We start from the raw sequence: 57,671 nt of genomic DNA, 5'->3' as shown, positions 1-57,671 counted from the left end.
ATAAATGGGTCGATAGTGGCAAGTCGCCGATGTGCGGTAACTCGATTTGCCAAGACCGCCGCTTTATGGCGCGTCAAATGCCAGAATTAGAGAAGTTCTTTCATTATCGTAATCTTGATGTGTCGTCCATCAAAGAGCTGTGTTTCCGCTGGCGTCCTGATGTCCTCAAGAATTTTGAGAAAGGTGGCAGTCATTTAGCGTTAGATGATATTCGTGATTCAATTCGCGAGCTCAAACACTATCGTCAGCATTTCTTTAAACTGATACCTTAAAACTGACACCTTAGAAAAAAGGGTATCAAAAAAGTCTTCAGATGAATCAAGCGCTAAGATTGGGCTAATTTGTTTGAAGGCTTTTTTGTATCAAAAACCAAATTTTAACAACCTTGATCAAAAAATGGTCACCGTTTGGTCACTGAGCACCTGCTCACCGATTTCTAAAAGGTAGACGGTCTGCGCATAAACTCGTTACTGATGCAGTAAAAAAGAATAATCTACTCAGATTTCACATATGAATGAAAAAAAGTAAACACGTATAAATCAATAACTTATATAAGTCTACAGACACAAAAAAACCTCAAACAATCTAATGTTTGAGGCGAAACTTGCTTAAACTCGAGAGTCTAAATTCGTTTTAAATATGGCGCAGCGGACGGGACTCGAACCCGCGACCCCCGGCGTGACAGGCCGGTATTCTAACCAACTGAACTACCGCTGCTTAGGTCATCTTTAGCGTTTCACCTTTATCAAGAGGTCCACGTCGCTAAAATAGTGGTGGGTGATGACGGATTCGAACCGCCGACATTCTGCGTGTAAGGCAGACGCTCTACCAACTGAGCTAATCACCCTTTGAACAATTGCTAGGCAATTTATTCTACATTAACCGAGCCCTAAGTTTGTCACTAAGCTCTGCTGCTGTGGGTGTGTATTATATAGATTTACACATGGCTGTCAAACACTATTTCATATTTTTTATAAAATGATTGCGAAAAGGGCTTTTGAGAGTATAGCTAGATGATGTAATAGCCTATATAGCAACTACATAGTTACCTATTGCGTGGCAGATAAAAGCCTCTATACTTGATTGGTTATATTTGATTATAGTGTGCCATTAAAGGTTGGAGGCGAAAACAATAGAAGCTTTATCTACTACTGAGCAGCAAGTGGCAGCATGGTCATGGACAGACTTTGCTGGGCTTGGTCTGATATTTCATATTATTCTTATGATTGTGATGACTTTGCGTATTGTCTCGGTACAGCGCAACATTGGGGTGGCAATCGCATGGATAGCGGTGTTGTTCACCTTGCCAATATTTGGCTTGATTGCTTATGTGCTCGTCGGTGAGCCGATGATTGGTCGACGCTATCGTCAGCGTATGGATCAAGCGCGGCTATTGATGAATGAGATGGCGCAGCGCGAGCACTTGATATTTGATAAAGGGCAAGAGGTACTGCCAACTCATTATCGCGGAGTCAGTCACATTGGTACGCGTTGGACAGGGTTTGGGGTGTTTTCAGACCATGACATGCAGCTGTTGACGCATGTCAATATTATTTTTAAGCGTATGATTGATGACATCGATGCCGCTCAGCGCAGTATTTTGATGGAGTTTTATATTATTTATCCTAAGGGGCAAGTGCTTGATGTGATAGATGCGTTGATGGCAGCGGCTCAGCGCGGAGTTGAATGTCATATTCTGATTGATAGTGTGGGTAGTTTTAGCTTTTTTAATAGTAAAGCGCATCGAAAATTAGAAAAAGCGGGCGTTTTTGTCCATCAGTCATTGCCAGTAGGGCTGTTTAAAACCTTGTTTAAACGCTCAGATTTGCGCAATCATCGCAAAATCGTGGTCATTGATGAGTATATCGGCTATATCGGTAGCTTTAACTTGGTTGATCCTAAGTTTTTTAAGCAAGATAAGGCGGTCGGTGAATGGATTGATGTGGCGATACGCAGTGTCAGTGATACTGACATCAGTATTGCTACCGCGATGGCAAAAGTATTAGTAACCGATATTGGGGCGGAAAATAGCGACAATCTAGACGCGCTGCATCAACGAGTCAATAGCTATACGCGTAAGCTGTATCTGCGCAATCCGACGATTAATGATCTCAATAGTCGCATCAAAGTATTGGATGACGCGATAGAGAATGTAGAAATGCCTTGTATTGGCGCGATGTCGACAGTGATTCCGCAGCTGCCGGTGGTAAAAGGCGTAGTCGCACAGCTTATTCCTTCAGCGCCACAAGTAACCGCTCATGTCATCTATAACACCTTAGTAACAGTGTTGCATCGTGCTAATCACCGTATTTGTATCACAACGCCATATTTTGTACCGGACGAAGCTTTATCAGGTGCGCTGGTAACGGCGGCTAAGCGCGGCGTCGAAGTCACGCTGATTATCCCTGAAAAGGTTGATTCTTTTTTGGTTCAGCACGCCTCGCAAGCCTATTATCAAGAGTTGTTAGAGGTGGGAGTGACCATTGCCTTGTTTAAGGGTGGTCTACTGCATGCGAAGACGGTTGTTATTGACGACGATTATTGCCTATTTGGTACCGTAAATATCGATATGCGCAGTTTTTATCTGAATATGGAAGTCAGTTTGGCGATTTATACGCCTGAAATGGTTGCACAAGTTGCCGCTTGCCAAGAGTCGTATTTACAAAGCTGTCATTTTTTGGGCTTGGATGAGTGGCAACAGCGTCATAAGGCTGAGCGCTTGTTTGATAATGTGATACGATTATTTAGTCCATTATTGTAGCGTTGCCTATTTTAGGTTAAGGTAAGTGACATATTTTGTATGATGATTTTTCGTTTATTGCTTCTATGATTAATTTACTTTTTTAAAGGATACGCGCTCCTTATGTCTGCACCGCCCTTAACGCCCCTTGATTATATTGCAGCAGGCTATTGGCAAGATTTCTTGGTAAGGCGTGCTGTCGCAGGCGGTATCGCTTACGAAGTAGATTTGCATCACTGTAGTTTGGATGAATCGCTGGCAAGCTTGCAGCGTATAGACACCCTGCTGTCTCAGATACGCCGTGATATGGTTAAAGCAGGCATTTGGGATGAAGCAACGTTATTAAAAGACGAGCGCTATCGTAATTTTATGGTGTTTTTGGCTTTTTATGCTGGCAGAGTGTTGGCGCGGCAATGGCGGCAATCGCCGCGATGGTTTGGTCGGTTTGAGCTAGATGCGCGCTATCCTGAATTGGCACTGACAACTGATGATTTTTATCAGCATATGGCGATGCTTTATGGCACTGATACTGATATTTATACCAAAAATAGCAGTAATAGAGATAATACTCCCCTTTTCTTTGCTTTAGAACCGATAGGGATGCGTCTATTTGGTCATATCGACCGAGCGTTTAAATCGGCGCAAGGTTCCCAAGTCGATAGTGGCTTATATCAAGCCGTTAGTGCCAGATTGCCAAAAGCTATAGCAGGTCAGGTAGTAGTAACAGATAAATCAGTCACTGAAGTAGCAGCTATAGAAATAGTAAAGACCACGCCTGTAGCAAAGACAGTAGCAGAAAAACCGCCAACGCCAGAGATGTTTAGCCAACTGTTGATAGAACTAAATGAGATAGAAGTAACACAGGCCACTAGCAAGACTGAATATGAGCAGGAATGCAAAGTTTTAGACCAGTTTGAGCGTCATATTGCAAAGCAACAAAAGCCACGTGAGCAAGTTATGTTTTCAGAGGCGCATCGACAAGCAAAACAGCAAGCACTGCTAGGATTAAAAAAAGCGGCAGATGCAGGCAATAGCGCTGCGATGCTGCGCTTGGCAATGTATGAGCTGCTTGGCGAAGGTTTGATAGCAAATGAAGGCGCAGATAAGGTCGTTGGCATAGAAGCGGGGGTTGAATGGGTCCAACAAGCGGCGAGTAAAAATGACAGTCGTGCCCAGCGCTTACTGAGTAAAATGTATTATCAAGGCGTAGGGGTGACGCAAGACCTTAAGATTGGCAAATATTGGCTCGAACAAGCGGCAGAAAACGGGCACATAGAAGCGGCAAGCTTGGTCGGTCAGTGGCAACAAGCGCAAGCGTTAATCACCACACAAAAGCAAGAGCAGCATAGTCTTAAGCGCTATCAGCTACTGTTTGCAGTGATTATTGTTATAGCCTTACTCATTATTATTCTGGTCTAAAAAACGATGACCAATATTCCTGAATTTAAAAGCGTATTGTTTGGCAATAAATTCAGGTAGAATTGGTGCGTTTTTTATGCGCAACTCCTATTATCTGCTCCATTAATCATCCGGGCTTTTGCATGCCATCTTCTGACACCTCAAAAAATCTTTCCGATAACGCTTTGCCTATGCAAAGCCGAGCGGTACATAAGCCACCTGTTTATTATCAATTAAGTATTGGTTTACTAAAGCCGCTATATCGACTACAGGTATGGCGTCGCTCGCATGCGCGTGATAATTATCAGCAAGAAGTTGAGCAGCGTTTTGGTAAGCGTTATCCTGCGCCTCCTATAGCGACACAAACGCCTATGCCAGCTGCGAATTTAAATAGCAGCAGCATCAATATTAGTAAGCAAAATAAAACCATCTGGTGCCACGCGGTCTCTTTAGGTGAGACCAATACCGTTGCGCCATTATTGGACGTGCTATTGGCTTGTGGTTACCGGATATGGCTGACCAATACCACTCAGACGGGTTTTGCACGCGGTGCCAGCCGATTTGCAGAAGACATTGCGCAGGGGCGATTAAGTCACAGCTATGTGCCGGTTGATAGTCCAGCGGTGATTGAAAGGTTTTTAAATCATGTGCAACCTATCGCTGCTTTGTTTGTAGAAACGGAGCTATGGGCAAACATCTTAACCAAACTGTCTGAGCATCATATCCCGAGTATCTTGGTCAATGGGCGACTGTCAACATCCTCTTTTAAAAGCTATCAAAAGATTGGGGCGGTAAGCGCAAGCATGGTGAAAAACCTGAGCTTAATCATTGCGCAGGATAATGACTCCGCCAAACGCTTTCGGCAATTGGGTGCGCATAGCGCCCAGATCCGTGTAGCAGGCTCGCTAAAGTGGGTTATTAATACGCCTAAGCTTAATGATAATGTCGCTGACATAGACGGTGATATAACCCATAAGCTTACGGATATAGAAGCACGTACGAGTGATATTGCTGCAGATTTAGGTATTATTAATCGCCCAATTTGGGTGGCAGCAAGTACTCATAGTGGTGAAGAAAATACGGTACTGTCATGGCAACAGCAATTACTGTCAAACTCTGCATTGGCAGAGGTACTGCTTATTATCGTCCCAAGGCATCCAGAACGCTTTGATGAAGTAGCAGCGCTTATCCAAAAATCGGGATTGATCATGGCGCGGCGCAGTGCAGCAGAGGCTATAGATATCAACACTCAAGTCTATCTGGCAGACAGTATGGGCGAACTGATGAATTGGTATACGCTTGCAGATGTGGCATTGGTTGGCGGCTCATTGGTCGAAGTTGGCGGACATAATCCGGTTGAGCCGGCAAGTGTGGCGACACCGGTGTTAATGGGCATTTACACTCAATCTTGCCAAAGCGTCGTGGATAAATTGGCGAGCGTAGGGGCGTTATATCAGCCAAACAATGATTTTTATCGTCCTCTTGATAGTGTTGATCAAGCCATAAAGCACCCAAAATCTGTAGATAATAAAATGCTTCTTTGTCAACAGCTAAAATATTGGCTGAGTCATTTAACGTTGGCCAAGCAGGCAGGACAAGCGGGCGCACAGATGACTGAGCAACAGCAAGCAGTATTGAGTCGTCAGTTATCGATGATCGAAAAGGTTATCGAGCAGCATGCTATGCAAAACGTTAGCCAAGATTTAAACTAAGAACCCCTATGAACTGTATTTTATTACCGGCTGCAAACTTCTCTAAGAACTCTGCCCACATCAATGCAGCGGCGCAAATTGCGCATATTAATCAAGTATTGGGGGCAAAAGTAGGCGATACCCTAAGAATTGGGCAGCTAGAAGGTAATCTTGGCAACGCTATAATTGCTGATATAGCACCTGAACGTATTTTGCTAGATGAGGTGAATTTAACGACAGCACCGCCACCTAAGCTTAATCTCACGCTAGTGTTGGCATTGCCTCGCCCAAAAGTATTACGCCGTCTGATTATGGACATGACTGCGCTTGGTGTCCGCGATATTATTCTGATTAATAGCTATCGTACCCAAAAAAGCTACTGGCAAAGTCCGATGCTTAGTCGCCTTGATGAGTTCGTATTAGAAGGGCTGCAACAAGGCGTTGATACAGTAGCTCCGCGCATCAGTTTGCAAAAACGTTTTAAGCCATTTGTTGAGGATAAGTTGGCACAGTTAATCACCAATCGCGCCATTGTGGCTCACCCTTATGGTGCGCTGTCATTTTCCCAATATATCCAACAACAACTAGAAAGTTCTGAATCATCTCATAGGTCATTACTGCCAAGTATGGTTTTTATCGGTGCAGAAGGTGGCTGGATTGATTACGAAATTGAGCTACTGACCACCCAAGGTTGCCAAACCGTTCATATAGGTGCGCGAATATTGCGCACAGAGTCGGCGGTCAATGCTATTTTGGGGCAATGGTTGTTATAAGATGATTATTATAAGGTAATAACAACGGTAAATCTCATTTGAACAATGCATCAAAACTCTTTTAAAAAACCACTCTAAACATCATTAATTATCCATTATTTAACTGAATAATTGGGCTAAATAAATGTATTGATAATTAATCTCATTTCCATTAGTATATGCTTTCCAGACATTAGGGTCTTATTAATCCTATCAAGCTATGATTTTTAATGTCGTTTTATCTTACCTATCCGTCGCGCTATTATGGGGAAAGCCATGTTATTGAATGTGATCAGTGCAAATTTATCTTCTACCAAGCTTACTTTACCGGTTGCCGTATTTGGCATGATGTTGGCGCTTGCTGGCTGTAGTAATTCATCGACGCCAGAAGAAAGCGTTGAAACTGAAACGCCAGCGCCAAGCACTGAGCAAGAAGTAGCAAAAGACAACGCGGCTAGCGCTGATGGACAGACAGTGACTATCTACTCATCACGTAACGAGCAGCTAATCAAGCCTTTATTAGATCGCTACACTGAACAGACGGGTGTGAAGGTTGAGCTGGTTACAGACAAAGATGGTCCACTGATGGCGCGCTTACAGGCGGAAGGTAAAAACACGCCAGCCGATATTTTGTTGACCGTTGATGCGGGTAACTTATGGCAAGCGACTGAGCAAGGTTTATTACAGCCAGTTGCTTCTAGCGTTTTGGAAGCAAACGTACCGGCTAAATATCGTGATCCAGCAGGTCTTTGGACGGGCTTGTCATTACGCGCTCGTACGATTTTTTATGATCCAAGTAAAGTAAGCGCTGATCAGTTATCAACTTATGCAGATTTGGCGGATCCAAAGTGGAAAGGAAAATTGTGTCTACGCACCTCGAAAAAGGTTTATAACCAGTCATTGGTTGCTAGCATGATGGAACATTTAGGTGCTGAAAAAACAGAAGCGGTCATCCGTGGTTGGGTTGATAACTTAGCAACCGACGTCTTTAGCGATGATACCAATCTACTAAAAGCTATCGCCGCTGGTCAGTGTGAAGTGGGTATTGCTAACAGCTACTACTATGGTCGTATACTGGATGAAAAGCCTGATTTCCCAGTAAAAATATTTTGGGCAAACCAAGGCACGACAGGTACGCATGTTAATATCTCAGGTGCTGGCGTAGTAGCGGGTTCAGACAATGCTGATGGCGCATTGAAACTGATGGAATGGTTGTCTTCTGATAAAGCGCAAGGTCTTTATGCCAGCGCTGATAAAGAATTCCCAGTCAAAGTTGGGATTGATGAGTCGGAGATGCTTAGATCTTGGGGTCAGTTCAAACCAGACGATATAAATGTACAGAAGTTTGGTAAATTACAAACCCAAGCCATTCAAATGATGGACAAAGCAGGCTATAAATAAAAAGCTGCCAGTCATTTAATAGAGTTATGATGCGTATGCTACGGTAACAACTTATGATAACAATGCCAGAAGCGTCTGCAAGTCAGAATGATACTGTCAATGAAAGTAATGAAAGCAATGAGAAAGGCGATACGAGTAACTCTATTCGCCAAGACCATGCTACCCGTAAACGTGTCATCTCGAAATCAGTCTTAGGACTGATTTCGTTGTTTATGCTAGTACCGATTTTAATCGTGTTATTGTCATGGACGCAGCCAGTCGCTGATATTTGGGCGCATATGCGTGAGTACGTATTGCCGCAAGTGCTCAAAAATACGGCTATTTTACTATTGATGGTCACAGTGATTTCTGGCACGATTGGCACGGCATTGGCATGGCTTACGAGTATGTACCGCTTCCCTGGACAGCGGTTTTTTTCGTGGGCGCTGATGTTACCGCTGGCGATGCCAGCTTATGTTTTGGCATTTGTCACAGTCGGTATTGTTGATTTTAGTGGACCATTACAAACCGCATTAAGAGATTTTGGTTTTACGGCTGCCATTCCATCGGTACGTAACGTCTGGGGCGCAGGGCTGATATTGTCATTCGCCTTTTATCCTTATGTTTATTTGCTGGCGCGCCAAGCCTTTTTATCTCAAGGTAGGCGAGCGATAGAAGCTGGGCAGATGCTTGGCTTAAGTCGTGGTCGAGTGTTTTTTCGGTTGGCATTACCGCAAGCATTGCCTTGGGTCATCGGTGGTTTGCTACTGGCAAGTATGGAGACGCTAGCGGACTTTGGTGCGGTATCGGTATTTAATGTCGATACCTTTACTACTGCTATTTATAAAGCCTGGTTTGGGTTTTTTAGCTTGACGACAGCGGCACAGTTGGCAGCGCTATTAATTGGTGTGGTCTTCATCGTTGTCCTATTTGAGCAATATTGGCAGGCAAAACGCGGCAAGATCGTTACGCAAGGTAGTAGCCAACGTTTTGAGGTTAGTAAACCGGCTAAGCTTGCTATGACGCTGCTTTGTACGCTGGTATTCTTAATAGCATTTTTGATACCCTTTGCACAGCTTATCTATTGGACAGCGGCAAATTTCCAGCAAGATTTTGATGCCCGCTATATTGATTTTGTCACCAATAGCCTCATGATTGCTAGTATGACCACCGCGTTTATCGCGGTCTTAGCGATTATGATTGCGTGGATTAAGCGTCAATATCCGGATAAATCGACCAAGCTTATGACTGTCTTAGCCAATTTGGGTTATGTAGTACCAGGTACGGTATTAGCGGTCGGTATCTTTATTCCGATTGCTTGGCTTGATAATCAGCTGATTGCTTTTGGTATAACCTCTACGCAGTTTTTATCTGGTAGTGTGATTGTGATGCTGCTGGCTTTATCGACACGTTTTATGACGGTGAGCTTTCAGCCGGTAGACCGTCAGCTTCAGCGTTTAACGGTCAATCAAGAAGCGGCTGCTAAATTGCTTAGCGATAGTCCTTTTCAGCGCTGGCGGCAAGTGATGTTGCCCGTATTGAGCCCAGGGGTATTGACGGGTTTGTTGATGGGTTTTGTCGAAGTCATGAAAGAGATGCCGATTACGTTGATGACACGGCGCCAAGGCTGGGATACGCTGGCGGTACGGGTGTTTGAGATGACCAGTGAGGGCATGTGGGGACGAGCCGCATTGCCAAGTCTATTGATTGTGCTGGTCGGTCTTATTCCTGTCTGGATATTACTGCGTCAAAGTGACAAGCAAGGTTAACGTATTTTTTGATTAAAACATTGTGCTTAAGTGATCGACAGATTTTAATGGGTGCTTCTCACATTGTTCACACTTTTAACGTTCAATATTTTCAACATTGTGAAGCTGGTTTTTCTTAACTAATATAGTTGAAATACTTTAAAGTCGCGACAGTACTACTGGTGTAAATTTTTTGCAGCCTCTGTCTGCGTAGGCACAGCAAGCAAGAAAAATTTGCACCAGTAGTACGTGTTGTGTTGTATCGATATTACTTTTCACCGACTATAGCTTACTGGTACTGTCTATGTATACTGACTTGATGAACGATTCAATAAATCCAGCAGACTCTGAGTCTGTAGAGCCTCAGAGCAAAGCACGACTAAGTAATGTGAAAAAGCCACCTATTACCATCATAACTAAGGCACAAATGGCGCAAGCTTTAGCGGAGAAGGAGTTACAACACAGCACTGCTAGTTTAGATAGCTCCTTCGTTCAACATCATGAGACCGCCGCCACTCAGCCGTATTTTAGTGTACAAGACTTGGTGGTTGGCTATGACGATACCATAGTGGTCAATGGTTTATCGCTAAACTTGCAGCAAGGTGAAATTGGCTGCTTTTTGGGTTATAGCGGCTGCGGCAAGACCACGGCATTAAGAGCGATTGCGGGATTAGAAGAGAGTCGCGGCGGTAAAATCACTCTAAACACTCAGCGGCTGACAGAGCAAGCAGCACGTGTCTCATTTGCCGTTGCGCCAGCCAAACGTGGGATGGGCATGGTGTTTCAAGACTATGCGCTGTTCGGTCATTTAAGCGTGGCAAAAAATATCGCCTTTGGTCTCAATAAATGGTCTGCTGCCGACAAAAAAGCCCGCGTTGCTGAGATGCTCGCGCTGGTGGCATTGTCTGAACATGCCGATAAGCGCCCAAGCGAGCTATCAGGCGGACAACAACAACGGGTGGCGTTGGCTCGTGCATTAGCGCCAAAGCCTAAGCTGTTGCTGCTCGACGAGCCGTTTTCGAACTTGGATGTGGTGTTGCGTGAATCACTGGCGATGAATGTTCGCGATATTCTTAAGCGCACCAATACCACTGCTATTTTGGTCACTCACGATCAAAATGAAGCGTTTGCGCTTGCTGATAAAGTCGGAGTTATGCATCAGGGTAAGCTGGTACAGTGGGCAACCCCAAGTGAGCTATATCATGAGCCGGTCAGCCCGTTTGTCGCTGAGTTCGTCGGCGAAGGCGCGATGATAGATGGCATCATCAAAGAAGGTCATGTCGAGACGGCACTTGGTGATATTTATCGACGGATGGAAGTCTATGATGCGTCAGGTCAGCCGCAGTATTGTGAGTACGATTATCCAAATGGTACGCCGATTAAAGTATTGGTACGTCCCGATGATATTGTCCATGATGATGAAAGTACGCAGACTGCATTAGTGGTTGGTCGGGTGTTTCGCGGTGCCAACTATCTCTATCGCTTGCAACTGGATGATGGTCAAACCGTGTTGTCCTTAGTCGCCAGTCATCATAATCATGACATCGGCACGCAAATTGGCATCTTACCGATACTAGAGCATGTCGTGGTATTTGATGAAAAAGATATCAATACTACGACTTGGTCAGAATATGATAGATCAGAGAGAATTGAAGAAATAAGATATAGTCGGTGAAAAGTAATATCGATACAACACGTACTACTGGTGTAAATTTTTCTTGCTTGCTGTGCCTACGCAGACAGAGGCTGCAAAAAATTTACACCAGCAATACGGTAGCGACTTTAAAGTATTTCAACTATAGCGATTATCAAGAATGACTCTTGATAATTCTTATTAAAAGCAGTTATCACCGTTAATTGTGCCGAGTTGCCAATATATGTAAGTAGCGACCAAGCCACTTATACGGCTCTAATTGCGAGTAGCGTAGCTCCATGCGTATGACTGCTTCAGGGTCGTTATGACCGCCACGTTTAAGCGGCGAATAATCGTGGAACACGCGAAGACCACTGGCAAGTACCGTGTGATAATGATGAACCTCTAACCAAGCCTCAACCTCTTCCTTTGCAACCGGATGATTGGGCGTTAGGCTCTTTTTATTGTCCGCTTTATATGCAGTGTTATCAAGCAAATTAAAATTGCCCATTATCAAGTTACGATAATCAAAACTTGCTGGATTATAAAAGCACAGCGATAGCGCCCCATTATCGGTTAATTGCTGATCAAAAAAGTCCATCACCTCGATAGGTTCTGCTAACCATTCGATCAGTGCGTGACACATAATCAAATCGAACTTCTCTGTTTTACCAGCCAATTTTTCTTCAAGCTCTTGATACGGGCATACATGCCAAGTGATAGCCAATTTCTCAGGGTTCTCATTGCCTTGTACAACGCTCGCCTGCGCTTTATCTAACATATTGGCTGAAATATCATTGATGACCAAGGTATGCCCTTGAATGGCAAGCTCAATCGCAATTTGCGCCAGTCCTGCGCCCACATCTAAAATACGTAACGGTCGCCCAAGTTTTCCGCTCATCTGCGCACAATAGTCAAAAATATCACGGCGCAATACTGCTAATCGAATGTCTCCCTTTAAACCACCATAGACCTTTTTTTCAAAATGATCGGCAATCGCATCAAAGCTACGATCCGTACGTGCAACTTCTTCTATCGCTTGTGTTGTCAGATTTTCTGTAGAGTCTGCCGCTTCGCTATTGTTAATATCTTGAGGTTTTGTCGGCATAAAAGGCGGTCTATATCGGGAGGGTTATGGTGCTGTATCGTACAATAAAGCATGAAGCTAATCTAGCGTTGCTTTAGCCTTTTTAAGGTATTATTTTCAAATTGAATCCATTATGTTTATCAAGTGCAAAGATAAAATATGTCTTGTTAAAACAAAATAATCAGCATCTCATATGGCTTAAAAGTCAGCAAGTTCAATTGCAAGATTGGTAAAATTACTAAGTCAGGACAACGCTGTCGGTAAAGGGTTTTTAATCGTAATAACTGTCTCAGAAAGTAGCGACTAATAAGCAGTTTTACTTAATTTAGGGGCATCTAGATGCCCCTAAATTAACAAATTTGTGCTAAAATAGCTTCTTTTATTCAACATTAAAACTATCGCTAATTCTCTATAGATTTGAGTGGTTGCTAAGTCTTTTTTGATGGTCACTGTGTTTATTATATAACGGCGCTTTGGTGCCGTTATTGTTGCCCATCATTGCTTATGTATGTCAATACTAGAGAGTGGATGTGAGTGAGGGAGTGTATATGAGCGAATCGGTCAGTCCTATTGCCATTGTGGACGAATTAAAGCAGTCCTATTTGGATTATGCGATGAGCGTGATCGTCTCGCGCGCGCTGCCTGATGTGCGTGATGGGTTCAAACCAGTACACCGCCGTGTGATGTACGCGATGCATGTATTGTCTAATGATTATAACAAAGCCTACAAGAAGTCCGCACGTGTGGTCGGCGATGTCATTGGTAAATATCACCCACATGGTGATAGCGCAGTCTATGATGCCATCGTGCGTATGGCGCAGGATTTTAGCTTGCGTTACCCGATGGTTGATGGTCAAGGTAACTTTGGCTCGATTGATGATGATCCTCCGGCAGCGATGCGTTATACCGAAGTACGTATGACCAAGCTCACCCATCAGATGCTTGCTGACTTGGACAAAGATACGGTTGACTGGGAAGACAACTACGATGGCTCTGAGCGTATGCCAAGCGTGTTGCCTGCGCGTATTCCTAATTTATTGATTAACGGTGCTACTGGTATTGCAGTTGGTATGGCAACGAATATGGCGCCGCACAATCTGACGGAAGTGATTAACGCCTGCTTAGCTTATGCCGAAAACCCGCAAATATCTGCTGAAGAGCTGATGTCTCATATCTTAGGTCCTGACTTTCCGACAGGCGGTATTATTTATGGTCGTGCGGGTATCTTAGATGCTTATCGTACCGGTAAAGGTCGCTTGCACGTACGCGGTCGTTATATTATTGAGCCGATGAGTGAGACAGGCGTCAACCGTGACCGTGAGCGCATTGTCTTCACCGAAGTGCCTTATCAGACCAATAAAGCCAAGCTGATTGAACGTATCGCAGAGCTGGTGCGTGATAAAAAAATCGAAGGTATTAGCGAGATTCGTGATGAGTCTGACAAAGATGGCATGCGTATCGCTATCGATTTGCGTCGCGGTGAGACTGCTGAAGTCATCGTCAATAACCTATTCCTGCAAACACCACTTGAATCTAGCTTTAGTATCAATATGGTGGCGCTCGATAATGGTCAGCCAAAGCTATTGACCTTACGTCAGCTGATTGCCGCATTTGTCCGCCATCGCCAAGAAGTCGTCACGCGCCGTACCATTTTTGAGCTTAATAAAGCCCGTGTCCGTGGTCATTTGCTTGAAGGTTTGACCGTTGCACTTGCTAATATTGATGAGATTATTGCGACGATTAAAGCCTCTGCAAACCGCGGCTTGGCTCGTGAAAATCTATTGAGTAACATTTGGGGCTCAGGTAGCGTTGTGGCGATGCTAACCGCTGCAGGCAGCCAGTCGGTACGTCCAGACTTTATCGAAGGTGAAGATCCAAAAGCACCATTTGGTCTGATTGACAATCAAGCAAGCTATCGCTTATCACTTGAGCAGGTCAATGCCATTTTAGACATGCAGTTGCATCGCTTGACAGGTCTTGAGCAAGACAAATTGACTGAAGAATATCAAGACTTACTGCGTGAAATCGCTCACTTAGAATCGATTCTTGGTGATTTTGATAAGCTAATGACTATTATCTCAAATGAGATGATTGAGATTCGTGACAACTTTGGTGATGAGCGCCGCACTGATATTATTGATTCACGCATGGACTTTAACCGTGAAGATCTTATTCCAGAGCAAACGGTTGTCATGACGGTATCACGTACCGGATATGCGAAAACTCAGCCAATTGATGATTATGTCGCGCAAAAACGTGGTGGTAAAGGCAAATCAGCGACGGCAATGAAAGAAGACGATGTGATTGATCATTTAGTTGTCACGTCGACGCACGCAACCGTACTATGCTTTACTGATACGGGTCGTGTCTTTAGCCTACGTGGTTTTGAGGTGCCGATTGCCAGCCGTGGCGCCCGTGGTCGTCCACTGGTCAATCTTATTGGCTTACATGCTGATGAAACGGTCACAACGATATTGCCTATTCCAAAAATAGTAGAAGAGCTATCGGTAAAAGGTGAAACATCATCAACAGATGCCCTAGTAGATAGTGATAATGATCTATTAGACGATAGCACTCAAGCAGAGCCACCTTTTGTGTTCTTTGCAACTGCCAATGGTACCGTGAAACGAGTAGAGCTTAAGCAGTTTGCCAATATTCGCTCGAATGGCTTGATTGCCGTTGGTCTAGAGGAAGGCGATAAATTGGTGAGCGCTCGTATCACCAATGGTAGCCAAGAGGTCATGCTATTTGCGTCAAGTGGTAAAGCCATTCGTTTCAATGAGAATGATGCTCGTGCTATGGGTCGTACTGCGAAAGGTGTCCGTGGCATGCGCCTGACTGCTGATGAATTTATCAAATCGTTGGTAGTGATTGAAGATGACGTCCGCGAAATCTTAATTGCTTGTGAAAATGGTTTTGGCAAACGTACCTTTATTGATGAGTTTAACACTCAAAATCGTGGTGGTGGCGGTGTGATTGCTATCAAGACTAGTGCGCGTAATGGTGAGCTTGTACGAGCAACCAAGGTTGAGCCTGAAGATGATATTATTTTGATCTCAGACAAAGGCACTTTGGTACGTACGCCGGTACAGCATGTTGCCAGCTCAGGTCGTAATACCCAAGGCGTCACTTTGATTCGTTTATCAAAAGATGAAAAGCTGGTTGCTATGGCGCGTGTTGAACACGAAGAAGGCGACAATGAGCTGATTGATGCGATGAAAGAAGACGGAACGTTTGAAGTAAAAGGTCAAGAACAGATGGATGTGGATGCGGCAAATAGTGATGCTACAGAAACATACTTTGATGAGGCTAGTCATTCAGAAACTGACACTGACGAATAACGCTTTTATTAGTGAGCTTTTTGATCCATTCTTTTATTACCTTTTATAAAAAAAGCCTCTGACGTTATCGTTGGAGGCTTTGTTTTTTTCTATTTTTTAAGGCTGTTGTTATTGAGGTAATGATCAATATAGTTGAAATACTTTAAAGTCGCTACCGTATTGCTGGTGTAAATTTTTTGCAGCCTCTGTCTGCGTAGGCACAGCAAGCAAGAAAAATTTGCACCAGTAGTACGTGTTGTATCGATATTACTTTTCACCGACTATAGTATCGGGCGATAAACGTGGCTTGGTAAGCAAAGCTATAATTAAAACAGTAACTGAGTTATTATTAAGCATTATTATTAACTTAAATCGGGTTATTTGATTTATCAAACCCATTTATTTAAACAGAATATTGAAGAATTGACTTATAAAATCTGCTCTTGAATACTCAAAACTTATTATAAGGATGGTCTATGCTACATCTTCATCATCTGGCAAACTCACGCTCATTTCGTATCTTATGGTTATTAGAAGAGCTGAATGTCGACTACCAATTGACCTGTCATCAGCGTAACAAAGCTTACCGCGCGCCTGACAGTTTAAAACAAATACATCCGCTCGGCCATGCACCCATGTTAGAAATAAATGACCGTGTGCTCATCGAGTCAGGCTTTATCATCGAGTATCTATTAAAGTATTATGATAAAGAAAAGCAGTTTAAGCCTGCTGATGACAATGAAGCGGCGTGGGAAGCCTATACTTTTTGGCTACACTTTGCCGAAGCATCACTAATGCCGCCGTTGGTCATGCGTTTGGTATTCACTAAAGTGGTTGAGCAGTCGCCGATGCTGATCAAACCTGTGAGCAAAAGCATCAAAAAGCAAGTCGAAAAAAATGTCATAAACAATAGCTTGACTGCCATACTCGATATGATGGAGCAGCATTTACAAGACAATCATTGGTTTGCAGGGGCAGAATTTAGCGCCGCTGATATTCAGATTCATCTGGCTGTGGTCGGTGCCAATGCAGGCACAGGTTTAGACAGTAGTAAATATACCAATATCTTAACTTGGCTTAAGCGTTGTGAAGAGCGTGATGCCTTTAAACGTGCAGAAGAAAAGGGCGGTCGTCTACAGTTTTAAGTGCGGCGCTTATTGTTAACCATTGATTTAATATAACAATAAAAGGTTTTGTTTATTCATAGACAGAACCTTTTTTAGGATAAAAAATGACAGACTTAAATAAATTGAATAATGACATTGCCGATACCGATACCGACAATACCAACAGTGCTGCTGAACACTCACTTAATAGAGCTGATGGCAATGTGAATAGCCAGCAGGTCTCTATCAAAGCATGGTCACAAAAACTGCTGGTAGTTTTGCTGTGTGTTGCCAGCTTTTATGGTGGTTGGAAATCTTATGAGTCCAATATGGTCAATGAATGCACGGCCAAGGCCAATGGTGGGCAGATGATTAAAGGTCAAAGAACCATGCTATGCCAGTCGTTATAGAAAATAAGGATTTGGATAAAAGAGCGTATCTATGCTAAAACTCACTTTTTTGGGTACTTCAGATGAATTTTTGAGAAAGGTTGTCTTCAGCTGCCAATTGGGTCTGTCCTATCCAGTAACGACTAAACTGATACGCCACTCGTCCCGAACGTCCACCGCGCTCTGATGCCCAGCGTAATGCGGCTGCTCTGATATGAGTGGGTAGCTCATCAATGCTCTCTGCACCTTTATTTGCTGCATCACCGTGCATGTCATCATGAAGAGTTCTAGCATCGATTTTCTGTTGAATAGATAAATAATGATGCACGATGTGTAAATAAGTGTTTTGATCCATTGGATGAAATGATAGCCATAAACCAAAACGGTCAGATAATGACACCGTCTCATCGATGGTCTCATAAGGGTTAACCTCATCGGTTTGACCATTATAAATATTAACATTGTCTTTCATCAGCTGCGGTAGTAGATGGCGGCGGTTACTGGTCGCATAGACCAATAACTTGTCTTGCTCTGAATCAAGGGCGCCATCGAGCACACTTTTTAAGGTACGGTAGCTTTCATCTTGACCATTAAATGCCAAGTCATCACAGTACACCACATAGCGACATTTGCAGTCAGCTGGCAATGCTTTAATCGCTGCCCGTATTTTATCAAGCATTTTTAAATCATCACGGGCAATTTCAATAATGCGCAGACCTTCATTATGATAGGCTTGTAGCAATGCCCGAATCAGCGATGATTTTCCAGCACCCCGTGTCCCTGTCATCAACACGTGATTGGCAGGATAGCCTTTGAGGAATTGACACGTGTTTTGTACCAGCTTTGATTTTTGGGTATCGATACCATGTAAGTCATCTAAATTTAAAAATAAATTAACGGCTAGCGGCTCTAAATGTCCAGTCTGCCCACCGACCCAGCGATAAGCCAGCTGCGCAGGATCGATCTCAATGGTTGGCGTGACCTGCTCTTGCAGATACTTCCCGAGTAAATCCAATAAATGGTCGGGCAGGGCATAATTCATAACGGGCTTGGGTGATTGAGACATAATACTTGGTTACTCATAAAGAATTAAGATGATATTAGATATATAGAGGCATCACTTTACCATGAAAAATAGTGCCAGTATTCCGTCTACAATACAAGCAGGTGCAAAACAAGCGTTGCGAACACAAGCGCAACAAATCCTGCCAGCATTGACTATATTCTTTTCTAACCTAAATTATAGCGAGATATCGCCTCAACGCCTCAGTCAGCAAAGTAATGGTAGCGAGCTTGACTATCAAGGCTTAACACGCGCACAACATCTACAGTTTGGTCAGGTGATGATTAAATGGCAGTTATGTGCTGATAATAATCAAAATTCTGCTGATTTAACTTATGAAGCTAATGTTCTAACATCTATAAATAGTTTATCGAAAAATCAAAATAGTTTTACCGCTATAGCGCCACCACTATTAGCCTATGAAAATATCACTTTGCAAATATTAGGGCGGCAGCAGCTGACGGTGCTTGTCATGCCTTATTATCCTAATGGCAGCTTGGCAAATCAGCTGAGCGCTCAAAAGCATTTATTATTAACAGAGACGCAAAAACATCAATTTATCGTGCAATCTGCTTATCTTATCTATCACTTACATCAAGTAGGCTGGCTACATAATGATATTAAGCCCAGTAATATTTTGCTAGAAGGTTTCCTAACAAATAATGCGGATAATAGCCGTATCACGTTTGATTTTTTATTGACTGATTTTGCCTTGGCGAGAGCTCTTCATAAGCCAAGTTCAGCAAGTAGTGCTGGCACGCCTGCCTACCTTGCCCCTGAGCGTTGGCAAGGTCAGCGTGCAACGGTACAAAGCGACATATACGCATTTGGAATTATGATGTATGAAATATTAGTCGGTGAGCGACCGTTTAATTTAGACTCAAAAAATGATGAGTGGTTGAGAGAGTGGGCGACCCAGCACTGCCAGCATCCGATACCCATCTTGCCCTTAGAGTATCGTCATTATCAATGTATTGCCGATAAAGCACTGGCAAAGAGGATGGACAAGCGCTATCAAAACATGGAGGAGGTGTTGAGCGATTTAGAGACGCTATAGTCGGTGAAAAGTAATATCGATACAACACGTACTACTGGTGCAAATTTTTCTTGCTTGCTGTGCCTACGCAGACAGAGGCTGCAAAAAATTTACACCAGTAGTACTGTAGCGACTTTAAAGCATTTCAACTATATAATTAAACAGCATAAAATTCAGACACAAAAAAACCTGCTAAAAGCAGGCTTTAATATTTGGTCTAAGATGTACTATCCGAAAATGGTGGGGCTGGAGAGACTCGAACTCTCACACCTTGCGGCGCCAGAACCTAAATCTGGTGCGTCTACCAATTCCGCCACAGCCCCATTTTCATTACCTTATCATCTTTGGTGTTGATATTCAAACCCCATTGAGATAAATAACTGATTCGGTAGTGCGTCTCAGTGGTTGGCTATTATATAGAGTTTGAATCGTTTGGCAAGCCCTATTTACGCTTATTTTTAATTATTTAACGATTTTTTTTACTAAATATCATAAATAATTGATATTGTTAATTTTTTAATTCATATTTTTTAGCACTTTATTAACGCTAATATTACTCTTGATATGATGAGAGATCTAATTGCTGTAATTTACGTGTCAGCGTATTGCGTCCCCAGCCAAGTAAGTTGGCAGCGGCTGTCTTTTTGCCGCCGCTATGATGGAGCGCTGCGGTCAGTAAGACCCGTTCAAACTCAGGTGTTGCTGTCTGCAAAATATCGGTTGCGCCAGCTTGTAGCGAGTGCTTAGCCCAAACGGCTAAGGCTTGCTGCCAGCTTTGGGTGCCGGCAGCCTGCTGACTTTGCAGATGGTTATTTTCAGTCATATATTCTGAAGATATAGACTGTTGATTTTCTAAGGTAGCGGCGCTATTTTCGCGCAACTCTGGCGGCAAGTCATCAATCATAACGGTGTAACCGGTCGCCATCACGGTCAACCAGAGACAGACGTTCTCAAGTTGGCGGACATTACCGCGCCACTCAAAGGACTGCATCACCTGTAGCACTGTCGGATGGAGCTCTTTCTCTGCACTATTCATCTGCTTAGCAGCGCGCCGCATAAAGTGATTAGCCAATGCTGGAATGTCTTCAGGTCGCGTCCGTAAAGGTGGTAGTGGCATACGAATGACATTAAGGCGATAAAATAAATCCTCACGGAACTTGCCTTGTTTGACCAATTCTTCTAAGTTTTGATGGGTAGCGGCAATAATGCGTACATCTACTTTGACGGGCTGCTGCCCGCCCACGCGAAAAAATTCACCATTTGCCAGCACTCGTAGCAGCCGCGTTTGGGTACTAAAAGGCATGTCACCGATTTCATCTAAGAATAGTGTCCCGCCATCAGCCTGCTCAAATCGACCTTGCCGAGTCGTTGTTGCGCCAGTAAATGCGCCTTTTTCGTGACCGAATAATTCAGACTCAATCAAATCATGCGGAATCGCCGCCATATTAAGGGCAATAAAGGTTTTGTTTTTTCGCGGTGAATGCTGATGTAAGGCGCTAGCGACCAACTCTTTACCTGTGCCTGATTCACCAGTGATTAAAACGGTAATCGGTGAGTGCGCGAGTCTTCCAATGGCACGAAAAACCGTTTGCATGGCTTGTGATTGACCAATAATGCCGCTTGGATTGTTATTGGTTTGGGGTTTGGGTTTTTCCTGAGCGTTACTTTCAGCAGATTTAGGGGTTTTTCTAGCTGATTTGGCTGCATTTGGCTTGCTAATAGGCCGTTCTTTGACATTAGGCTTCACAGTAGCAACGGATACGATGTCAGTACTTATATTCGTATTAGACTCGATTGAATGATTTGATACGACTAGATTCGGCTGATAATTAATGGCTTTATAAATTGTGGCAACGGCATCATCTAAGTCAAAAGGTTTTGGTAGATATTCAAATGCGCCTGTCTGATAGCTACTGATAGCGGAGGTAAGATCGGAGTGCGCTGTCATAATGACAATCGGTAGCTTAGGAAAATGCTGATGCACCCAATCACTAAACGACAGACCATCCATCATCGGCATACGAATATCGGTCAATATCACATCAGGTAATAATGCAGCTGTCTCTGACGCTTGCAGAATATCATTAAGGCGTGTCCACGCGGCTTGTGCTTGGGTGAAGCTGATAACCGTCAATCCAGCGTCTTCAAAGGTATCCGCAAGTACCAGTCGTAGCGCCGCATCATCATCAATGAGCCATAAAGTGGCAGGCTCATTATCAGGAGTGTTATTGACTGTAACTATTGGCGTTTGCTCATTGCTTGTAACAGGTTGGGTATCATTATACTGAGTCATGTATTTAGCCTAATAAGCATGAGAAGATGAAAACAGTGGCATTAACTTTCAGCGATTGGCTGATGAAAAGGCAAATAAAGGGTAAAGCGGGTCTGACTATGATGGCTGTTTTTATTATTGGTATTGGCATTAGTATTCGTACTGGCGCGCTGATCTTGAGTGGAACTGACATTAATCATACCATGATGACGGTTGATAATATCCTGCACAATGGATAAACCAAGCCCAGTTCCTAGTGCGCGACTGGTCACCATAGGGAAAAATATCTGCCCAATGATATCTTGATGAATGCCCGAACCGTTGTCAGTGATAGCAACTTGTAGTACTTGTTTATGTTGCTGCCCAGCAATCGTATGCTGAAAAACAACTCGAGTTTGAATATGCAGAATAGCTTGATAACCGTCATTGCTATTAAAAGCGCTAATCTCTGATGGTGAAGCATGTAGTTCAGAAGGTTTTTGATGCAGCAAGGTTTGTGCACGTTCAGTCATGGACTCGCAAGCATTATTGATTAGGTTTAAGAAGACTTGAATCAACTGGTCTTTATCGGCACAGAGTTCAGGTAACGATAAGTCATAGTCGCGCTGCAATAAAACTTGCGGATATTGATGGATGATCAATGCCAAAACATGCTCTATTGGCTCATGAATATTGAGCGTTTGCCAATGTGGTAATTGATTGGAACCAAGAAACTGCCCAATCAGCTGAGTTAGGCGATCTGTCTCTGAGATGATGATATCGGTATAGCTGCGTAATTTGTCAGCAGTTTTTTGTAAATGGTTATCAGGCTTTACAGTGAGATTTGAAATAAGGCTCGTATGGTCAGTATCAGCACTGTAATGATTAAAAGAGCTCTCACTAAATTTGATAAATTGACGCTGCAACAATTGTGCAGCACCGCGAATACCAGCCAACGGATTTTTGATTTCATGGGCAACCGAGCGTAGCATATGGCGCGCAACATTGTACTGCTGCTGTTGGCGCTGTTCTTCTGAGATGCGACTTTGGCGGTCTTTGCCCCACATCTCTATAATAAAATAGTTTTGCTGCTGATAAATAACAGGGGTTACACTGTAGTCAATCGAGAGTGGTAAGTTGTTATTTAACTGGGTGTTTATTAGATGGTCATGGTCAATAAAAGGTTGTTGATACTGCTTTGCTTGATGAAAGCGCTCAGTCAAAGAACAGTTTTTATCTTTTGGGCTGTTAATAAAAATATTGTTTTTGGTTTTCAACTCTTGGGGCGCAAGCAACATCAACACCGACTGATTAAGCAATCGTCCGCTACTGATCGCTAGTAACTGCTCAGCTTGGGCATTTAGCCAAGTAATAGACAATTCATCATTGACCCATAAGATAGCCGTAAACAAATGCTGTGATATAAAAGCTAAGTCAGGTGTCGGTTTTGTGCTTATAAAATCAGCGGTCATGAGTAATACCCAGATAAATAGATGCTTGATATAATATATAGTCGGTGAAAAGTAATATCGATACAACACGTACTACTGGTGCAAATTTTTCTTGCTTGCTGTGCCTACGCAGACAGAGGCTGCAAAAAATTTACACCAGCAATACGGTAGCGACTTTAAAGTATTTCAACTATATAACCATAAATTAACACGATAGAGCGGCAAAACTGGCGATTTTTGCAAAAAAAACGTACAATGCGCACAGCCAATTTATCTCTAGCAAGGTTAGCCATGCCCAAAATTTCTACCGAGTCCGTTAATACGACTATTGCCCCTTCACAGCCAGCTTCTACTGCCCCAAAAGACACTGCCACTCTCTTTAATCCTGCCAAGCCGACAGCAACGCCCGCGCAAAGCTCTATAGACAGTGTTCAACCTTACCACCATAAAGCCAATCATAATCAAAACCGTAGCATTGCCCAAAGTGGTGATGCAACTAGCAGCGCGACAGCCTCTAGTTCAGTAACAGCAGCGCCAAAGATTGGTTTTGTATCGCTTGGTTGTCCAAAAGCTTTGGTGGATAGTGAGCGTATTATTACAGAACTGAGCCGTGATGGTTATCAAGTTGCTAGTGACTATGACGGTGCAGACTTAGTTGTGGTTAATACTTGCGGCTTTATTGAGTCAGCGGTACAAGAGTCGCTAGATGCCATCGGTGAAGCGATTAGCAAGAACGGTAAAGTGATTGTGACGGGTTGCTTGGGTAAAGAAGCAGATAAAATTCGTGAAATGCATCCTGCCGTGCTAGCCGTGACTGGTGCTCATGCTTATGACGAAGTGATTAGAGCAGTTGCACTGCATGTGCCCAAGCCTGACCGTAGTTTGGATGCCAGTTATGATCCAAAAATAGATTTGATTAATGAGGCGGGCATTAAATTAACGCCTAGCCATTATGCCTATCTAAAAATTTCAGAAGGCTGTAACCACCGTTGTACCTTCTGCATTATTCCAAGTTTACGCGGTGACTTGGTTTCGCGTCCGATTGACAGTGTGATGAATGAAGCACTGGCACTGAAAAAAGCGGGTGTAAAAGAGCTGTTGATTATCTCGCAAGATACCTCCGCTTATGGGCTGGATTTAAAGTATAAGACCAGCTTTTGGAATGGTATGCCGCTTAAGTCAAAATTTTATGACTTATGCCAAGCGTTAAACGATTTGGGTATTTGGGTGCGTCTGCACTATGTTTATCCGTATCCACACGTGGATAAAGTCGTTGAACTCATGGGCGAGAAGAAGTTATTACCGTATTTAGATATCCCGTTCCAACATGCCAGCCATCGCATTTTAAAAGCGATGAAACGCCCTGCGCATAGCGAAAATACCTTGGCGCGTATCCATGCATGGCGTGAGATTTGCCCTGATATCGTTATTCGTTCAACGTTCGTCGTTGGCTTCCCAGGGGAAACTGAAGAAGACTTTCAATGTTTGCTAGATTGGTTGGTTGAAGCCCGCCTTGATCGCGTTGGTGCTTTTACCTATTCAGAAGTTGAAGGTGCGGTCGCCAATGACTTGCCAAATCATGTGCCAGAAGACGTTAAACAAGAGCGCTATGAGCGTTTGATGACATTACAGCAAGATATCTCAGCTCAAAAACTGCAAGAAAAAATCGGCAAAACCTTGATGGTATTGGTGGACGAAATTGATAGAGAAGAGGGCGTAGCGATTTGCCGTAGTTATGCTGACGCGCCTGAGATTGACGGTCATGTCTATGTCGATGATATTGACGCTCACGTCAAAGTCGGACAGTTCTTAACGGTTACCATCGATGATGCTAGCGAATATGATTTATTTGCCAGTTATCAAGCCTAAAGCGCAAGCACCCACATAATATGTCAGTGAAAATTGCCCAATAGTGGGCAGTTTTTGCTACAATTAGCGCAATTTGACCTTTGTACCTGCTTATCCTTAAGTGGGGCAATGCCGTCAAGTCTCAAAGCAAACTCTATTTGTATTTTACCGATAACTTTAATTATAATTCAATACTGACAAGGTGACCTCATGTCTGACAAAACCCCGCGTTATTCTCGTATCTTGCTAAAACTTTCTGGTGAAGCCTTAGCCGGTACTAAAGATATGGGTATTGATACCGAAGTGCTCGATAAGATGAGCTTATCTATCGCACATTTGCGTGGACTTGGTGTACAAGTGGGTATTGTGGTCGGTGGCGGTAACTTATATCGCGGTGCTCAATTACAAAAAGAAGGTTTGGTTGGCCGCGTCACTGGCGATCAAATGGGCATGCTTGCAACCGTCATGAACGGTCTGGCAATGCGTGATGCCCTTGAGCGCCGTAATATTAAAACGCGCCTGATGTCAGCCTTACCGATTGGTGAAGTGACTGAAAGCTATAGCAGCCGTAATGCGATTCGCTATCTCAAAAATGGTGAAGTATGCATTTTTGTTGCTGGTACGGGTAATCCTTTCTTTACCACAGATACAGCAGCTTGCTTACGCGGTATTGAAATTGAAGCGGGCTTGATTCTAAAGGCGACCAAAGTAGACGGCGTTTATGATAAAGACCCAAGCCTACATAGCGATGCGGTTAAATACGACGGGTTAACGTTTGATGAAGTGTTAGAGCAAAAGCTTGGCGTGATGGATTTAACGGCTATTGCGTTATGTCGTGAGCACGATGTGCCATTACAAGTCTTTGATATGAATAAGCCCAATGCCTTATTAAATGTTGTGATGGGTGAAAATGAAGGCACACGTGTCTATCATTAATGTCAGACGCACAAACATGTAAAAAGATAAGTAGAAGTAAGACAGCTGCTTATCTGTAAAAAACACCTGAATAGTTTTTATAATTAACAATAAATGATTTGTCGGTAGCGATAAATAAGGATACCTCATGATTAAAGAGATTAAGCAAGACGGCGAAGCGCGCATGCAAAAGACTCTAGAAGCGCTTGAAAGCACTTTTAGTAAAGTCCGTACGGGACGCGCGCATCCAGGTATGTTGTCAGGTGTGATGGTCAGTTACTATGGTTCTGATACACCGCTCAATCAAGTAGCGAGCGTCAACGTTGAAGATTCGCGTACATTATTGGTACAGCCTTTTGACCGCACTATGGTACAAGCGATTGACAAAGCCATTCGCGAAGCGGACCTAGGTCTCAATCCAATGACTGCCGACGTAATTCGCGTGCCAATGCCAGCATTGACAGAAGAGACACGCCGCGATATGCAAAAATTGGCACGTGGTGAAGCAGAAAATAGCCGTGTTTCTATTCGCAATATCCGCCGTGATATGATGAATGACATTAAAGAGCTGGCAAAAGAAAAAGAGATCTCAGAAGATGACGAGCACCGTGCCAGTGATGATATTCAAAAAATCACTGACAAGTATATCGAGACCATTGATAGTCGTCTAAGCAAAAAAGAAAGCGATTTGATGTCAGTGTAAGCCCCTTCTATCACTATCAAAACGACGTGCTATCAATGTTTTATATAACGAGTCGCTAAAAACAAACAGCCAATATCAAAGTACTATTGGCTGTTTGTTTCCGTGTAGACGATGAAGCTTTTTAGATATCTTTTTTATAACACTCTTCTCTATAAGCGCTTGATAAAAACTACGTACTAAGATTTTTATATAGTATGGCGCGTGTTATGATTATTTTACCTCAACAACAAGCAAGTTAGCCTATGTCTATGTTAGATAATTTAGCTCCAGCCCTTCTTCCACGCCATATCGCTGTCATCATGGACGGCAATAACCGTTATGGCAAAGTCCATAATTTAGGCAAAGGTCAAGGACATATCGCTGGCAAAGATGCGCTAGACCCTATTGTTGAGTATTGCGTCAGTACGGGTATTGAAGTTTTGACGGTATTTGCTTTTTCAAGTGAGAATTGGCAGCGTCCACCAAGCGAGGTGGCATTGCTGATGCATTTACTGCGCTTAACCATCAGTGAGCAAATGCCTCGTATGCTGAAATATCGCATTCGTCTGCGTTTTATCGGCGACCGCAGTCAGCTTAGTGATGATTTGCAAATATTGATGGCAGATGCTGAAGCAAAAACGGCTAATTTTGATGCCATGACATTGGTCATCGCCATCAGTTACGGTGGACAGTGGGATATCGCTCATGCAGCAAAACAGCTGGTACAGCAAGTACAGGCAGGTCATTTAGCAATTGAGGATATTGATAAAGAAAAGCTTGGAGAGTATGTGCAATTGGCGGATGCGCCAGAAGTAGACATGCTGATACGTACCGGCGGTGAGTACCGTCTCTCGAATTTTTTATTGTGGCAATCCGCCTATGCAGAGCTATTTTTTACCCCAACATTGTGGCCGGATTTTAGAGTCGATGAGCTAGCAGCAATGCTAGAAGATTTTGCCCAACGTCAACGCCGCTTTGGTAAAACCAGTGAACAAGTAGTGACGACGCAAAAAATATCTTAAAGATTGCGTTAATAACATTAAACGACTTTTGTCAGTTTGAGTCACTTTCAATAGCGTGCGTCACTATCCATACGCTATTATAGTCAGCAGTTTTATCAAATGTCCTTCATTATTATAAGGCTCAATAAATATGTGGCAACGAATTAAGACGGCAATTGTTCTCGTTATTATCGTTGGTATTGCAATGTTTGCGAGCCAAACTCCTATATTGTTTGCACCACTTTTGGTGATTGGGGTAATTATTGCTGCCCATGAATGGACGAAGTTGATGCCAAAATGGCGTCAGCCAGCGGTCTTCGTGCTATGGGTGTTGCTGCTGACTTTAGTCTCACTGATGTTTAAAGTCACATGGCTGTTTTGGTGGACAGCTTCTCTCGTTATATGGCTAATGGCGCTGTCTTGGGTACGAGTTTTTCCAACGTCTACCAATTGGTATGGTAAGCAATTGGCTCTAATGGGGGCTGTGATATTAACCGCTTCCATTACTGCTATGTTTTACTTATGGCAATTGTCGGCATGGTGGCTACTGTATGTGTTTTTATTGGTCTGGTGTGCAGACAGTGGTGCATACTTTGTTGGGCGCAAGCTTGGTCGCCGAAAAATGGCACCAAATGTCTCACCCAATAAAACTATGGAAGGGCTTGCTGGCGGCTTAGTCACTGGACTACTGGTCGTAGTGATCATAAGTGTCTTTAAGTTACAATTGACGGGCGCAGCGCTTATCGCGTTTGTGGCATTGTCTGCGCTGACGATTTTGGCATCAGTACTGGGCGATTTGTTCGAGTCTATGCTCAAACGCCGCGCTGATGTTAAAGATTCAGGCACTATTTTGCCAGGGCATGGCGGCGTGCTTGATCGAATCGATTCGCTGCTATCTGCTACGCCGATATTTGCGCTGGGTTTTTGGGCGATACAGCAGTTCGGTTTAATGGTCGTTTAATTTACCTAAAGCTATCAAAACGGCTTAGGTAGTCATTTGATAGCACATAAACTTGTCGGCTGATTTAGTTTTTATATAGTAAGCCCAGTATAAAAATGATACAGCGGGACTGGAATGAATTTTTTGCAGCCTCTATCTGCGCAGGCACAGCACGCTAGAAAAATTTATACCAGTGCTGCGTCAAAACATGATGTATCTACTTTATTTTGAATCGACTATAGTATTACTTACATTATTATTTATAGGCACTCATGGTTATGACCCAGCGTATCGCCGTATTAGGCGCGACAGGCTCAATTGGCGACAGTACGTTAGCCATCTTGGCGGCACAACCACAGTATTACGACGTTTATGCGTTATCTGGCTATCATCGTTTAGATAAGCTGCTGGCTCTCTGTCAGCAGTTTGCTCCTAAGCGGGTTGGCGTACCGACAACCGCAGTCGATGACTTTGCCAAGCGTCTTAGTGCGGCAGGTCTAGATATCGAGGTAGTCGGCGGCGATGCTGGTTTGGTAGATATTGCTACCGATTCGCAAACTGATACGGTCGTTGCTGCCATCGTGGGCGCCGCTGGTTTGCCTTCTACTTTAGCCGCCGCGCGAGCAGGCAAGCGTATTTTACTGGCGAATAAAGAAGCACTGGTCATGGCTGGGCAAGTGATGATCAATGCGGTCAAAACCCATCATGCAACCTTGTTGCCGCTTGATTCTGAACATAACGCTATCTTTCAGTGCTTGCCATTTGCCATCCAGCAGGATAACACCCAAATCCACCGATCAAATCATGGCGTGCGTAAGCTATGGCTGACGGCTTCTGGCGGACCGTTTTTACAGCAGTCTTTTACGCAGATGCAGCAAGCAAGCGTCGCTGAAGCGGTCAAACACCCAAACTGGTCGATGGGGCAAAAGATATCGGTTGATTCTGCCACGATGATGAATAAAGGGCTTGAGCTGATTGAAGCCTGTCATTTATTTGATTTGCCTGAAAATAAGATAAATGTGGTGATTCATCCACAAAGTATCATTCACTCAATGGTAGAATATAGCGATGGCAGCTTTTTGGCGCAGCTTGGCAGCCCAGATATGAAAACGCCCATTGCCCATGCACTCAGTTATCCCGATCGTATTGACAGTGGCTCGCAGCCATTAGACTTATTTGCGCTCAATGGTTTAGAGTTTATCGAGCCTGATTTGCAAAAGTTTGCCTGCTTGCGTCTGGCACGAGAGGCTATGCAAGCGGGTACGCACGCGACCATTATTTTAAATGCGGCGAATGAGATTGCAGTGTCGGCATTTTTGAACAATAAGATTCGTCTGACGGATATTGCTGATATTAATGAGCAAGCATTGAATGAGATACAAGTGCCGTTATTGACTGAGACGGCCGATATTGATGAGATTTTGGCGATTGATAATCTAGCACGTCAGTATACTGATAAGCTGGTGGCAAGATTGGCCTAGACGTATCAAACGCTATCACCTTTATAATGATGTTAAGAGTATCTAATAATGATATTAAGAGTACCTACTGAGAAAAGATCATGACGTTTCTATTAACGCTCCTTGCGGCAATATTTGTCTTAGGTCCGCTTATTGCTCTGCATGAATGGGGTCACTATATTGTGGCGCGACTTTGCGGCGTTAAAGTGCTCACGTATTCTATCGGTTTTGGTCCCAAACTCTTTGGCTGGACCAGCAAAAAAAGCGGCATTGATTATCGTATTTCAGCCTTACCACTCGGTGGCTACGTCAAGATGCTCGATGAGCGTGAAGGTGAGGTGGCAAAAGAAGAGCAGCATTTAGCATTTAATCGTCAGCATCCGCTTAAGAAAATAGCCATTGTCGCCGCCGGTCCTATCATGAACTTTGTCATTGCGATTGTATTGTTCTGGGTGTTATTTATGACCCCATCAGAACAGCTCGCCACCAAGATTGGTCAAGTGTTACCGGATACCCCAGCAGCGATGGCGCAGCTGCCGGTTGGTGATAAAATCGTTGCGATTGATGGTCATGACGTGCAGACGTGGGAAGGGATTAACTATCGCCTTGCTGGGCGCATGGGTGAGACAACCAATATAAGTGTTACCTTGCAATCAGAAGTAGACAAGGGTGCAACCAAGACCTACCAAGCACCTATTAAAGAGTTTATGCAAGGCGCGGCGCAAGGCAAAGATGCGCTATCAAGCTTTGGTATGATACCGTGGCAACCGAATATTGCACCGATAGTCGGCGATTTAACGCCTGATGGCGCGGCCAGTCGTCAAGGTCTAAAAGTTAGTGACCGTATCACTGCTATTAATGATGAAGCAATTAACGACTGGATCAGCGCCACTCGTATTATTCGCGATAATCCTGAGACTTTGCTGACATTTAGCGTATTGCGTGATGATAAGCCGATTGAATTACAGATTATGCCGCAAGGTAAAAAAGACAATTTAGGTAACGATTATGGACAAATTGGTGCTATGGTGGCACAGTCTGAGATTATTATTCCTGATGAATACAAAACCACTGTGGTCTATGGTCCTGGTGAGTCGTTGATAAAGTCGTTTGAAAAGACGGAACAATTGGCTGTCATGACTGTCAGCTCAATGGGCAAGATGCTATCAGGTATGATTGGTCTTGATAATTTATCAGGTCCGATTACCATTGCAAAAGTTGCCAAGCAAAGCTTTGATATCAGTTGGCAAATGGTGTTGTCTACCGCGGCTTTAATCAGTTTGAGCCTTGCTGTCCTGAATCTGTTGCCCATTCCGGTATTAGATGGCGGTCATATTGTCTATTATCTGATCGAGCTGATACGCGGTAAGCCACTCTCTGAAGGCGTGCAAATGGTGGGCTTAAATATCGGCTTACTCTTGCTGGCAGGTTTCATGGTGTTAGCAATTGGTAATGATATCAGTCGGCTTTTTTGATGACATAGAATACGCCTTGCAAGGTAAGATGAGAGAGGCTAATGGTTTTATGCTTATCCTGCATCCATTATTAGGCTGATAAGCAATTTCTTTTATCGCCTTGCTACTGTACTAATTTTATATTTTAGTTTATTTTATGACGCGTTTTATATAAAGTGTTCTGAGTCTGTCCTCTATGTGTTTATGATATGATGCAAAAGAGGCGAGGCAACATGTGCTTTTCAACTTAACTTAAGCAAGTTTTTTATTGACGGATAGTGTTTATGCGTACGCCTTTATTTATGAGCGCGGCTGGGTTGCCGTTAGTTGTAGCAATGATGAGTATGCCGGTTCAGGCTGCAGAATTTGTGGTCACTGATATTGGCTTTAATGGTCTACAACGCCTAACACCTGATAGTTTATATCCAGTACTGCCTATTACGGTAGGTGATACGGTCAATGATGCAAATCTGGCTGCCAGTATCAAAGCACTATATGCGACTGAAAACTTTGCTGACATTCAAAGCCGTATCGAAGGTGGCAAGCTGCGCTTTGATGTCGTTGAACGTCCGACGATTGCAGAAGTTAATTTTGATGGCAACAAACTCATTCCCAAAGAAGGGCTTGAGCAAGGCTTAAGTAATGCAGGTCTTGCTGTGGGTAATGTGCTTAAGCAAGCGACCCTACAAGGGGTGGCAAACGAGCTGCAACAGCAATATATTAGTCAAGGCTATTACAATAGCAATATTGAAGTCGATCAGACGCTGCTTGATGGCAACCGCGTCAAACTTGACGTACGCTTTATCGAAGGCAAGCCTGCCAAAGTCGTCGATATCAATATCATCGGTAATAAGCACTTTAGTGATAAAGAGATTAAAGAAGTCTTTGCGGTAAAAGAGTCTTCATGGACACGTCTGTTATCTAAATCTGACCGTTATGCGAAAGAGAAGCTCGCGGCAAGTTTAGAGAACCTAAAAGCCCTTTACCTAAATGATGGTTATGTACGCTTTTCGGTAGATAATGCGGTGCTCAATATCAGTGAAGATAAGAGTAGTGTGTTTATCGAGGTCAGTCTTAGCGAAGGCGAGCAATATCAGTTTGGTGAAATTAATTTCTTAGGTAAGCCGACTTTTGAAACCAGTGAATTGAAAGAGCTGGTCACTTTTGATGCGAAAGAAAAATACTCACAAGCCAAGCTTGATGCTACCACTGCCGCTCTTAAGAGTCGTTATGGTAATGAAGGGTATTATTTAGCGCAAATTAGACCAGTACCGCGTATCAATGACGAGACCAAAGTAGTCGATATCGATTACTATATTGATCCTGCACGTCCTATTTATGTTCGCCGTATCAATTTTACCGGTAACTTAAAAACTCAAGATGAAGTATTACGTCGCGAAATGCGCCAGTTAGAAGGGTCACTGGCTTCTAGTGACAAGATTCAGCTGTCACGTACACGCCTTATGCGTACAGGGTTTTTCAAAAACGTCAACGTCGATGTCAAGCCTGTTCCTAATCAGCCAGACCAAGTGGATGTAAACTATACGGTTGAAGAGCAGCCGTCTGGTAGCTCAACCATTGCGGCCGGTTATTCACAAAGTGGTGGTGTCACCTTCCAGTTAGATCTGACTCAAAACAACTTTATGGGCACTGGCGACCGTGTTAAAGCGGCTTTGTCGCGCTCAGAGACGCGTGATTCTTATAGCTTGGGCTATACCGATCCATATTTCACAGAAAATGGTGTATCACAAGGTATCAGTGCTTACTACCGTGAAACCAAATACGATGATAAAAACGTCAGTAAATATGTTACCGACGCTTATGGCGCGACGCTGAACTATAGCTATCCGGTTGATGAAACCAAACGCGTCAGTGCTGGCTTAAACATTGATAACACGACTGTACGTGGCGGTAGCCGTCTTGGTGTGTCAAGCGTTCAGCAGATTATCGATGACGGTGGTACGTTTGAGAAGTTCACTGATACTGGTCGTACGGGCTTTAAAAATGAATATCAGAGCTACAACTTGCTATTCGGTTGGGATTACAGCACCTTAGATCGTCCCGTATTTCCAAATAAAGGCATGAGCCATACAGTCGATGCGACCATTGGTTTAGGTGATACCAGTTATCAAAAACTGGTATATCGTGGCAATATTTATCAACCTATCTACAAAGACTGGGTTGCTCGCGGTTATACCAAGCTTGGCTATGGTAACGATTTACCCTTCTATGAAAACTTCTATGCTGGTGGTTATGGTTCGGTACGTGGCTATGAAGCTTCAACGCTTGGACCTAAATCACAAAGTTATAATGACGCTGTTAGTGAAAATCCTGGTTCATTAAAAGCAGAAGAAATTGGTGGTAATGCGTTAGTTAGCTTTGGTACCGAATTGATTTTACCAATGCCATTTAAGGGTGATTGGGCAGATCAAGTACGTCCAGTACTATTTGCTGAAGGTGGTCAGGTGTTTGATACCACGGATAAAGAAAATCGTACCTTTATTGATCCAGCTACTGGCGACGATACTGGTGTACCACTATTAACGCAAGACAATAAGTTGCGCTTTAGTGCCGGTTTAGGCGTAACTTGGTATACGCCAATCGGTCCGATTTCTCTGAGCTACGCTGTACCTATCGGTGATAAAGATGGCGATGTGACTGAAAAAGTCCAGTTCCAAATTGGTAACACTTTCTAAGTATTTACTAATTGTGTCTTATTATTTTCAGGGTTTGATTGCTATTATTTAAACCTTTAAGTAGATAAAGACTCCGTTAGATTTAGCCGGTCGTCAAGATGACATCTCAACTTGACGACTCTCTTATTCATGCCAATACTAATACTTACTATGATAACGATTGAGCAACTCATCTCCCAGATTGAGCAGCGTCAGCCTGTTCTTAACAAGGCTGAGCTTAACGCTGAGCAGCGCCGTCTAAGCTTAAAGGGTATTGGTAATTTAATGATGGCCAATCGCCAGCAGTTAAGTTTTTTGGCCAATCCTCATTATCTCTCCAGTTTGGCTAATACTCATGCTGGGGCAGTACTTATCACTGCAGAGCATCATAACGAAGCGCCAAATGATACAGTCGCCTTAATCGTTGCTAGCCCTTATTTGGCTTATGCTAGCGTGAGTCAACTTTTTGCTCGTCAACCCTCAGTCAGTGGTATTCATCCAACAGCCGTCATCGCCGACAGTGCCGTTATTGGCAATCAAGTGACTATCGGCGCTTTTTGTGTCATCGGTGAGCAAGTACAGATTGGTGATCGCAGCGCCCTTCAGGCTCATGTAGTCGTCGAGGACAATACTGCTATTGGCACAGATTGCGTTATCAAGCCACAAGTGGTGATAGGGCATGATTGTATCATTGGTAACCATGTCAGGTTGCACGCTGGGGTGAGCATCGGCTCAGAAGGCTTTGGCTTTGCACCCACCAGAAATCCTAGTGTTACAGGTTGGGAGCGTATTGCACAGTTAGGGCGTGTGCTGATAGGTAATCATGTACGCATTGGCAGTCAAACCTGTATTGATCGGGGTGCTATCGATGATACGGTGATTGGAAATCATGTTATTATTGATAACCTCGTACAAGTGGCACATAACGTCCGTATCGGTGATGGTACTGCTATCGCTGCTCATACAGGTATCGCGGGTAGTACCAGTATTGGCAAACGCTGTATCATTGGCGGGGCGGTTGGTATTACGGGACATATTGATATCACAGATGATGTTACCTTGTCTGGTATGACCATGGTCACCAAGTCAATTACCACCGCCGGATCGTACTCTTCTGGAACTGCCGCTATGCCAACTACTAACTGGCGCCGTGCTGCAGTAAGATTTCGCCAGCTTGGTCGTGATTAGCGGTTAAAGATTTATCGTTAAAGAAAATTAATACTTAGATGATTTGTAATATTAAAAACTCAGCAAAATTTTAACCTCAAGCAAGACTTAAAATACAGCAAGGAATCGCTACTATGAGCACTAGCAATATTGATAACCCAACGGCAGAAGACATCAAAAGCTTGGCTGAACAAGGGTTAACGTTGCCATTAACTTACCATACGTTAAAGCATTATTTGCCACATCGTTACCCGTTTTTATTGGTGGATAAGATAGTTGCCTGTACACCAGGCGAATGTATCACGGGCATAAAAAACGTCACGATTAACGAAGAGTTTTTTAATGGGCATTTCCCTGATGAGCCCATCATGCCAGGCGTATTAATGGTTGAATGCATGGCACAGGTATCAGGTGTGCTTGGTTTTATTAGTGCAGGATTGACGGCAGAAGATGGCTATTTATACCTGTTCGCAGGCGTTGATAAAGTGCGCTTTAAGCGCCGTGTTATCCCTGGTGATCAGCTGATTATCCGCTCTAAAATTGTAATGCAAAAGCAGGGTATTTATAAGTTTGATTGTACCGTACATGTTGAAGATGAGCTTGCGGTTAGTGCGCAGATTATGATTGCCCGTCAAGAGCAATAAATCACATTGATAACTTTGAATAATGCATAAAATATTTAAACCATGATGTTGATATCTATTTGTTAGCATCATCATATTATTTTTTAATAGAGGCAGCTTTAGGGTAGTTAATATCACTAAGCTGTCGTATTTTTTTTACTAATTTACTTGCATTCGATGATACAAAGGCCTCTATTATGAGTCAGATCCATCCAACAGCACTCATCTCACCGTCTGCTACGATTGATGAAACCGCAACTATTGGCCCTTACTGTATCGTCGGTGATGAGGTTACGATTGGTGCCCATACGGTGTTGCATCGTCATGTGGTTGTCACTAGATTGACTCGTATCGGTGAACACAATCAGTTTTATCAATTTTCAAGCATTGGTGAAGACCCACAGGACTTAAAGTATGCGGGCGAGCGTACTTGGCTTGAGATTGGTGATCATAATACCATTCGCGAAGCCTGTAGCTTGCACCGTGGTACTGAGCAAGATGGTGGCTTGACCAAGATAGGCAGTCATAACTTGTTAATGGTCAATACCCATGTGGCTCACGATTGCTTAATTGGTGACCACAATGTACTGGCCAATAATGTCGGCGTCGCCGGTCACGTTACCATTGGTAATCATATTATCGTCGGTGGTAACTCAGGCATTCATCAGTTTTGTACGATTGATGATTACAGTTTGGTTGGTGGTGCAACTTTAGTCTTAAAAGATGTAGCGGCGTTTACCATGGTTTCAGGTAATCCAGCCAAGGCGCACGGTCTTAATGTCGAAGGCATGCGCCGTAAAGGCTGGTCTAAAGATAGCATCGATGTGCTGCGTCAAGCTTATCGTGTTGTATTCAGATCCGGTTTAACGACGGTGCAAGCACTTGAAGTATTGAAGCAAGATTTGCTACCAAAAGAGCAAAAAATCGAGTTTTTGATTGATTCGCTACAGAAAAGTCGCCGCGGTGTTGTTCGTTAAATTTTGTGTTATAAAATAGGCAGTGTGTTTTAAATAAAGGGTCATGAGCCAAACCAAATCTTATTGATGTTAATAACAATTGTATTAAGCCATAACTATTCGTTATGGCTTTTTATATTTATGACTACTTGACTTTTTTGGTCGCTTAGCAGAAACTGAGCCTCTATAACAATGTAAACAATTCTTTCTTAATGTTGCTGAATGCGTCACATTGATGCATGGAGTAGATAGTCAAACATTATGGACAGCTATTTATAATAATCAAGGATGATTATAAGCAATATTAATTGAAGTATGAGGAAGGCAAAATGGCTATTAATAAACAAGATCATGCGCAGTGGAGCTCAAGTTTCGGCTTCGTACTGGCAGCAGTAGGCTCGGCAGTCGGGTTAGGAAATATTTGGAAGTTCCCTTATATGGTAGGTGAAAGCGGTGGGTCAGCTTTTGTTATTGCCTATTTATTCTGTATTGCTTTGGTTGGTTTTCCTGTATTGGTCGCCGAGTGGTTAATTGGTCGCCGTGGTCAAAAGAATCCTATTAATACCTTTAAAGATGTCGCTGTCAGTGAAGGTAAGTCAAGTAGCTGGGGTATTGTCGGCGTGACAGGTATCCTAGGTGGTTTCTTAATTCTATCTTTTTATAGTGTCATCGGTGGCTGGGCGCTGAACTATATCACCAAAGTTGGCACAGGCAGTTTTGCCGGTCAAAATAGTGACTCTGTCGCTGCAACTTTTGATGGAATGCTAGCATCAGCAGGTACGTTGACGATTTGGCATACTGTATTTATGATTATCACTGCGCTTATCGTTGGTATCGGTGTAACACGCGGTATTGAAAACGCTGCTAAAATCATGATGCCATTATTGGGTGTGATTTTATTTATCATCGTTGGTTATAACGTGATAAACGGTGGTTTTGGTGAAGCGGTTAATTATTTATTTGCACCTGATTTGAGCAAGTTGACCGTTGATGTAATGCTAGCGGCATTGGGTCATGCCTTCTTCACCCTATCTATTGGTATGGGCATCATGGTGGCTTATGGTTCATACTTAGGTCGTGAAGTAAACTTGCTAAAAACTGCTCGTACTGTTGTTATTTTAGATACAGTCATTGCCTTAGCAGCTGGTTTGGCAATTTTCCCAATCATCTTTAGTAATGGTCTTGATCCTGCATCAGGTCCTGGTTTGATTTTTGTCAGTCTACCGATTGCTTTTGGTGGCATGGCTGGTGGTACAATCATCGGTACTTTGTTCTTCTTATTGATTACCTTTGCTGCTGTGACATCGTCGATATCACTGCTAGAGCCAAGTGTCGAGTTCTTAGAAGAACGTACGTCGATGAACCGTACGATGTCTACCATTGCTGCTAGTACTGTGATTTGGCTATTGGGTATTGCTGCGCTGTTGTCGTTTAACCTATGGAGCGACTTTACCATCATGGGTAATGGCATCTTCGATGCGCTAGACAAACTTACCAGTAAGTTTTTATTACCGTTAACTGGTCTTGCAGGTATTATCTTCTTTGCTTGGAGAATGGACCAACGTAGCATTCAGCAAGAGCTTAATTTATCAAATGGCGCTTGGCAGATTTGGCAAATCATCACTAAATTCGTGGCACCAATCGCGATTATCGTGATATTTGTTGTTGCACTGATAGGTTAATTACGGGTTATTGATATTTCGCTTGTTGAAATTTAGCGAGTAAAAAAGGCTTAAGATAATCTTAAGCCTTTTTTATTGCATTTCATATTTGAATAGTTGGTGTTAATTTACCATTACTATTAACGCAAATTCAGCTCTGGCACCGTCTGACCGCGTTTGCTATAAAATTCAGTTACGAACTCATCAAATTTATCTTGTTCAATGGCATCTCTGATACCTTGCATCAAACGTTGATAGTAACGCAAGTTATGAATGGTCGCTAACTGCGCGCCAAGCATCTCTTTACATTTATTCAGATGCGATAAATAAGCACGACTAAAATTCTGGCAAGTATAGCAGTCACATTCAGGGTCTAATGGACCTTCATCAGTGCGATATTGGCTGTTGCGTATACGTACCACGCCCGCATTATCGACGTCGCCTGTGACAAAGTAATGACCATTACGCGCGTTGCGAGTTGGCATCACGCAATCGAACATATCGACGCCGCGTCGCACCCCTTCAACGAGATCTTCAGGCTTACCAACACCCATCAAATAGCGCGGCTTATCGGCTGGCATATCGTTTGCGATGTAATCTAGGACATCTATCATCTCTTCTTTTGGCTCGCCAACAGACAAGCCACCAATGGCATAACCATCAAAGCCAATCTCAAGTAAACCTTCAAGTGACTGCTTGCGTAAATCGGCATACATACTACCTTGGATAATACCAAATAACGCATTGGTACTGCCAAGTTTTTTATGCTCATCAACGCAGCGTTGTCCCCAACGTAGTGATAATTCTAAAGACTTTTTGGCTTCGTCATGAGTCGCTGGATAAGGCGTGCACTCATCGAACTGCATCACGATATCTGAGTTCAAGCTATATTGAATCTGCATCGATTTTTCTGGCGATAAAAAGACTTTGGCACCATCGATAGGCGATTTAAAGGTCACGCCTTCTTCAGTAATTTTACGCATCGCACCAAGGCTAAATACTTGGAATCCGCCTGAGTCTGTCAAAATTGGCTTATCCCAATGCATGAATTTATGCAGACCACCAAATTTATCAATAATATCAGTGCCAGGGCGCAGCCATAAATGAAAGGTATTACCAAGGATAATGTCTGCACCAATGGCTTCGATATCACGTGGTAACATGCCTTTAACGGTACCGTAAGTACCGACTGGCATAAAGGCTGGCGTTTGTACGTCACCGTGATTGAGGTGGACTGTACCGCGGCGTGCGCGCGTGACGCCGCTGGCTGTTTTATGTAAGACAAATTGCATAAGATAACCGCTATATGAGCTATGAAAATGGCGCTAATTATAGCATTGTTAGGTTTTTTTGGACATTGAAGTTTGCCCACTACAGATTTGATAGGATAGTTATAGCCAGCTATAACTAAGAACTCCAGACATCGTTATCGAGTCGTTGCTAAAATAGAAAAAACTAACCAAACATAGAAGCTATAGTTAAAATACTTTAAAGTCGCTACCGTATTGCTGGTGTAAATTTTTTGCAGCCTCTGTCTGCGTAGGCACAGCAAGCAAGAAAAATTTGCACCAGCAGTACGTGTTGTATCGATATTACTTTTCACCGACTATACACCTGAACTGGCACGTTATAATCCGCCATGGATGCTGCCTTTTATGCGCCGCAATGAAATCATGATTGCTTATCAACAAAAATAATCCATAAAAAAAGACAGCGCTTGCTGTCTTTTTATATCTAATATTCAGAACATTGAGTCTAGGAACATTGGGTCTAGCTGTTTTGCTCGCGAATGATATTTAGCATGCGGCGTAATGGTTCAGCTGCACCCCATAGCAATTGATCACCCACTGTAAATGCGCCTAGATATTCAGGTCCCATATTAAGCTTACGCAGGCGACCTAGCGCGACAGTCAAGGTGCCGGTTACTGCCACAGGCGTTAAGCGGTTCATAGTGGCTTCTTTATTGTCTTCCACCACGTCTAACCACTGATTACCGCTATTTTTCAATGCCGCTTCGATTTCTTCTAGCGGAATATCTTTTTTGAGCTTAATGGTTAGGCCTTGTGCATGACAGCGCATTGCACCAACGCGGACACACATACCATCGATAGCAATCTTATCCGCTTCAGAGTTGCCAAGGATCTTATTGGTTTCAACACCACCTTTCCATTCTTCACGAGATTGCTTATTCTCTAACTGCGCATCGATATAAGGAATCAAGCTACCGGCTAATGGCACGCCAAAGTATTGCTTAGGGAAGTCGTCTGAGCGCTGAGTTTGAGCGATTTTCTTATCAATCTCAAGAATGGCGCTGGCAGGATTGGCAAGCTCATCTTTGACAGCATCACGCAATACACCCATACCTTCGATGAGCTCACGCATGTTATTGGCACCAGAGCCACTTGCTGCTTGATAAGTCATGGCGCTGACCCATTCGACCCAACCTTTATTGAATAATTCACCAATAGCCATTAGCATTAGTGACACGGTACAGTTGCCGCCGATAAAGTCTTTTTTACCCTCAGCGAGTGCACTATCGATAACAGTACGGTTAACTGGGTCAAGAATGATGATGCTGTCATCTTCCATGCGTAATGTGCTTGCCGCATCAATCCAATAGCCAGCCCAACCGCTATCACGCAGTGGTTGATGTACCTTTGAGGTGTAGTCGCCACCTTGACAGGTAATAATTACATCACAAGCGGCAAGGGCTTCAATATCATGAGCATCTTTTAGTTGACTGGTCTTAATACCATCAAAGGTTGGCGCATCACCGCCTGCATTACTGGTTGAAAAAAATACTGGCGTAATACCGTCAAAATCTTTTTCTTCCATCATACGTTGTAACAATACTGACCCTACCATACCGCGCCAGCCTACCAAGCCTACTGTTAAATCACTCATCAAACTTAATCCTTTTTACAATAAATTGTTGCATCGTCAACCAATAACAATGCCGTGAATAGCCCCAAAAAGCAAGGTTTTTTGATAGATTTAAAGAGTTTTGCCTGCACTATTAACTATGTTGGTTATAACTTTGAGTTATGGTATTAATCTAGCTTTGTTAATGCACTAAAAGTAAGGTTGACTATTAATAAAATAAAAACCTTACTTAATCTCATAAGTACCGATGCAAGCATTATCATTGTAATGTTTTATAGTATCTATTAGGTAATTAGTGTTCAGTAGTAGGCGCAGGTTGTCTGGAATGCTAAAGTAAGCCATCATTTTTAATGATCGTCTTAAGCAACTTTAATTTCTATATTTTTTCTTTAAACATTTTTATATGTGTTCTATTGAGAGATTTACCGTTCAGCTATTACAGACGCTAAACTACAATAATAATTAACATAATCAATGGTCGATACACATTATGGATTTTTCCTTTCTATATTATGGTGCGCAAGGACTGGCAGGGCTCATCGCATTTGTCACTATTTGGGGCTGGCTACCACTTGATAACTGGTGGGTACGCGGTGTGGATTTCCCTCGTATCCAAATCCTGATACTAGGCATCATTGCATGGATAGGGTTGGTGACATTTGGCTCAGAATGGCAGCTAGGGCAGTGGCTGTTATTTGCCGTTTTGAGTATTACCTTAGTATTTCAGCTCAGAATGGTATTGCCGTATACTATGCTATGGAAAAAAGAAGTACTAAATGCCAAAGATAAGCCAGATGTACACGAGTATCAGTTAAAAATCATGGTTTCAAATGTACTGACTACTAATGACGATACCTACAAATTGGTTGAGTTGGTACAACAGAAACAGCCTGATATTTTGATAACCTTAGAGAGTGATGAAAAATGGGAAAAAGCGCTTAATCAAGTTGAGTCTGATTACCCTTATACGGTAAAAGTACCTTTAGATAATTTATACGGTATGCATCTTTATTCCAAGCTTGAGCTGATAGAACCTGAGATTAAATATTTGATCATTGATGACATACCTTCCATTCACACCCGACTGCGTTTGCAGGGCGGGCGTGTAGTTTGGCTTTATTGCTTGCATCCGATGCCACCGAGTCCAACAGAAGCTGATAAATCTACCACCCGTGATGCTGAGCTATTGATGGTTGGCAAGCATATTAAAGACAATAAGCAAACGGCCATATTGGCAGGTGATCTCAATGATGTTGCTTGGTCACAGACCACACGTCGTTTTCAACGTATTTCAGGGCTACTAGATCCCCGTATCGGGCGACATTTTATCAATACTTTTCATGTTAATTATCCGTTTTTACGTTGGGCATTGGATCATCTTTTCCATAGTGCTTGCTTTACAGTGATTGATATTGAACGTTTACCTTCGATTGGCTCTGACCACTTCCCTGTGATGACAACGTTGCAATATGAGCCAGAGGAGGAGAGTAATCAAGAAGGAAATGCTCCTACAGCACAAGCAGCAGACTTTAAAGAGGCAGAAAATAAGATAGAAGCAGGCAAAAAAGAAGGCTGCAAGGTATCTAAAGAGCATGAAGAATCCGAGTAGAAGTGTGATTCAGAAGAATCCTAATGAGCAAAAAATACCTGCTAACTGAGCCATTCAGACGTAAGCAAATGCTTACATCAAATAAGGTCTTTAGCCTCTAGTCGCTGCACATCAATTGTCTTAGAATACACCCATCAACACAAGGATACGCAAGGATGTAGTGTTGAGACAGTATCAATAATAGGACAGAACAGCCCACTGTCTCATGAATTACTGTTTATGACTTAGGATGAGTCAACACGGAAGAGATAACAATAATAATATGAAAAACCATAGCCCTGAACCAATCGCCCTAGGTTCGGGGCTTTTCTTTGTTATTAAGTTATTAAGTTATTAAGTTATTAAGTTATTGATTTATAAGGATTTATTAGTATGAGTTTATAATTTGGTACATAGTCTGGTATAGTTGAAATACTTTAAAGTCGCTACAGTATTGCTGGTGTAAATTTTTTGCAGCCTTTGTCTGCGTAGGCACAGCAAGCAAAATTTGCACCAGTAGTACGTGTTGTATCGATATTAATTTTCACCGACTATAACTGTGAAGAAATTAGGCTTTTTTAATTTTATCTGAAAAAGGAGAATCCTGAGAAGCTGTCACGTCTGCTTCCCAAGATATTATGACTTGGTTTTGTTAGTTGTTCTTCTTCTTCTTCTTTAACATAAGCACCTGTTACAAATCCTACTTTGTTTCAAAATCTTTAATTTTAGCATCAGGACTTAATACTTTTTCTGGTACAAATTCTTCTGGTTTCTCTCCATTTTTCACTTTATTTGCCCAGTCTCCGTTGGAAAGTGCTCCACGAGCTAAAGTAATTATATCCGCTCCACCTTTTTCTACAATCTCTTTGGCTTTTTCTGGGTCATGAAGGCTTCCGTTTGCAATAACAGGTAATTTGCCATACTTTTTGGCTAACGCGGCAAAAGTAGGGCCTTCATCTCCAAAAGCAGGTTGCCATGCTTCAAAATCAGTCACATGAATGTAGTCTAGCCCCGCCTGCGCTAATTGTCCAAATATAATTTCAGCATCCTTTTCCTTGTTTGCCCATTTGTGGTCATAGTCATTAACTTTACCTTGAGAGATTCTAATGCCAACTGTATAATCTTGACCAACTGCTTCTCGAACCGCTCTTGATACCTTCTCCAATAAACGAACGCGATTTTCTGTGGAACCACCATATTCATCCGTTCTTTTATTGGTATAATCGGTCAAAAACTGGTCGAGGATATAACCATTAGCACCGTGGATTTCAATTCCATCAAAACCAGCCTCTTTAGCATTTTTGGATGCTTCAACAAACCCTTTGATTACTTCTGTAATATCATCTTTTGTCGCTTCTTTGGGTACTTGAAACGCTCCATCTCCACCATAGAATGCCATTTGCTCGCCTTTTGGTTGAACGGCTGATGGTCCTAAAGTTTCTTTCGTAAACTGGTTTCCTTGAGATAGAGCGCCCGCGTGCATTAATTGTACAATTACCTTTCCTCCCTCTTGGTGAACAGCCTCTGTTACCTTCTTCCATGCTGTTACTTGCTCATTATTGATAATCCCTGGTTGATCAAAATAACCTTGACTATAAGTATTGTCTGAGTAAGTACCTTCAGTAATAATTAAACCAAATCCCCCGCGGGCGAATTTTGCATAGTAGTCAACCATTTGGTCAGTTGCTAGCCCCTCTGGTGTTGCACTTGTTCGTGTCATAGGAGCAACTCCTACTCGATTATCTAAAGTTATTTTTCCAAGTTTAACGGTATTGAATAAAGTGGATGTCATATAAAAAACCCTTTTTTTAAAATAATGTTTAGTTTTTGCAATTTATTTGGGTAATTACTCATGTAATTTTACCAAGAAAATCAGATCAATCTTGACATGTAAAAGCTTTGCGCATCAACTACATAATGTAATGAAATATTTTTTACATGCCACATCTCGTTTATAAGTGTAATGTGCTTTCATGATATGGGTGGACTGGTTCAATAATACTCGTTTGCACAGCACGCCAGAAAAATTTATACCAGTGCCGCGTCAAAACATGATGTATCTACTTTATTTGGAATCAACTATAGTCGGGGTGGTTCAGTTTCTCCTCATTATTTTTATGCTTGAACATTTATGTATCTGCTATCATTTTCAAGTAAATAACAAATCAAAAGGCATAAGAAAAGGATATATGCATTAACATATACCCTTTTTTAATACGTTTTAAAAGCTATTGTCCGAGCATGGATTAACCCAATACTTGAATGTAAGCGCCAGCACGTAGCTCTTGTAGCCAGTCTTCTTTGGCTTGCGGTGCTAAGCGCTGATATAGCGCTTGACGTGCCATAGTACGACGATATTCATCGCTGACATCTTGTTGACGTTTACCTTCAATTTTAAGTATGTGCCAACCAAATTGGGTTTTAAACGGGGCAGAATAGTCACCGACAGCGGTGTTTTTCATCATTGCTTCAAACGGACCAATCATTTGATCTTCACCAACCCAATCTAGATCGCCACCGCGCCCTGCTGAACCAGGATCGTCTGAATACGTCGATGCTAAACCATCAAAAGCAGCACCATTACGTAGCTGACTATAGAGGTCGTTAATTTTTTGCTCGGCAAGGGCATCGGTTTGCAGCTCATCGACTTTAACCAAGATATGCCGAGTATTCCACTGAGGTACAAGCATGGTATCACTGGATTTTTTATTGGCAAGCTTGATGATATCAATACCTTCAGGCGTGATCAAAGGGGCACTCACAGCACCAACCTCAAGCTTAGTAATTTCGCTCGATAGCTCAGTTGGCAGAGCAGCGGCTTTATGAAAGCCCATATCGCCACCTTGTAGTGGGATAGGATAACTGCCTTGGCTGGCTGCAATGGCTTCAGCCACGTCGATATTTGGCACAAGAAGGCGTGTACGTAGTTTTTGCGCCACTTTTAATGCGTCATTACGCTGCGCTTCTGATAGACGGCTATAGTCATCCATATAGGGAACACGGACATGAACAGTCTGATACTCACTTTGGTTCAAGCGTTTGGCTTCAGGCGATGCTAAAAAGGCATCGATATCTTGTTCGCTAATACGCACGCGATTGGTGATTTGGCGTTGTTGTAGAGCTTGAATCGCGGCATCTTCAATCAATTGAGCCCGCAAAGTAGCGTAGCTACCTGCTTGCGCTGAATCTAGACGCTGCTGTAAAGCGGCGATACTATTTAGACCTTCTGCTTTTGCTATTTGTTCTAAGCGCTTATTGATAGCCGCTTCATCAGGATTTAACCCAACACGTTTAATCAAGGACAGCTGTAGTTCACGCAAAATAAGCGCGTTTAATACTTCTGACTGTAACTGTGCTGAATTGGCAATAGGTTCACCCGCAGCTTTTGCACGTGCCTGAGTCTGAGCAATGGCAGCAATGAGATCACTTTTTAAAATCGCATTTTCATTCACTAACGCAATGATGCCATCTGTACTATTGGCAGGCGTTAAACGAGCCACGCTATTTTTCTGAGTCGTCGTCGCTTGCCCTTTTGCAGAGTTAACGGTTGCTGCCTGGGTGCTAACGCTCATGCCAAGAGCGGTCATTAGACCCATCGATAGGAATACTGCTTGGCTCGTCTGGCGTAAAGAAAAAAATCTCATGATGCTCCTCATCAATGTCATTGCATCGGATGGTAATCGGTTAAATCCACTCGCCACACTTTGAGCATCAAATAATGTTAATACTAAAAATGATAATACTAAAGTAGTGGCTAGGGTTGTTTATAATAGAATGCAAACCAGCTTATATCATACATAATAGGCTATCAATTAGGCTTGTCTCTCATTGTGTTCTTAATCTTTCCATGCGCTTTGAACAGGCTCAAAGCCTAATACTTTATCTGCAAGCAGACGTGTCAAACGGCTGCTACCGCTGCCAAGACCACTCAATCTTACTTCTGCCATAATTGCTTGTGTGGGTTTGTCGGCAATATTCAAGTCATTATAGTAACGACGACCATAAACCGCAAAGCCAAAACAGCAATCCTCATAATCGATCCCAATCAATGAGTCGAGCATTTGATTGCGATTATAGTCATATTGACCTTGAGCCAATACACGCCAATTATTATTAATTGGGAAAACCGCTGATGCTGTCAATGCTGAAAGCGGTAGCTGGTTGGTGTTTTCATCACGTTGACGTTTGATAAAGCCCACATTAAACAAGCTATTATCGGATGGCTGATAACGTAGCTCAGTGGTAATATAATTTAAATCATAACTATTGGTCAGCGCGCCACTCACATCGACCCAGACATTATTGTAAGGCTGTGTGCTGGTATCCCAGACCAATCCTGAAGAGGATGAGGTAAAGACAGGTTTTGTATTATCAAGCGTAACACCGCCATCATCAATATAGAACTGCTCTGCAATGCTACCATCAAAACGTGTCACGCCCGTTGCATCGATGTAACGATAGTTAATGCCTGGAGTGAAAGCATGTAAATCTTGCAAGCGATCATGCCCTAAAAACCAGCTGTCTGAGAATAATTGCTCATAGTTGATAGAAGCAATACGAGTATTAAAGTTTGGAATATTATTTTGATCTTTGAATGGTGAGTAAGTATATTTTAAGCGTGGGCTTAGCAGGCGATAGCCACCTAAAGTGTCGTCAAACGCGCCAAACGGTGAGCCCGCTTGATAAAAATGCAAACCTGCGTCAATGCTGGCTTGCGGGACAAAAACTGATTGATTGCCATCATCTTTATCCAATGAATTGTCCACTAAGCTGTCTTTATCATAAGAGGTAAACAGATGCTGTAAGCTTAGCTTTGGTTTGATATAACCCCATGAATTCTCCATAGGGTAAGAGGCGCTGAGTTTATTATAAAAACGCGTGCCACTTTTTTCATTCTCAGAACCATCATCGATGGATTTTTTAAAATAAGCGGAGTCACTGACGCCAGTAATATCAAAATTCTTTGCCCAAGGCAGACGGTAATCAAGATTGAGCTGCGGTAGGCGCGAGTAAGGTTTGTCTTTATCTTGCAACATCTGCCCATTATTATTCAACGCATCAAGCGTTTGGAAGGTTTCTACTTTTAGCTCACCGTCGACATAGTCATTATAATAATTTAATTGCGCTCGGCGTGCTAGATTTAAGGTGTTATCTGATAAACCTAGCGTATCAAAATCATTGAGGTAGTCGGCATCAGACACGTGGCTATATTTAGCCTCACCACTTAGACGTGGGATGCTGGTAGATGACCAGTAATGATCATAAAACAAACTGCGGCGATCTTCGCCATCGTATTCTTTATCATTAGGCAAGTAGGAACCATTAAAGATACCCTCGCCATAGTTCTCGGTTAAATAGCGGAACTCGCCAGATAGCATAGGATTACGAGTGGTATAGATATGAGTGCTTAGCGTGGCATCATAGTTGGGTGCTAGATTGAAGTAGTAAGGCACATCAACTTCAAGTCCATTTTCACTACTAATGCTTGCATTAGGCAATAAAAACCCACTACCGCGTCGACTGTCTATAGGAAAGTTAAAATAGGGCAAGTAAAATACGGGCACATCAGCAATACGGAAAGTAGTATTGTAGGCTTCACCGCGTCCTGTCTCGGTGTCTAAATCTATGCTTTTGGCGTCAAATTGCCACTTACGATTGGTCGGAGGACAGGTGCTATACATGACCTCATCCAATTCATATTGGCTCTCATTAGGTCGATTTAAGCGCTTGGCATAACCATGTGCTTGCAGCTCAACACTGGCAAAGGCGACATTCGTAGCAGTGGATTGCCCTGTTTCGGTATTATAATTTAAATTATCAGCGACACCGATGAGCCCACCTTGCGCCGCTTTGTCAGTGAGGCTGGTTTTACCATTTTTTTGAACTCGGTCTTGTGTCTGAGTTGCAGAGGCGTTGCCAGTCGCTTGGTCAGTAAACATCACTTTACCTTGCGCCGCTGCCACCCCGTTGCTTAAGTCCAATACAATTTTTTCGGCCTCAATATGCTGAGTCCCTTGGTCAATGATAACATTGCCTGATAGCTCAGCATAATCGACATTATCATAGTAGCCATAATCTGACTCTGCAAATAGCGGCGCTTGATTATTAGGCAGACCATTTAAATTTGGTGCTGGTTGACCATTACTGGCGCCTGCTTCATTGACCGCCCGTTGATAATTGGGATTTTTCTTAGGATATACCCATTGACCCTCACAGCGCGCCGCACTATCGACGGTATGTGGCAGTAAGCGCAGATTGCTACCTACGGTTGGGATATTAGTCGTTACAGGCGTCAAACTGTTTTGAATATTACTTTGTTCGTCGCTTACGTTAGTGCCTGTATTATTTGATGTTGCAACATTTGTATCTGGTGTCCGCTCATAAAATTCTGCTAAACGTTTGAGGCTCTCTTGAATGCTCTCGTCATCGGCATACTGGTTTGAGCTATCAGTCACCAATGGCTCAGGCATCATCGAGTCAGTCTGATTGATAGCGGCACTAACGGTCAGGCTCGATAAGCCTAGCGCGCCAAATAAAATCAAACGAATGCTTTGGTAAAGCGGAGAATATAACAAGGGCACACCTATGATTTGTAGAGCCTATTGGATTGCAATATATCGTCTATCAAGCCTATTTTAGACAGCTACAGCGCTTTATAAACGAATAATAAATAATATAATCTTAAAAGTTGGGACGTTTTACATATAATGACGACTAATCATAGTCAAAAAAAACCAAATCAGCTACACTATTTATCAAATTATCAAAGTTTATTAGACAGCCATGCTATTTTTAAGACAGCAGTGACTGTGCAATAAGCGCTCACTATTTTAGCAAGTATTTGTCCTACTTATCACTCATTTAGTCATTTACGACTTATATTTAACCTGCGATGCTTTTTATGACCGATAAAACTATTACCGATGAACGAATATTAGAACCTGCGATACCTGGCATTAATGCGCGCCAAGAGTCATTAGAGTGCTGGGTGCAGCAAGTGTTCGAGAATCAATCTTTTACCCTTGATAGCTTACCGGGTGATGCCAGTGCTCGCCGTTACCACCGTATTCAGCTAGTAGCTGATAATACGGATGAGGCGACAAAAACAGCACGTTATATTGTCATGGATTCTGCTGACGAGCAAGCAGCGATGCAGCAGTTTATCACTGTGGCAAATCTTATGTCTCACGCCATCAATGTACCAACGCTGATAGCGCAAGATGTGGCAAAAGGATTTTTGGTATTGCAGGATTTTGGTGCAGTAGAGTTCGCTCATTTATTGGTTGGTGCTACACCTGAACAAGTAAATAACTATTATCAAACTGCGATGCAGGCCTTGGTTGCACTGCAACAGATACCGGTAGAGACGGCGAAATCTCAGCATCAATTGCCTGATTATGATGCCGCAATGCTCAACCGTGAAATGGACTTATTTAGCGAGTGGTTTATTCCGCATATTGGCGTGACACTTGATGTTACCTTATGGGAAAATCTAAAGTCAGCTCTGATAGATGAGATTTTATTACAACCGCAAGTCATCGTCCATCGTGATTATCATAGCCGCAATCTGATGCAGGATCAGGCGGACAATACGCGTTTAGGAGTGATTGACTTCCAAGATGCGGTGATTGGCGCTCATAGTTACGACTTAGTATCGTTGCTGCGTGATGCCTATGTTGAATGGTCAGAAACGCAAGTGACGAAATGGATTGATGACTTTTGGCAATTACAAACAAAAGCAGGTCTGGCAACAGCAGATAGTGTTGAGCAGTTTGAAAGTCAGGTCAATATCATAGGCGTACAGCGACATCTAAAAGTGCTTGGTATTTTTATCCGGCTTTGTGAGCGTGATGGTAAAAGTCGTTATTTAGCCGATATCCCTAAAGTGATGCGTGACTTTTTGTTTGAATTGGACTGGCTAAGTACGCAAGGCAATGCGCGTCTACAACAAGCTGTGTTACCGTTTAATGAATGGGTAAGAGAGAATGTATTGCCCGCTTATCAAACCAAATTTGTGCAGCAATATATTTAACCCTATTTATTAGCATTCGCCTTGTTTAAACTTCGTCAAAAATAAGGATTATCCATGTCGGTAATAACGCAAGCTATGATTTTGGCAGCAGGTAAGGGCACGCGCTTGCGTCCATTAACCCTTGAGACGCCAAAGCCGTTAGTGCAAGTGGGCGGGCAGCCGCTTATTGTTTGGCATATTAAAGCGCTACAAGCCGCTGGCATAACTGATATTACGATTAATGCCTCTTGGCTGGCTGATAAGTTGATGGACACGCTCGGCGATGGCGCGCAGTTTGGCGTACAGCTGCATTGGTCACTTGAAGCAGATGAGCCATTAGAGACAGCAGGTGGTATTTTTAAAGCACTACAAACTGGAAAGTTAAAAAATAAACCATTTATCTTAGTCAACTCTGATGTATGGACGACGTTTGATTTTAGGCAATTAACAACGTATGAGCTAGGCGCAGATCAGCGCGCCCATTTATTATTGATTGATAATCCTGAGCATAATGATGGTGGCGACTTTGCCGTTAATAATGGTTTAGCAAGCGGGAAAGCCATTGGTGATGCCGATAAATATACCTTTGCTGGTATCAGTGTCGTGTCGCCGCTATTGGTTGATGGCTTGGTATCAGGGCAGTCAGCCGCGCTTGGACCGTTACTTAGACAAGCGATGATAAAATTTCAAGTGACGGCTGAGGTCATGCCGGATAATTGGATAGACGTTGGCACGCCTGAGCGACTAGATCAGGTAAATACCTTTATAGAAAATAAAGGTATAAAGGTAAAAATGCCCATTGCGGTGCTTAAGTAATAATTGGGTATAGCGTTATTTAGAAAATACAGTAGAAATTAACCCCATAAGAAAACCGCAGCCCTAAGTGATTAGCGCTGCGGTTTTTTATTAATGGTTAACTGGATATAGTCGGTGAAAAGTAATATCGATACAACACGTACTACTGGTGCAAATTTTTCTTGCTTGCTGTGCCTACGCAGACAGAGGCTGCAAAAAATTTACACCAGCAATACTGTGGCGACTTTAAAGTATTTCAACTATAGATAAATACTTATACGCCCATTGCCAATTTAATCAACTGGGCAATGGTAAAAATCGTCAAAAAACCAGCGACATACAAACCAATAAACCATGCCCATTGCGATTGTTTTTTACTAAGATTTTTCATAGGATTCTCCTGAAAAATTAGGACTTAGAATTAGGACTTAGAATACTGCTTAATACATATGCTCGTGATCGGTTTTACCTTTAAACGTATAGTAGGCAAACGCGGTATAACTCAAAATAATCGGTAGCATAATTCCGGCACCAATAAGCATAAATGATAATGAAGTATCCGCTGCTGCTGCCTCATAAATGGTCATTTGATATGGCACGATATAAGGGAAAATCGCAAAACAAACACCAATATAACCCATCAAAAACAGCGCGACGGTCAACAAGAACGGACGATATTCACGCTCTGAAGTCAAGTCTTTGTGCATAAAGAAAAATAACGCCAAGACGATAATCGGCATCGGTGCAAGGTATAATAAACCGGGGAAACTAAACCAGCCTTCAAGCGCATCAATATCTGAGAAGTACATAAAGGCAGTGACGACAATCATCGCTACTACCAGTGCTGACAGCATCCAACCAGAGACTTTGCGAGCCCAAACTTGTAGCTTGTGCTCAGTCTTAATAATCAACCATGTCGAACCAAGTAGCGCATAACCGATAATTAGGGCGATACCGCAAACCACAGAGAATGGCGTGAGCCAGTCAAAAGGACCGCCGGTATATAAGCGATTGCTAGCCTCTAATCCTTGAACTAGAGCACCGAGCATAATCCCTTGGAAGAAGGTAGCAACCACAGAGCCGATAAAGAAAAAAGTATCCCATACATAGCGGTGTGAGGTTGCTTTAAAACGGAACTCAAATGCCACGCCGCGCATAATCAAACCAAATAACATAAAGGTTACCGGCAGATAGAGCCCTGTCATAATAATGCCATAAGCGACTGGAAAAGCGGCAAATAAGCCACCACCGCCCAATACTAACCATGTCTCATTACCATCCCAAAAAGGGGCGATAGAGTTCATCATGCGGCTTCGATTTTTGTCGGAACCTGCAAACGGGAATAAAATACCGCAGCCCAAATCGAAGCCATCGAGTAACACGTAAACGAAGACAGCTAGGGCAATTAAACCGCCCCAGATGAGGGGTAAATCTAATACGTCACCAAAGTTAAACATTAGCGTAACCCTCCATCTTCGACGTCATCGGCAGGCTCATCAAGATTTTTAGTTGAATTGTCTTTAGCTGAGTTTGATTCCATATTTTCACTGGCATTACTATCGCCACTTAGGGTGCGACCTTGACCTTCAGTGATAGAATGCTCATAGAAATTATCATCAGCAGGGTTTTCGTACGGCTGTGGACCCTTTGCAATCAAGCGTAGGATATAGAAACTACCTGCGCCAAATACAAACACATACAGCACGATAAAGCCAATCAGTGTCGTTGCGACTTGTTGTGCCGCAACTGGAGACATGCTTTCAGCCGTCCGTATGACACCATAAACTGTCCATGGCTGACGCCCAGTTTCAGTGACAAACCAACCAGCTAGTAGGGCGATAAAACCCATCGGGGTCATCATCATCCATAATCGGTGGAACCAAACACTGTCAGAATTAAACTGCTGTTTTTTAAAGTATTTATACAGACTAAATAATCCCACCAATACCATGAGCATACCAATGGCAACCATGATACGAAACGCCCAAAAGACAATGGGAACGAATGGTCGATCTTCTGGTGCCCAGTTTTTAAGACCCTTCACTTCTTTATCAAATGAGTGGGTTAAAATTAAACCGGATACGTAAGGTATTTTAACTTCATAGTGATTCTTTTCCGCTTTTTGGTCTGGAATGCCAAATAAAACCAAGGGCGCACCGCGCTCATTTTCCCAAAGCCCTTCCATCGCTGCGACTTTGACAGGCTGATGCTCTAGCGTATTAAGCCCATGCATATCGCCAATAAGTACTTGTACTGGGGCAACAAAAATCGCCATCACCATTGCCATACCCAGCATGACACGACCGTGTTTTCGATGTTCGACATGTTTTTTAGATTGTAGATAATACGCACCGATACCACCGATAACAAAGGCAGTCGTCAAGAAAGCTGCGGTCATCATATGGGCATAACGGTAGGGGAAAGAGGGGTTAAAAATGATTTCTAACCAATTGGTTGGATAAAGTAGACCATCAGCCCCCACCATAAATCCTTGTGGCGTCTGCATAAAGCTGTTGGCAGCCAAAATCCAGAAACCTGATATCAGCGTACCGATAGCGACAATCGCCGTTGAGGCAAGATGCATGCGTTTACTAACGCGACCCCAACCAAATAGCATAATCCCTAAGAATGATGCTTCTAAGAAAAAGGCAGTCAATACTTCATAAGCGAGTAGTGGACCCAGTACGTTACCCGCTTTATCGGAGAACACTGCCCAGTTGGTACCGAATTGGTAGGACATCACCACGCCCGATACCACACCCATTCCAAATACCACGGCAAATATTTTTACCCAGTGCTTATACACTTCGGCATAAATAGGTTCACCAGTTTTCAGCCAGCGAAACTCTAAAACCGTCAAAAAGCTGGCAAGTCCGATAGAAAAAGCTGGAAAAACAATATGCCATGAAATAACAAAAGCGAACTGGATACGCGCAAGCATCAGCGCATCAAGCTGGTCAATCATAAATGTAGCGAACATAAGCGGTTACCCTTATATTGTAGCTGAATAGCGCTTGCTTCCATGTTACGCTGAAATCATTGTTCATAGCTATCCGTCGATACGGATGTCAGTAAGATAATAAGTGTTACGAACAATAGTCAATGAAAACTGGCTATCGTTGTCATTTAGACAACACCTTATCTATGATAATTTAAGTGCTACTATTTAGTTAAAGTTAATAATTTATGTCCTTATAAACTATAAGGTATGTCTCTTATGGCATTATATAAAATATTTTCTCTTCCAGCATTATGCGCCTGAGTATGCTTACGCGCAAGTTGCTATCAAGCCATATTGCACACCTATTGGTCATAAATGATTAACAATGTAATTGAGTGCTTTTCAAGTCATAGCTATTGTTTAAGTAAAGTTGTTAATAGATACATAACAGTAATATAAAACAACATTTTTTAATAATGTATTTTTGCTATCTATAGTCATTGAAAAGTAATATCGATACAACACGTACTACTGGTGCAAATTTTTCTTGCTTGCTGTGCCTACGCAGACAGAGGCTGCAAAAAATTTACACCAGTAGTACTGTAGCGACTTTAAAGTATTTCAACTATATTTAAAAAATCTATTGGAAAAGTAATGAAGCTATTGCTTTAATTGTTGATGCAAGATACGTCGTAAGGTCAAAATCGTTTGTGGGTTTTCTTGGATACTATGACCGCCATTTATAACAGTCTCAGACGTCGCACCATCAAGATGCGCGCTGGTATAGGGCACGATACCATCTGACAGACGCTCGGTTAATGCTTGGCTAATTTCTTCATTGACTGTAACGGCAGCGACCAGCGCCTCAGCCGGTAAAGTATCTGTCTTAGTAGGTGCGTCTTTTGCAATCTCTACATCAACCACGGCAGCTGAAACGTCTAAATTATCTGAGTTTTCAATATTGCTGGTACTGCTGCTATCGACAGTCTCAATCACACTATCGTCATTCTCTATGACTGCTTGCGACAAATCAAGTTTCACGCCTGCTGGTTGCATTGCTGCCAGACCTCTTGTGATATCGGCATCGTTATTGGCAATGATCGAATGATAAGTAATACGCTTATTGATGCTAATGTCTTTGGTTAATTGAATAAAAGAAGATTTGTCACTCAATTGACTGGCACCATTTTGTAGATATAGCGCCCCTAGAGGGTTATTCGCCAAATCGCCTTTGATAGTAATGGTTGCCAAATTGTCCGTGACGGTTTTTAATAAGCCTACAGGCAGATAAATAATTCGGCGTAAGGCACGGGTAAACCAACGATCGGCATAGTCAGTACCTTGAAAGGGTGAGGACAAAAAGACGGCGGTATCAACTTGCGGCAGTGCATTTAATTCAAATCGGTTGCCTAGCTCCTTATTAGTCAGTGCTTGCTTAAGCATGGCATCGACCTGACGTTGGCTGCTATTTGCCAATAGGTTTTTGTCGTCTAAGGCATCCAAATTGTCTGCCAAGTTGTCATCAGACAACATCATACGAGCAATGATGCCACCCATACTATGGCTAATAATGACGCTGTTTTTGCTGGCAAGATTTTTAGCATTTGGGTCAGTTTGTTGATAAGTGGCATTGATTAATTTTTGGATTTGATAGCGATTTTCTAAAATAGGCAAATTGGTTGGGTAAAATATTTGCCATACTTGATAGTTATTACGTAATTTATCATCATTAAAAATATCATTGGTCAAATTGACCCACGTTGCCGGACTTGATGCCAGACCATGCAGCATGATAATTACGCGTTTGTTAGGGTCATAAGGCTCAAGCATAAAGAGTTTGGGTAAACTGGCTTCTTTTTGGCGAGTAATGAGGTTTAGATAGCCGACACCATCGAGCTGATTTTCTGCCAGCCAGAGCCCATAACCGGCAGAGAAGTTGGCTGCCAGTGGATAATCATCGCCTAATATAGAGGCGCTCTCACTGCGATATGGATTATATAAATGGATATCGAGCTGCTCGCTACTTAGGGTGTCGAGCACACTAGTGCCAGTAGGTTTAATCAGTCCCGTCATTAGCAAATGACCAGTAGGGTAAATGCGCAAGCTGGCATCTTCTTCTTGAGCGCCTTTTGTGGCGTTGCTTGAGTTATTGTTGCCAAGTCTGCCATTAGCAGCTTCTTGGCTGAGTTGACCTGAAAGCGCAGAGAGTAATAACTGACGAATAGTGGTGGTGTAGCGATCGTCCAATGACGCCACCAAACTGATACCTAAACCCGGTCGCTTGCTAATTGAGTTTAGCCCTGACAAGCGCAGCTCGTAAGTAGACACTAAGTCTGCAAGCGCAGAATTTTTCTCATTGGCATTTTTAAGATAGTTATTTTCATTGGGCAAATAGACGTTCAGATGATAATTGTCTACTTGCACCTTCATTACTTTGACTTGATCGGTCGGCTGTCCCTGAACAGGCGAGTGATTGGCAATGGCGGCAAGCTCATTACCATCATGCGTGTTGCTATTAGCTGTCGTGGCAAGATGCTCTACTTTTACATTGCGCATCAATTGGTTCATGTCACCTGTTGATTGATAAAGCTGAGTAATAACATCATTACTGGCGGCATTGTAGATATCTTGAGTTTGGATATCGATATTACTTGGGATACGGTTTCTAGTACGTGAGCCGCTTATTTTTTTATCGGCTCCTTCAAAATCATGCGCTAAGCTGTCATAGAATAAATAGGTATAGCTAGATTTGAGGGCGTCAAAGAGACGCTCTTGATACTCGATTAAACATATCTCAGTTTTGCTTTGCTGCGTCTTAGCTTCGGCATCATCTAAAGGCGCATTGGCATAATAGGGATCAAGTGGTGGGCGGGCGAGCGCATCGCTACAGCTTTTTGAGGTAGAGAGTTGGCGCGCTTTTGCATAGTGCAGCTCTGAAAATGCTGCCAGTGCTGGGCGATAATGCCTATTAAGCATGCTGTCAGCAAGCTGCGTTAAGCACAGCTCAAATTGCTGCATACAGGCTT

General features: G+C 42.9%; 40 protein-coding genes and 3 tRNA genes (2 of these 43 cut by a window edge). 27 read left to right on the top strand and 16 right to left on the bottom strand.

Translation table 11 applies throughout. The features are described from left to right. Nucleotides 1-272 carry the 3' end of an oligoribonuclease gene (gene orn, locus PSYC_RS08045; protein WP_011280817.1) on the top strand. Its footprint begins 316 nt before the window's first position, so 272 of the gene's 588 nt are visible here — the last part of the coding sequence; its start codon lies off the left edge, out of view; its stop codon occupies nt 270-272. Nucleotides 273-640: 368 nt separating this feature from the next. Here orn and PSYC_RS08040 read toward each other — a convergent pair. Both PSYC_RS08040 and PSYC_RS08035 read right to left on the bottom strand, forming a co-directional pair. Then, nucleotides 641-717 (bottom strand) — tRNA-Asp (locus PSYC_RS08040). A 54-nt stretch (nt 718-771) separates the two neighbouring features. Further along, a tRNA-Val gene (locus PSYC_RS08035) sits at nt 772-847 on the bottom strand. 270 nt (nt 848-1,117) lie between these two features. Here PSYC_RS08035 and PSYC_RS08030 point away from each other — a divergent pair. The 7 genes from PSYC_RS08030 (at nt 1,118) to PSYC_RS08000 (ending at nt 11,384) form a co-directional block, all read left to right on the top strand. Continuing rightward, entirely contained in the window at nt 1,118-2,761 is a 1,644-nt protein-coding gene (locus PSYC_RS08030; RefSeq protein WP_011280816.1) for a cardiolipin synthase, read from the top strand. 102 nt (nt 2,762-2,863) lie between these two features. Further along, the gene (locus tag PSYC_RS08025; protein WP_011280815.1) at nt 2,864-4,159 is read left to right on the top strand and encodes a tetratricopeptide repeat protein; all 1,296 of its coding nucleotides are present in this window, start codon (nt 2,864-2,866) and stop codon (nt 4,157-4,159) included. Between the two features lie 122 nt (nt 4,160-4,281). After that, nucleotides 4,282-5,850 carry a 3-deoxy-D-manno-octulosonic acid transferase gene (locus tag PSYC_RS08020; protein WP_011280814.1) on the top strand — a complete coding sequence of 523 codons (1,569 nt, stop codon included), beginning with the start codon at nt 4,282-4,284 and terminating at the stop codon, nt 5,848-5,850. Between the two features lie 8 nt (nt 5,851-5,858). Further along, nucleotides 5,859-6,602, top strand: a complete 744-nt coding sequence (locus tag PSYC_RS08015) for a 16S rRNA (uracil(1498)-N(3))-methyltransferase (RefSeq protein WP_011280813.1) — start codon at nt 5,859-5,861, stop codon at nt 6,600-6,602. 255 nt (nt 6,603-6,857) lie between these two features. Continuing rightward, entirely contained in the window at nt 6,858-7,982 is a 1,125-nt protein-coding gene (locus PSYC_RS08010) for a Fe(3+) ABC transporter substrate-binding protein (protein ID WP_011280812.1), read from the top strand. Nucleotides 7,983-8,035: 53 nt separating this feature from the next. Beyond that, a complete protein-coding gene (locus tag PSYC_RS08005; protein ID WP_011280811.1) occupies nt 8,036-9,730 on the top strand; it encodes an ABC transporter permease in 1,695 nt (564 codons plus the stop codon). Nucleotides 9,731-10,028: 298 nt separating this feature from the next. Further along, nucleotides 10,029-11,384, top strand: coding sequence for an ABC transporter ATP-binding protein (locus PSYC_RS08000; RefSeq protein WP_406621522.1), 1,356 nt, complete (start codon nt 10,029-10,031; stop codon nt 11,382-11,384). Between the two features lie 178 nt (nt 11,385-11,562). On the opposite strand, the gene PSYC_RS07995 is transcribed toward PSYC_RS08000, so the two are convergent. Next, nucleotides 11,563-12,450 (bottom strand): methyltransferase domain-containing protein, encoded by an 888-nt coding sequence (locus PSYC_RS07995; protein ID WP_011280809.1) that lies wholly within the window; start codon nt 12,448-12,450, stop codon nt 11,563-11,565. A gap of 527 nt (nt 12,451-12,977) precedes the next feature. Here PSYC_RS07995 and gyrA point away from each other — a divergent pair. The 3 genes from gyrA (at nt 12,978) to PSYC_RS07980 (ending at nt 17,265) form a co-directional block, all read left to right on the top strand. Beyond that, the gene (gyrA, locus tag PSYC_RS07990) at nt 12,978-15,770 is read left to right on the top strand and encodes a DNA gyrase subunit A (RefSeq protein WP_011280808.1); all 2,793 of its coding nucleotides are present in this window, start codon (nt 12,978-12,980) and stop codon (nt 15,768-15,770) included. 455 nt (nt 15,771-16,225) lie between these two features. Further along, the gene (locus PSYC_RS07985) at nt 16,226-16,894 is read left to right on the top strand and encodes a glutathione S-transferase (protein WP_011280807.1); all 669 of its coding nucleotides are present in this window, start codon (nt 16,226-16,228) and stop codon (nt 16,892-16,894) included. 86 nt (nt 16,895-16,980) lie between these two features. After that, nucleotides 16,981-17,265, top strand: a complete 285-nt coding sequence (locus PSYC_RS07980; protein ID WP_011280806.1) for a hypothetical protein — start codon at nt 16,981-16,983, stop codon at nt 17,263-17,265. A gap of 58 nt (nt 17,266-17,323) precedes the next feature. On the opposite strand, the gene PSYC_RS07975 is transcribed toward PSYC_RS07980, so the two are convergent. Further along, nucleotides 17,324-18,310: an ATP-binding protein gene (locus PSYC_RS07975; RefSeq protein WP_011280805.1), complete on the bottom strand. Its 987-nt coding sequence runs from the start codon at nt 18,308-18,310 to the stop codon at nt 17,324-17,326. A gap of 61 nt (nt 18,311-18,371) precedes the next feature. Here PSYC_RS07975 and PSYC_RS07970 point away from each other — a divergent pair, with 61 nt between their 5' ends. After that, complete coding sequence (locus tag PSYC_RS07970) at nt 18,372-19,364, top strand: serine/threonine-protein kinase (RefSeq protein ID WP_011280804.1); 993 nt, start codon at nt 18,372-18,374, stop codon at nt 19,362-19,364. A gap of 217 nt (nt 19,365-19,581) precedes the next feature. Here PSYC_RS07970 and PSYC_RS07965 read toward each other — a convergent pair. From PSYC_RS07965 to PSYC_RS07955, 3 genes are all read right to left on the bottom strand, one after another. Continuing rightward, a tRNA-Leu gene (locus PSYC_RS07965) sits at nt 19,582-19,666 on the bottom strand. 230 nt (nt 19,667-19,896) lie between these two features. Next, entirely contained in the window at nt 19,897-21,636 is a 1,740-nt protein-coding gene (locus tag PSYC_RS07960) for a sigma 54-interacting transcriptional regulator (RefSeq protein WP_011280803.1), read from the bottom strand. A 41-nt stretch (nt 21,637-21,677) separates the two neighbouring features. Next, on the bottom strand, nt 21,678-23,066 hold the full coding sequence (locus tag PSYC_RS07955; RefSeq protein WP_011280802.1) for a two-component system sensor histidine kinase NtrB: 1,389 nt from the start codon (nt 23,064-23,066) through the stop codon (nt 21,678-21,680). Between the two features lie 270 nt (nt 23,067-23,336). Between PSYC_RS07955 and rimO the strand changes: the two genes are divergently transcribed. From rimO to PSYC_RS07895, 12 genes are all read left to right on the top strand, one after another. Next, entirely contained in the window at nt 23,337-24,914 is a 1,578-nt protein-coding gene (gene rimO / locus PSYC_RS07950) for a 30S ribosomal protein S12 methylthiotransferase RimO (RefSeq protein ID WP_011280801.1), read from the top strand. A 189-nt stretch (nt 24,915-25,103) separates the two neighbouring features. Beyond that, a complete protein-coding gene (gene pyrH, locus PSYC_RS07945) occupies nt 25,104-25,829 on the top strand; it encodes a UMP kinase (RefSeq protein ID WP_011280800.1) in 726 nt (241 codons plus the stop codon). 127 nt (nt 25,830-25,956) lie between these two features. After that, the gene (gene frr, locus PSYC_RS07940; protein WP_011280799.1) at nt 25,957-26,511 is read left to right on the top strand and encodes a ribosome recycling factor; all 555 of its coding nucleotides are present in this window, start codon (nt 25,957-25,959) and stop codon (nt 26,509-26,511) included. A gap of 242 nt (nt 26,512-26,753) precedes the next feature. After that, entirely contained in the window at nt 26,754-27,512 is a 759-nt protein-coding gene (gene uppS / locus PSYC_RS07935) for a polyprenyl diphosphate synthase (RefSeq protein WP_011280798.1), read from the top strand. Nucleotides 27,513-27,642: 130 nt separating this feature from the next. Beyond that, nucleotides 27,643-28,452 (top strand): phosphatidate cytidylyltransferase, encoded by an 810-nt coding sequence (locus PSYC_RS07930; protein ID WP_011280797.1) that lies wholly within the window; start codon nt 27,643-27,645, stop codon nt 28,450-28,452. A gap of 251 nt (nt 28,453-28,703) precedes the next feature. Beyond that, nucleotides 28,704-29,912 carry a 1-deoxy-D-xylulose-5-phosphate reductoisomerase gene (ispC, locus tag PSYC_RS07925; protein WP_011280796.1) on the top strand — a complete coding sequence of 403 codons (1,209 nt, stop codon included), beginning with the start codon at nt 28,704-28,706 and terminating at the stop codon, nt 29,910-29,912. An 80-nt stretch (nt 29,913-29,992) separates the two neighbouring features. Further along, nucleotides 29,993-31,366: an RIP metalloprotease RseP gene (rseP, locus tag PSYC_RS07920; protein ID WP_011280795.1), complete on the top strand. Its 1,374-nt coding sequence runs from the start codon at nt 29,993-29,995 to the stop codon at nt 31,364-31,366. 263 nt (nt 31,367-31,629) lie between these two features. After that, the gene (gene bamA, locus PSYC_RS07915) at nt 31,630-34,041 is read left to right on the top strand and encodes an outer membrane protein assembly factor BamA (RefSeq protein ID WP_011280794.1); all 2,412 of its coding nucleotides are present in this window, start codon (nt 31,630-31,632) and stop codon (nt 34,039-34,041) included. A gap of 150 nt (nt 34,042-34,191) precedes the next feature. Further along, nucleotides 34,192-35,208 (top strand): UDP-3-O-(3-hydroxymyristoyl)glucosamine N-acyltransferase, encoded by a 1,017-nt coding sequence (gene lpxD, locus PSYC_RS07910; RefSeq protein ID WP_041757730.1) that lies wholly within the window; start codon nt 34,192-34,194, stop codon nt 35,206-35,208. Between the two features lie 113 nt (nt 35,209-35,321). Continuing rightward, nucleotides 35,322-35,831 carry a 3-hydroxyacyl-ACP dehydratase FabZ gene (fabZ, locus tag PSYC_RS07905; RefSeq protein ID WP_011280792.1) on the top strand — a complete coding sequence of 170 codons (510 nt, stop codon included), beginning with the start codon at nt 35,322-35,324 and terminating at the stop codon, nt 35,829-35,831. Nucleotides 35,832-36,007: 176 nt separating this feature from the next. Further along, nucleotides 36,008-36,787: an acyl-ACP--UDP-N-acetylglucosamine O-acyltransferase gene (gene lpxA, locus PSYC_RS07900; RefSeq protein ID WP_011280791.1), complete on the top strand. Its 780-nt coding sequence runs from the start codon at nt 36,008-36,010 to the stop codon at nt 36,785-36,787. A gap of 308 nt (nt 36,788-37,095) precedes the next feature. Continuing rightward, the gene (locus PSYC_RS07895) at nt 37,096-38,448 is read left to right on the top strand and encodes a sodium-dependent transporter (RefSeq protein WP_011280790.1); all 1,353 of its coding nucleotides are present in this window, start codon (nt 37,096-37,098) and stop codon (nt 38,446-38,448) included. A 119-nt stretch (nt 38,449-38,567) separates the two neighbouring features. Here the strand turns inward: PSYC_RS07895 and tgt are convergent, their stop codons facing one another. Next, complete coding sequence (tgt, locus tag PSYC_RS07890) at nt 38,568-39,719, bottom strand: tRNA guanosine(34) transglycosylase Tgt (protein ID WP_011280789.1); 1,152 nt, start codon at nt 39,717-39,719, stop codon at nt 38,568-38,570. Between the two features lie 478 nt (nt 39,720-40,197). Then, nucleotides 40,198-41,331, bottom strand: a complete 1,134-nt coding sequence (gene asd, locus PSYC_RS07885) for an aspartate-semialdehyde dehydrogenase (protein ID WP_011280788.1) — start codon at nt 41,329-41,331, stop codon at nt 40,198-40,200. 469 nt (nt 41,332-41,800) lie between these two features. Between asd and PSYC_RS07880 the strand changes: the two genes are divergently transcribed. Beyond that, a complete protein-coding gene (locus PSYC_RS07880; protein ID WP_011280787.1) occupies nt 41,801-42,919 on the top strand; it encodes an endonuclease/exonuclease/phosphatase family protein in 1,119 nt (372 codons plus the stop codon). Nucleotides 42,920-43,598: 679 nt separating this feature from the next. Here PSYC_RS07880 and PSYC_RS07875 read toward each other — a convergent pair. The 3 genes from PSYC_RS07875 to PSYC_RS07865 form a co-directional block, all read right to left on the bottom strand. Beyond that, a complete protein-coding gene (locus tag PSYC_RS07875) occupies nt 43,599-44,690 on the bottom strand; it encodes an NADH:flavin oxidoreductase (RefSeq protein WP_011280786.1) in 1,092 nt (363 codons plus the stop codon). A gap of 454 nt (nt 44,691-45,144) precedes the next feature. Further along, the gene (locus PSYC_RS07870) at nt 45,145-46,542 is read right to left on the bottom strand and encodes a peptidylprolyl isomerase (protein WP_011280785.1); all 1,398 of its coding nucleotides are present in this window, start codon (nt 46,540-46,542) and stop codon (nt 45,145-45,147) included. Between the two features lie 192 nt (nt 46,543-46,734). Then, nucleotides 46,735-49,473, bottom strand: a complete 2,739-nt coding sequence (locus tag PSYC_RS07865) for an LPS-assembly protein LptD (protein ID WP_011280784.1) — start codon at nt 49,471-49,473, stop codon at nt 46,735-46,737. Nucleotides 49,474-49,799: 326 nt separating this feature from the next. On the opposite strand from PSYC_RS07865, the gene PSYC_RS07860 reads away from it, so the two are divergent. Further along, a complete protein-coding gene (locus tag PSYC_RS07860; protein ID WP_227500319.1) occupies nt 49,800-50,930 on the top strand; it encodes an aminoglycoside phosphotransferase family protein in 1,131 nt (376 codons plus the stop codon). A 54-nt stretch (nt 50,931-50,984) separates the two neighbouring features. Continuing rightward, nucleotides 50,985-51,725, top strand: a complete 741-nt coding sequence (gene murU / locus PSYC_RS07855; protein WP_011280782.1) for an N-acetylmuramate alpha-1-phosphate uridylyltransferase MurU — start codon at nt 50,985-50,987, stop codon at nt 51,723-51,725. Nucleotides 51,726-51,978: 253 nt separating this feature from the next. Here murU and PSYC_RS12040 read toward each other — a convergent pair whose 3' ends face one another. The 4 genes from PSYC_RS12040 to PSYC_RS07840 form a co-directional block, all read right to left on the bottom strand. Next, nucleotides 51,979-52,095 (bottom strand): DUF2474 domain-containing protein, encoded by a 117-nt coding sequence (locus tag PSYC_RS12040; RefSeq protein WP_406621521.1) that lies wholly within the window; start codon nt 52,093-52,095, stop codon nt 51,979-51,981. Between the two features lie 49 nt (nt 52,096-52,144). Next, nucleotides 52,145-53,161 (bottom strand): cytochrome d ubiquinol oxidase subunit II, encoded by a 1,017-nt coding sequence (gene cydB, locus PSYC_RS07850; RefSeq protein ID WP_011280781.1) that lies wholly within the window; start codon nt 53,159-53,161, stop codon nt 52,145-52,147. Further along, nucleotides 53,161-54,684 (bottom strand): cytochrome ubiquinol oxidase subunit I, encoded by a 1,524-nt coding sequence (locus PSYC_RS07845; RefSeq protein WP_011280780.1) that lies wholly within the window; start codon nt 54,682-54,684, stop codon nt 53,161-53,163. The genes cydB and PSYC_RS07845 overlap by 1 nt, the downstream gene beginning before the upstream one ends. A gap of 621 nt (nt 54,685-55,305) precedes the next feature. Continuing rightward, nucleotides 55,306-57,671: the 3' portion of an esterase/lipase family protein gene (locus PSYC_RS07840; protein WP_011280779.1), read on the bottom strand. The gene runs 241 nt beyond the window's last position; 2,366 of the gene's 2,607 nt are visible here — the last part of the coding sequence; its start codon lies off the right edge, out of view; the stop codon is at nt 55,306-55,308.

It is taken from the genome of Psychrobacter arcticus 273-4 (assembly GCF_000012305.1).
Lineage (GTDB): Bacteria > Pseudomonadota > Gammaproteobacteria > Pseudomonadales > Moraxellaceae > Psychrobacter > Psychrobacter arcticus.
The sequence above is the reverse complement of the archived record's forward strand: the minus strand, read 5'-3'. Positions and strand labels throughout refer to the sequence as shown.

What these genes read in the sequence shown, in the direction of transcription:
- PSYC_RS07975 (WP_011280805.1), bottom strand. Translation starts at nt 18,310, where the DNA reads ATGTCTCAATCACCCAAGCCCGTTATGAATTATGCCCTGCCCGACCAT.
- PSYC_RS07995 (WP_011280809.1), bottom strand. Translation starts at nt 12,450, where the DNA reads ATGCCGACAAAACCTCAAGATATTAACAATAGCGAAGCGGCAGACTCT.
- PSYC_RS07860 (WP_227500319.1), top strand. Translation starts at nt 49,800, where the DNA reads ATGACCGATAAAACTATTACCGATGAACGAATATTAGAACCTGCGATA.
- PSYC_RS07895 (WP_011280790.1), top strand. Translation starts at nt 37,096, where the DNA reads ATGGCTATTAATAAACAAGATCATGCGCAGTGGAGCTCAAGTTTCGGC.
- asd (WP_011280788.1), bottom strand. Translation starts at nt 41,331, where the DNA reads ATGAGTGATTTAACAGTAGGCTTGGTAGGCTGGCGCGGTATGGTAGGG.
- PSYC_RS07985 (WP_011280807.1), top strand. Translation starts at nt 16,226, where the DNA reads ATGCTACATCTTCATCATCTGGCAAACTCACGCTCATTTCGTATCTTA.
- rimO (WP_011280801.1), top strand. Translation starts at nt 23,337, where the DNA reads ATGCCCAAAATTTCTACCGAGTCCGTTAATACGACTATTGCCCCTTCA.
- PSYC_RS07845 (WP_011280780.1), bottom strand. Translation starts at nt 54,684, where the DNA reads ATGTTCGCTACATTTATGATTGACCAGCTTGATGCGCTGATGCTTGCG.
- PSYC_RS08015 (WP_011280813.1), top strand. Translation starts at nt 5,859, where the DNA reads ATGAACTGTATTTTATTACCGGCTGCAAACTTCTCTAAGAACTCTGCC.
- PSYC_RS07875 (WP_011280786.1), bottom strand. Translation starts at nt 44,690, where the DNA reads ATGACATCCACTTTATTCAATACCGTTAAACTTGGAAAAATAACTTTA.
- cydB (WP_011280781.1), bottom strand. Translation starts at nt 53,161, where the DNA reads ATGTTTAACTTTGGTGACGTATTAGATTTACCCCTCATCTGGGGCGGT.
- ispC (WP_011280796.1), top strand. Translation starts at nt 28,704, where the DNA reads ATGGTTATGACCCAGCGTATCGCCGTATTAGGCGCGACAGGCTCAATT.
- PSYC_RS08005 (WP_011280811.1), top strand. Translation starts at nt 8,036, where the DNA reads ATGATAACAATGCCAGAAGCGTCTGCAAGTCAGAATGATACTGTCAAT.
- PSYC_RS08000 (WP_406621522.1), top strand. Translation starts at nt 10,029, where the DNA reads ATGAACGATTCAATAAATCCAGCAGACTCTGAGTCTGTAGAGCCTCAG.
- lpxD (WP_041757730.1), top strand. Translation starts at nt 34,192, where the DNA reads ATGATAACGATTGAGCAACTCATCTCCCAGATTGAGCAGCGTCAGCCT.
- gyrA (WP_011280808.1), top strand. Translation starts at nt 12,978, where the DNA reads ATGAGCGAATCGGTCAGTCCTATTGCCATTGTGGACGAATTAAAGCAG.
- rseP (WP_011280795.1), top strand. Translation starts at nt 29,993, where the DNA reads ATGACGTTTCTATTAACGCTCCTTGCGGCAATATTTGTCTTAGGTCCG.
- PSYC_RS07980 (WP_011280806.1), top strand. Translation starts at nt 16,981, where the DNA reads ATGACAGACTTAAATAAATTGAATAATGACATTGCCGATACCGATACC.
- uppS (WP_011280798.1), top strand. Translation starts at nt 26,754, where the DNA reads ATGTCTATGTTAGATAATTTAGCTCCAGCCCTTCTTCCACGCCATATC.
- bamA (WP_011280794.1), top strand. Translation starts at nt 31,630, where the DNA reads ATGCGTACGCCTTTATTTATGAGCGCGGCTGGGTTGCCGTTAGTTGTA.
- PSYC_RS07870 (WP_011280785.1), bottom strand. Translation starts at nt 46,542, where the DNA reads ATGAGATTTTTTTCTTTACGCCAGACGAGCCAAGCAGTATTCCTATCG.
- tgt (WP_011280789.1), bottom strand. Translation starts at nt 39,719, where the DNA reads ATGCAATTTGTCTTACATAAAACAGCCAGCGGCGTCACGCGCGCACGC.
- murU (WP_011280782.1), top strand. Translation starts at nt 50,985, where the DNA reads ATGTCGGTAATAACGCAAGCTATGATTTTGGCAGCAGGTAAGGGCACG.
- PSYC_RS08010 (WP_011280812.1), top strand. Translation starts at nt 6,858, where the DNA reads ATGTTATTGAATGTGATCAGTGCAAATTTATCTTCTACCAAGCTTACT.
- PSYC_RS07955 (WP_011280802.1), bottom strand. Translation starts at nt 23,066, where the DNA reads ATGACCGCTGATTTTATAAGCACAAAACCGACACCTGACTTAGCTTTT.
- PSYC_RS07970 (WP_011280804.1), top strand. Translation starts at nt 18,372, where the DNA reads ATGAAAAATAGTGCCAGTATTCCGTCTACAATACAAGCAGGTGCAAAA.
- PSYC_RS08020 (WP_011280814.1), top strand. Translation starts at nt 4,282, where the DNA reads ATGCCATCTTCTGACACCTCAAAAAATCTTTCCGATAACGCTTTGCCT.
- fabZ (WP_011280792.1), top strand. Translation starts at nt 35,322, where the DNA reads ATGAGCACTAGCAATATTGATAACCCAACGGCAGAAGACATCAAAAGC.
- PSYC_RS07960 (WP_011280803.1), bottom strand. Translation starts at nt 21,636, where the DNA reads ATGACTCAGTATAATGATACCCAACCTGTTACAAGCAATGAGCAAACG.
- pyrH (WP_011280800.1), top strand. Translation starts at nt 25,104, where the DNA reads ATGTCTGACAAAACCCCGCGTTATTCTCGTATCTTGCTAAAACTTTCT.
- PSYC_RS08025 (WP_011280815.1), top strand. Translation starts at nt 2,864, where the DNA reads ATGTCTGCACCGCCCTTAACGCCCCTTGATTATATTGCAGCAGGCTAT.
- lpxA (WP_011280791.1), top strand. Translation starts at nt 36,008, where the DNA reads ATGAGTCAGATCCATCCAACAGCACTCATCTCACCGTCTGCTACGATT.
- PSYC_RS07930 (WP_011280797.1), top strand. Translation starts at nt 27,643, where the DNA reads ATGTGGCAACGAATTAAGACGGCAATTGTTCTCGTTATTATCGTTGGT.
- PSYC_RS12040 (WP_406621521.1), bottom strand. Translation starts at nt 52,095, where the DNA reads ATGAAAAATCTTAGTAAAAAACAATCGCAATGGGCATGGTTTATTGGT.
- frr (WP_011280799.1), top strand. Translation starts at nt 25,957, where the DNA reads ATGATTAAAGAGATTAAGCAAGACGGCGAAGCGCGCATGCAAAAGACT.
- PSYC_RS07880 (WP_011280787.1), top strand. Translation starts at nt 41,801, where the DNA reads ATGGATTTTTCCTTTCTATATTATGGTGCGCAAGGACTGGCAGGGCTC.